Raw genomic sequence first — 57,671 nt, 5'->3', positions numbered from 1 at the left:
CTGAAACCTTCTGGATGTTAATGGTCACATTCTCGTGCGCCAATTCGCAGAGCATTACCGCCGATTCCTCGGGACTGAGTTCGTATTCTGTTTTAGTGATTTTCATAGCGTTCCCTCCTTAGCTCCAATCTGCTTCTGGTTCCGCTTCCGGTGACACTTCTTCTTCCATTTCTTCTTCATCCAAAACGATTTTACAGAAACCTCTTTTCAGCTTCAAAAGTAGAATTTCAAAACTGTTCAAATATCTAAGGTTGTTAATATCGGGGTCTATCTTTAATTCAATATCCCAACCATTGCCGTCATACTTTTCCCAGTTGTGAATAGGAATTAGAACATTCATTTTTTCGTCATGCTCGCATTCGAAAATGATGTTGGCTTTCTTTAAATCTGACCATGCTCGCCCTTCTTCGTGTTCAACCGTCATGGTTACTTCTACATTTTCATAACTAGGCTCACCATCCTCGCAATTAACTTCCAATCCACTTGTTTCAACCTCTGCCGCAACGTAATTGCACCATTTCCCGAAAAGCTCGGAAACTTTAATTGCCTTGATTCTTTCATCTTCAATCATTAATTCCTTGAAATTTTCCAGCAGCTTCTTGTTTTCAACTAATGCGGTACTGTTAATAATTTCCGTCAATACGGAATCCAACTTTACCAGATAGCTAGAAAAATCGTATCTTTCGAGTGCTGGAACCATTATTTCCTCTACTTTAGCCTTGATAACCTTGTTTACAGCTCCGTAATGCCCCAATAAATCTGACACGGCTGTATTCACACCTTTTTCAAACTGCTCAGAAATAATTTTCTCAATGGTGCCGTCGGATAACTTTTGTTCGGTTATGCTCTTGATGCTTTCTTCTAAGTTCATTATGTTCCCTCCTATGCTTGTCTTGCCAATTTCGCCGCCACTTCGTTGGCTGTGACCGCCATTTGATATAATGTGCTTTTCAGCATTGCATTTTCGTTCTCTAGCCGTTCAATCCGTCTATCTCTCGCCCTCAATGCAAATACGCTGACGGTGTTTATGTCGATTCCCTCACGTTCAATTGCTTCTATGTAATCAGATGGGAACATGTTTGTTACTTTGTTCGGCTTGATTTTCTTCTCCGCAATCCAATTTGTTATGGTTTTTCTGTCAACCCCCCAGCGTTTGGCTAGGTCTGTTTGCGTGAGCATTTCATGCATGGTATCCCTCCTTTTGTGGTATTTTGTGGAATATTGTGGTACTATTTCCCTAGAAGGGAGGTGAAGATGATGTTTATTGCTCGTTGCCCTATCTGCGACTGCGGAATAAAATTCGAGCACGAAGATGAATTGTATGGATTATCAACTTGCCCAAAATGTGGATTTGATTTCAACTCAAACAGATGTGCAAATCCAGAATGTAGAAAACACCTTAATTACAGCACCATGTTTTGCCCTATGTGTGGCAATGAAAGTACATTTTATTTGGACTGTTACGATGTCAAAATAACTTTTGTTGACGATGGAGATTAGACAAGCTTTTCTCCGCACTTCCAGCAATAATTATCATTGTCCTTGTCAGTAACTGCACCGCAGTTAGGACAAGTGTCTTTGTTTTTTGCTTTGCTGAAAATATCGCCATTGTCTATGCGCTCTTGCATTAGAGCGCATTTTTCTTGCTTATCCATACATATCCTCCTTTAAGATGCTTTGTCTTGCTCGTCACATTCAAACAGATAGAAAAAATCACAGTTGAAAAGGTTCAACATGGTTGTGATTTGCGTTCTGTTGAAATTGCCGTTCTTTTTCTTAGATTCATATGTAAGTCTTGCGATTCCAAGTTTTTCAGCCATTTGAGCATTTGTAAAACCTAATCTTCTTTGTTCCGCTTCGAGATTTCTAAACATTTAATCAGCTCCTTTCTTTTTATTTGCGGTTTCCCACTACCACCACGAATGGCGGTTTCGGCTGGTAACCATCCAGCCATCATCAGGTAGGTGCATTCTAATCATGCTTATAAGCGTTCACAACTTCTTCGAGTTCCATTTTTTCGAATGCAATTTCTTGTAGCCTTTGCTTCGCTTGGATGTATTTTTCTTTTTTTGAAAGCTCTTCCTCTGCAATTAGAAGTCTGTCGTAATGCAACCGCTTTTTAAGTAGCTTATCAAGTCCAACCGCATCAATGATTTTGCAGAAATCATCTTTGTCAAGGTCAAGTAAAATGTAAAGAGAATTTATGTACCAAAGCTGTTCCTCGTTTATTTGCACTGTTCTCAATCTTCCGTTTGCCTCTGCTAATGTCATACTGCCATCTCCTTTGTTGTTTGCGTTTTGCAACCTTGCAGCTTTAGTATAGTTGCATAATGAAAACTTGTCAATAGTTTTTGCAAAAAAAAGTTTTCAAAATGCAACTTTTTTAATTGACGTGCATATAATATACGTTGTACAATGTAGCTATCTAAGGAGGAATTGATATGCTATTTGGTGAAAAGATTGCAAAAGCACGAAAAGAAAAAGGATTGACACAGGAGCAACTAGCCGAAATGATAGGTGTTGCAAAATCAACATTAACAGGATATGAAAAGGGAAACAGGGAACCTGACCTTTTAAAAATTAAAAAACTTATTTCTATTTTGGATATTAACCCTGACTATTTATTTGAAACTGAAAGATATAAAGAGCAACCAAACACACAGCCTACCTTTTCCCCCGACACTCTAGCCGTTGCCGCTGAATATGAAGCCGCAGACAGCAGGACACGAAACAAGGTACGTTGCATCCTAGATATGGAATTGGTTCCAGAACAACAGGTTCCGAGAAAGCAAACGTCATAAGAATGGAGGATTTCAAGCAAAAAAAGAAACGCCCTATTGTATGGTAGGGCGAATGGAGGAAATGCAAATTGATTGAAAAATGGGCAGAGAAAAAGCGAGTATCTCTACTCGCTCTCTCTTGTGATTGGTTAATCAGTTCATTGTAGTCCTCCTGTAATTTATCACAATTTGTCACAGGTTTTTTTAGGTGACCAAACCTAAAGTTTTAAAAAGGAAATCGAATACTCACGACCCCGTATGATATTTTTATATTATCATGTAAAAACAGCGTTGTCAATTGGAATACCGCCAATCTGCTACACCAAAACTCACACAGGTTTTGTAATATTTGACGGAAAAGTGGTCAGCTTTTTGTTTTCAACTCGCAGACGATGGCATTCATTTACTGCTTTTTGCTACCGCTTATGTATGTCTTTTGCGATGCTGTACGTCAATCCAATTACGCCAATAACAATCATGGTAATTTCATACGGTGACATGCAATTCTTTCCTTTCCCTGTATGCCGACAGGTAGGTATATCTTACCACTTGTGTAAAAAAATATCAACAAATATCGAAATAAACTCAGGAGGGATACCATGGACTACAACATCACATATCGTGAAAAAGACAAAGGATGGCAGTATATTATAAGTTATAAGGTAGATGGCAAGTGGAAACAGAAAAGCAAACAAGGCTTTTCACTGAAAAAAGATGCAAAGACGGCAGCCGAAAAGCATCTTGACGTGCTGAAAAAAGAAGTCGAAATGACCGCCAATGTTGAGCCACAATATAAGGGCATCACGTTCGGGAAGTTTGCAGAGGACTTAATCAAACACGAGAAACTACACATGACCGCAAATACCATAAAATCAAAGAAAACCGCCGTGAAGAAATTTGATGATATAAAAGATATCGAATTAGCTGAACTGAAGAACATGAACATACAGAAATGTGCGGACGAGCTGATAAAAGACGGGCTTAAGATTTCCACAATTAAAACGTATTTAACCAAAATAAAATATATCCTAGACCAAGCTGTAACACCTTATGGAATAATACCATCTAATCCAATGAAAGAAATTAAGCTTCCTGTTATGCAGTACAATGATGATGAAAAGGAAGTAAAAATACTAGAAAAAGACCAGACTGTAAAATTGTTTGTTTTTTTGCAATCTAAAAAAGTATATACAAAATATTATTATCTTTGCTCTTTCGCCCTCGGTACAGGCTTAAGGCGTGGCGAATTGTTGGGGCTGACGTGGGATAATGTTGATTTTAAAAACAATGAAATCCATGTGGTGCGCCAATGGAAGCTATTGGACGGTAATGAGGAAGGTTTCGGAACACTTAAAAAGAAAAATAGCAAAAGAGTTGTACCGGTTGCCAAAAATACTATGAATGAATTAGCAGAATATAAAAAGGTGTTCAATGTTATCAATATGGACAACAGGGTATTTCCGTTTTCAGGCAAAAGCGTCACGAGAAACGTCGCTTATATATCAAAAAAAGTCGGTATCAACATCAACATCCATATGCTACGCCACACCTACGCCACCGATTTGATAGCGAACGGCGTTGACTTTAAAACCGCTGCCGCCATATTGGGGCATAACGTGGAAATGACAATGAAGGTCTATTCCCACGTTACTAATGACATGATGCGGAAAGCAGCGGAAAAAATCAATCAAATTTTTTGACGGATTTTTGACGAATTGAAAAAAATGCTTGATTTTACAGGGAAAAAAGACTTATGCAATATTTTCAAATGAAATTCCCTGATAATAATGACATAATATTTCCCGATAATCCATGCCTTCCTCCGCTAAATAAGAAGCGCCATATTGGCTCATTCCTGCACCATGACCATAGCCATGGGTTACAAAAACAAAGCTGTCCCCTTGCCGCTCCACCTCAAAGTTTGCGCTGCGCAGCCCCAGCGCGGTGCGAACCTCCAAACCGCTTAGACTAATGCCGCCTACTCTTAACTTTTGAATGTAGCCCGCTTGGGATCTATCTATAATATTGAAGGTCAAATTCGTTTCATCTTGATTTAACTCCCCAAATTTTTGCAGCTTATCCCAAACCTCCTTAGCGGAAATCGTACAAGTATATTCGTTATTGGGCGCATTCTTATCCTCCTCGCTGTCAACGCTTTTTAAATAGGGCAGAGCACTGGACCACACATTTTCCGAGGCCTCTGTTTTGCCGGCGCTTTGGGCATGAAATACCGCCAAAATTGGCTCCCCATCATAAACCATAATTTCGCCCTGGGTTTCCTTTACCGCTTTTCTAATTTTATTTGCATTATCAATATAATTTTCGCCCCATTTTTTCTTTTGCTCCACAACGGAATTGTAGGCTTGTCCTACATCATAAAGAACTTCTTCGGAGCCCGCCTCCTGCATCTTTCTCACTTCATAGGTACGAGCAGCCACAGCCTGCGCCTTTAAGGCTTCTTCCGGAAAAGAAGCAGGCATTTCCGCAGAAACAACCCCCACAATATATTCCTCCAGCTCCGGCGAAAACACATCATCAATCCCGATCAGCGTTTTTGCCTCCTTCACCTCTTGGGTGAAAAATCCGCCCCAAAGCAGGGTAATGAACAACGGAAGAAGGATAACTGCCAATATAATATATCCAATCAGGATTGCCAAAAGCTTTTTTCCCATGTTTTCACTTCCCCTCCCTCCAACATATGAAGAAAAGGGACGTTCCATGCTTTGCAGAAGGAAGAATCCGGGGCAAAATTCGGCTATTTTTTGACGATAACAGTGCATTTCAATACAAATACCTGCTCTCGATTTTTCGGAAAGTTTTTTTTCAATGCTTTTTTCAAATTTATCAAAAAATTTATTTCTCCGTAGAAATTTTGGCGACAAATAATATCTCTACTCCTTAATTTAGCGTATTTCCGGTTTTAAAAAAGCCTCTTTATAAAAATCAAGGAATCAAAAAACCTGTATCACATAGCATCTGCTTTGCAATACAGGTTTTTTCATTTCATAAAAAAATATCTATACCAAAAATAACCATACACCAAAGGCTGTGACTAAAATACAACCAAATATACCAAGCTTAGCATCCCGTCTGTCTGTTCTGCGGATTCGTTTTAAGAATTCAGCCGCATCCAACTGCGTAATATATAACCCACCAAAAACCCCAATTTTTGCCTTGAGATTTAATATAGATTCCTGCTGCAGCATAAAATAGGTGCGCCGCGTCATTCTAAAATGATAGGTAATTCCATTTTGAATTCCCTCCAGAAAATAGCCCTTACCAATCCCTTTTTCCACACCGCTTTCGCTGGCGATATAAAACTGACAGGAAAGAAGCGTCAGCTCCTTTTTTTTGCAGTATAATCGATCCATCGCAGTAAACACCATTTGTGTAAAAATCCAATTCAAGGCCAGCATCGGCGTTATAGTAAGCAGCATTGTCCAAACACTTCCGTGGTCACTTTTCCAGCCCTGAACATTTAATATATACCCATAGAGTTGAGCCTGGGCAAAGGAATATAAAAACATGATGAACACAATGATATATACCATTGCAAAAATAATGCTGTGGCGCTTTCTGACCTTTGTATTCCACATTTTTACATCCACCAAGCCTCGTCGGCAGACCCAAAACATCAAAATGCAAATAATTACCATCAACCCGTTAATTGATATATCGCCTTCATAGGTAATGGTCATTGCAAGAATGGGTATCAGCCAAATACAAATGGCAATCCACCCCAGCCTTCCTGACGTGGCAGAAGTAAAAACGCACCAATATATTGTTATCAAGGTAATAATTCCCAACCACGCCATATGCCCTTCTCCTTACCCGAAAACTCAGATTCCTCTAAAGCTGTCGGGGCGGAACGAGCTCCGACGGCGGCTAGCCTCAATTTGCGCCAAAATTTTCTCTTTATCTCCATTTAATGTACCGCCCAATGCAGTATAATTAGACGCATGGTTTGAACGGAACACAGTGCCCTGGGCATCTACGTTACGAATAAATAATTCCGTTTCATCCAAAACCTCTTGGGGATTCAAAAGCTCAACTTCCCCTCTTTGCACCTGATCGTATATTTCGGTGCCGGGTTCAACCATTAATGTCAAAAATCCCACATACTCTGGCTTAATGGCAGAAATCACCCTTGCACTGCCCAAAGCATGCTCCTGCCAATATTTTTTCCCGCCTAACCCGGAAATTACAGTCATGGAAAGCACCATCCCGGCCTCCCTCACCTTTTTGCCTGCCTCAATCATTTCTGCGGAAGTAACACCTTTTTTTACATCCTTCAAAACTTCATCCGCACCGCTTTCCAAGCCCACATAAACCATATCCAAGCCAGCTTCCTTCAAGCGGCGTAAGTCCTGGGGAGTCTTGTTGATAATATCCTTTGGCGCACCATAAACGGAAATTCGTTCCACTTCGGGAAAATATTCATGGCACTTGTCAATAATATACAACAAATCCTCAGTCTTTACAATCAACGCATCGCCATCAGCAAGGAAAATGCGGCGCACCTGAATGCGGTTGTAATAGTTTCTTGCCATTTCCAAGTCCTCCGCCACCTCATTTAAGGGACGAATACGAAATTTTTTGTCCTTATACATATTACAAAATGTACAGGTATTTCTGGCACAGCCAATTGTTAATTGAATAATTAAGCTTCCCGCCTCGCTGGGCGGTCTATATACCGTTCCTTCATATCTCATTTTATAATCAACTCCTATTCCCATACTATCTTATCTATTATACAGGGATTATTGCAAAATTATCAATACCCATTTCTTACAATTGACAAAGATCACAAATTTGAATATAATTAAGCTTGTACTTTTGGTCTTTGTATATTGTTTGCGACTATTTGGATGAATTGTTTCGGGGATAAGAATACAACCTCTCGGCTGTTTTTTTACACTAAACATTTTTCCTTCTACGCCACAGCCCAATAAGCCTAGCTAGGTCCGGTCATTCCGGCACACCCATTCCTTGTCTGCGTTTATTCGGTTGCAATATCCAAAGAAAAAAAACAAGGGCAATTTTGCTCTTGTTTTTTTTATTGATTTTTATTGAAAAGAAACTTTACTTATTCATAATGCATAATTTATAACTACAAATTATGCATTATGAATGATACATCGTATTTCAGCCTGTTACGGATTGCAGCAAACCGTCACTGTTAAATGTAAGCTTTACGGTTTTGCCTACGGCAAGATCATTCACCTTATCTTTTGCAACACCACTGATATTAATCGTAGGGTTGGCAACCGTATTAAACGTGAACTTATTCCCATCCTCGGTCAAAATTCTTAATAATTTGGTGTCATTATTATATTCCTGGAAAGCACCCTTAGCATCTTTGATGTAAACATTTATGCGTTCCACATTATTCTTTTCATTCAGTCGAACCTCTGCATATACAGTAACGTCCTCGTCCTCAATCGCTGACTTCACACGATCTAAGGAAGTAGTGTTCAAGCTATAACTATGCAAGTCTGTATTGGAGCTGCTCAACCATCCATAAACCGCAGAATTGCCAGAGAATTTCAAACCGTTCGCCGCTGATTCAGCAGTACCTTTTGCGCTGATAGATCCAGATAAATATGCATTTTCAGAAACATTGATTTTTTGCACAATGCCATCTTTGTCAAAGCTTAGCGTAAGTGCAGAGCCAATATAGCCCGATGTTCCAATGTCCTCATAGGTATAATCATCCGTTCCGGTAGATGGCTTTCTAGCTGTAGTAAATGTAATTTTTTTACCATCCGTAGTTTCCAGCACCAATTCTTTTTCATCAATATCATAGGAAACCAGATTGCCCTTAGCAGCCGTAGGCCTTGCTTCAATGGACTGAATAACGTTATTGCCATCCGCCTTAATTTCCGCATAAAGGGTAACCCCGCTAGATTCTGCCATTTTTCTGAAAACAGTCAAAGAGCTCACCGGGGAACCCAACATAACCAAGGGATATTTCACCGTATTTCCATTGGAATCAGTACCCGTAATTACGTCAACATCCTTGCTTCCATCAATTTTCACATTATACTGGTTTAACAATGTATAGGCTACCGTGGAGTCTTTAAATTTCAGCGTATTTCCGGAAAGAGAAGCAACCTCGGCAGTTCTTTCTGTATACGCACCACTGCCTGTAGACCACGAAGATTTTTGGGTAGACAGATATACCTTGTTTATTTTTTTGCCACTATTAAACTCAACCTTGCCATAAACTTTTTTATTATTATCGTCATTTGTGTCAAAGTAGGTTACCGCATTGGAGAGTTTGCAAGATAACCAATCATCATCAGATGTATCCCACTTATAGAACGTAATATTTGAAACGGGGTTTGTTGAGCCAAATTTATAAGTAAGATTGTTGCTGCCATTTTTCAAAACAATTCCCGTATCCGAAAGATCAGCCACTTCATAAATGGAGGATGTATCACTGCTCACCGTAAAGCTCTCCTCGGATAATATTATCTTCGTTGCTTTTCCTGTTTTATCCACCGTAACTTTTACATATACCGTTCCGCTGTTTGCCAAAGACTTGAGCTGTGACAAAGAAACCGAGGTTTCATTAATGTAGTAAGTACACCCAGATGCAAAGTAAGTTCTGCTTGTCGCACTGGAATCACTAGCCTTAAAGGTAATAGAAGTGTCATCCATGGTGCTTACAATGCCGGAGCTCATATATTGTTCGTAAAAGGTCACATAAACCTCTGTAGCATATGTGTTTTCAACCTGAGTAGAATTGCCGCTGCTGTCCTTGCCCTTTTCCACCTTTGAATTGGTATTAATTCCGGCATAAGCATATTTATCGGAATTATCTTTTAATTCAGTTTGCAAATCAGCCCGCTTAATGCTCTTGTTATCTAAATAAAACAGACAGTCGCTATCTAACTCTATTTTTTCAGTTTCTCCCGTATTATCATTTTCAATCGTTACTTTGTCGGTGGCTAAAGCTGTAATATAACCCGTAATATTGTATTTTTGCTGCAGAGTTGAACCATCCACAATACGGATTGTATCTAAAGCACCGCTGTTATAAGTAAAGCTAACCTTATCTCCCACGCTTAAGCGGGATAAAGCCAATTCCTGTGTAGTACTCCCACTGTAAAGCTTTACATGCTTCGCTGTAGCATTAAAATCCAAAGCCATGCCGGCATCTGTTTTTATGGTTATTTTATAGGTGCTGCCGTCCCCCTCAAAAGCAGTGACTGTTCCTGTGGTTTCCATACCATTCTTTAATACTTCATAGGTTTTATTCAGCATAACTGCCATTTCTGCACGGTTGATATTGTTTGTGGGGTTAAAATTATTACCAGTATCTCCATTTATAATACCAAGACGAGCTAAAACATCAACCAAAATAATAGCATCCTCGGAAATACGATAATAATCATTAAACTTACTGGCTGTCGCAGCTTTTCTGTCCACATCATAGCGCACAGCCATGGCATTGCCAAACATCTTTGCCACATCCTGTCTTGTAGCAGAATTGCTGGTTTTTCCGGTCATGAACTTTGCCATATCCGTTGTGGTAATCAAGCTTTTTTCCAGTCCATAAGAAACTGCGCTTTGTGCCCAGGTAGGAATATTATACGCTTGCATAAATGTAGTATATTTGTATTGCTCTGCTGCATCCAGCTGCTGCGCAGTGCCCGTTTTCACCAAAACAGAATACAGCATTTGTATTGCTTCACAATATGTAACGTTATTACGGGCACGGAATGTGTTGTCCTCATACCCGTTTAATAAACCTAAATCGGCAACGCTATTAATAACAGCTTTTGCCCCGTCCCAAGGAACATCATTAATATCCTTAAAACCTGCTGCATATCCTGTTACATTCATGCAGGAAGATGCCATCACTGCTGCCATAGCCAGTGTTATTTTCTTTTTCATGAATTTACCCCCTTTTGTTCTTTTTGGAGCTTCCATATTTTACTCTTGCTTACAAGTTTATCATATTTTTTTTAACATGCCTAGACCTTTCGTTCTTAAGGATTTATTAAAAACTTACAAATTGGAATAAAAATGAAATTATTTTACTGTTATATTTTGAAAAATGCTAAAAACATCATATATTTTACACGAATGCCTTTCTGTTACAAACGCATAATTAGCATAAATTTCCAAGAATCTTTGCAAAAAACCAGCCCGCCTTGCCACAATTTCCAGAAAAAATTCTGTTTGCTGCAATCGGGCTGTATTAAAGGGTTTCGGTATGAATTTCTGCATTTCCTCTCTTTCACCTTGCTCTTTTTTGTTCCATTTCCTCAATCAAGGAAACAATTTTTTTATTGGTTGTGATTGAGGTATTATTGATATATTCGTCAGCTTCCCGGGCAGCATTGTCTGCTTCTTTGCTTATTCTAGCCGCCTCATTTTCCATGCCATCCTCCAAACGCAGCCCAATAATAGCCGTATGCCCTTCCACCACTACTGCGTTACCGGAAATCCCTTTAATTTTGTGAAGCAAAGCTTTAATGCTTTGTGCTCGTTCCTCAAAGGTTTTATCTCCAATTTTTTCATCCGCTTTTACAAAATGCACACCGGACAAATTATTTTCCGTTACCTTTGCGGAACATCCGCTGAAAACAAATATTGCCAAAATCAAAATACTCATCCTTTTTTTCCACATTTTTCGCCGCCTCCCTTTTTCTTTAGTATGTCTTAAAAAAAAAGATTTATGAAAAGCAACTTATGGTTGATTTTGATTTTTGCCCTAAAATCGGATATACTAAAGGCAGAAAAAAGGAGGCGAAAAAATGGAGCCCAATAAAAAGAAGCATTTTCGTGTAATTGTGAAAAATATTCACGAAACACCTGCAAATGGAATTTATTTAACAAATGTTGAAGCAGCTAAGTTCTGTGTTTTCGGAGGTATTGTTTTTTTTATTTTAACAATTTTTGCTGTTTTTCCCCGAAAAAAATAAGGTTCCACTACTTCTTTCTTGCCAATTGAGTCCCTTTTCGCTATAATAATTTCAGTATGAGTGAAACCCATGGAAAGGAAGAATAACATGAAACTCGGTATTGTAGGTCTGCCCAATGTGGGCAAAAGCACCTTATTTAATTCAATGACATTGGGAAAAGCGGAGGCGGCCAACTATCCCTTTTGCACCATTGACCCCAACGTAGGCGTAGTAACCGTTCCCGATGAACGTTTAACAAAACTGGCCGAAATACACGCTTCGGCAAAAATTGTACCTGCGGTCATTGAATTTGTTGATATTGCAGGCTTGGTTCGCGGTGCAAGCAAAGGCGAAGGCTTGGGGAATAAATTCCTCTCCCATATTCGTGAGGTGGATGCCATTGTTCACGTTGTACGCTGCTTCGAGGACACCAATGTAATCCACGTTGACGGTTCTGTAGACCCCATTCGTGATATTGAAACCATCAATTTGGAGTTAGTATTCTCCGATTTAGAAATTTTAGAGCGTCGAATTGCGAAAACAGGAAAAATGGCAAAGGCGGACAAGTCCTTGCAGCACGAAATGGATCTTTTGCAAAAAATAAAAGATACTTTGGAGCAGGGAATTTCAGCAAGGGCCATGGAATTTGATACGCCTGAGGATAAGGCTTTCGTGGAATCCCTTACGCTGCTGACGACAAAGCCTGTTTTATATGCTGCAAATGTATTGGAAGAGCATTTGGCTGATGACGGCACTACCAATCCTTTTGTTGGAAAGGTGCGGGAATATGCGAAAAACGAAGGTAGTGAGGTATTTGTCCTTTGTGCAAAAATCGAAGAGGAAATTGCCGATTTAGACGAAGGGGATAAAAAAGAATTCCTTGCGGAACTGGGCGTAGCCTCCAGCGGACTTGACCGTCTGATTGCTGCAAGCTATCAGCTTTTGGGCTTAATCAGCTACTTAACCGCAGGTCCCCAGGAAACCCGTGCATGGACAATCGTCAACGGCACAAAAGCACCCCAGGCAGCAGGTAAAATCCATAGTGATTTTGAAAGAGGCTTTATTCGTGCAGAGGTTGTTGCCTATGACGATTTGATTCGTTCCGGCTCTAACACCGCCGCAAAAGAACAAGGCTTGGTTCGTTCCGAGGGCAAGGAATATGTTTTTAAAGACGGAGATGTGGTTCTGTTCCGCTTTAACGTATAATTGCATTTTTCATAAATACAAGGTCAATACCTTGAGGACTTTGCCCTCAAACACCCACAAGGGTTTCGTTCAGCACTTTGCTTCGCAAAGCTGTCCTTCGGACAGTTGGCACTTCTTTGCCATTGCAACCTTGATCATTTAGAAACCGCATAACTATGCGATTTCAATAAAAGTTTTTGGTCTTGCTTTTTACAAAAGCAAGCAGGGGGTCATCACTTTTGCAAAGCAAAAGCCGCCTTCGTCGTCTGCCCTATCTCGGGCAGTGAGAGGGCGGCGCCCAAGGTTTGTGAATTTCAAATACTCCACTTTCGGGATAAACAAAAAAACGATAATCACTAATTCTGGTGATTATCGTTTTCTTTATGTTGTAATATCCATTGCAATATAAATTAATATATTGCTGTGACAATTTTTACTTTTTCTTATTTATTTTCCTCATAGGAAGGCTCTTTCTTTGATGCTTCTCCTTCCACCAATTCTTCTGCAAGCGCCTCAGCCTCTTTGGTTTCCTCATCTTCTTCCAAAGCAGCATCAAAATCCCCAAGGGCGGACTTCAAAAAACTTTCTGCATCATCAATTTCATTCATTTGAATTTGCAATGAATTTAAAACTGACTCAACATTTTGCGTATATGCCTCCTCTTCTGAAAAAGCATCTGAATTATCCGTGGCCGAAGGCTCTGTTTCCTGCGCATCCATGTCTGTCCAGTCCTCAGCCTGATCTCTTTCTCTTTTTTCCTTCATCTTTTCCCTGTAATTTTTTACATCCTCCTTTAGGCTGTCCATCATCTCTGCCATTCGGAAAGCCGCACTTCTTACTGCCGGTTCAAGATCTTCAGCCTTTTCGGAAGCCTTGTTCGCCATATCCTTAACCATGGGCTGAATTTTTTCCGCCTTTTCGCCTACGGTCTTGGCTACGGAATTCAAAGCCTCTCCCGCCTTGCCCAAAACATCCCCTACAGATTTGCTGATTCCTTCCTTGTCAAAGCCTGCGCTGCTTTGTAAAATAATTAATAATCGCTCTGCTTCATCAACATTGATAATCCCTTTTTCCAGCATACTTAAAATTGCCATCCGTTCTTCATTCATTGATCGTTCCTCCTTTTCATGGGAATTTATATAAACATTATATTCATCCGGTCTATTTTCGCTTTTCCCAAAGGCAAATAAAATGCTTTCCACAATGCGTCTGGAAGCCTGTCCGTCCCCAAAGGGATTCTTTGCCCGGGCCATTTTTTCATAGGCCGTGCCGTTGTCCAAAAGCTCCTTTGCAGCAGAGTATATTGCTTCTTCATTGGTCCCCACAAGCTTTAATGTTCCGGCTTCCACCCCCTCGGGACGCTCCGTCACGTTGCGAAGCACCAAAACAGGCTTGCCCATGGAAGGAACCTCCTCCTGCAAGCCACCGCTATCCGTCAATACCAAATAGGAACGGCACATTAGGTTGTGCATATCCTTTAAATCCAGAGGCTCCGTCAAATAAATTCCCTGGGTTTGCCCAAGAATTCTGTGAACAGGCTCCATCACCGCTGGGTTTTTATGCACTGCATAAACAACCTCCACATCGGGATATTCCTCCACCAAACGCTTTACGGCATGGCAAATATTTTCCAACGGCTCCCCAAGGTTTTCCCTCCTGTGGGCAGTCATGGCAATGACACGCTTCTTTTGAAAATCAATATGATTTAGCTCCTCCACCGTAAAGGTATAGCCCTCCTCAATGGTATGTGCCAATGCATCAATGACGGTATTTCCTGTAACGAAAATACTATTTTCATCCAAATTTTCCTTTAAAAGATGCTCCTTTGCCAAGGGCGTGGGGGCAAAATGCAAATCCGTCAGCGCCCCTGTTAAACGGCGGTTCATCTCCTCGGGAAAGGGTTGATATTTATCATAGGTACGCAGCCCCGCTTCCACATGACCCACCTTCGTTTGATTGTAGTACGCAGCCAAAGCCCCGGCAAAGGTGGTAGAGGTATCTCCATGCACCAAAACAATATCCGGCTTTTCCTTTGCAATAACACCCTCCAAGCCTGTTAAGGCTCTTGTTGTAATTCCTGCTAAGGTTTGTCTTGACTGCATAATATCCAAGTCATAGGCCGGGTGCAAATCAAAAATCTCCAGAACCTGATCCAGCATTTCTCTGTGCTGCGCCGTTACGCAAACAATGCTTTCTACTTGTTCGTTTTTTTCCAATTCCTTCACAAGGGGGGCCATCTTGATTGCCTCCGGTCTTGTGCCGAAAACACTCATTACTTTAATTTTATTCATGCTGGGTGCCGCGCTCCTTTATGTCTAAATTTAGGTCAAACTTACTTAATATAATTTGTGATTGTACCGATGCCATCAATTTCGCATCTTACTACATCGCCCTTTTCCAAAAATTTGGGGGGATCAAAGCCCATACCAACACCCGCCGGTGTACCCATGGCAATAATAGTGCCTGCCTTTAAAGTCATTCCCTGTGAAAGCTGGCTGATTACGTCGGCAACGCCTGTAATCATCAAGGATGTGTTCCCGTCTTGTCTTAATTCCTCGTTCACATAACAGCGAATCCCCAGGGCAGGAGGGTTCTCAAATTCATTTTTCGTTACAATCCAAGGGCCAATGGCAGTAAAATCATCCAAACTCTTGCCAAAATACCACTGCTTGTGGGCAGTCTGCAAATTTCTTGCGCTAAAATCATTGATAATCGTATAGCCAAAAACATAATCAAAGGCATCCAGTTGGGAAACATTTTTTGCATCCTTCCCAATGATTACGCCCAATTCAACCTCATAATCCAACCCATCCACAATGTCCCAATGACCATCCACCATTTCATGGTCTGCCACAGCAACATTCACACGCTTGGAAAAGTAAATGGGCGCAGGTCTTTCGCCGCCAAAAGCTTCATCATGAAACTTCGCCGCTTCCTCAGCATGGGCATAGTAATTAATTCCCAGACAAATCAGATCCTGCTTAGGCACCGGAATGGGGGAAATTACCTTCACATCCCTCATGGGAATACCCTTCATCAATTCCTTATTTTTTTCCAATTTTTTTTCTTTTTCCGGTGTCATCAAGTCTAAAAATTCATTCATATTATGGGCAGTACAGCCTAAGTAATTTACAGGCACTACTTCCAAACCATCATCCTTCAGTACACCAACCATTACTCTACCACTATTTTTAAATGTTAAAACCTTCATTATCAAACACCCTCCTTTTTCGGTTTTCTTTTGTAGTCAAATTAATTTCTAGTATCCATCATATCATAAAAAATGTATGAAGCAAAGACCATTCTTTCGTATACTTCACCTTAATAGAGCTACTTATCCCTCTCACCTTTTGCATAAATATACTGATTTCATTTATTTTTTTGATAAAAAATAGCTAAATGCGCCTTATGGCAGAAATGCATTTTAACACTAATATACAAAAAAACTTAATTCTTTTTATTTTTATTATTTTCTATTGCATTTTACCCCTTCGTTATGTATAATTTGTTTATATTATTCATTCTGAAATCATTTTTCAAATATAAGGAGGATACAATTATCATGAAAGAAAAAATTGTTTTGGCATATTCCGGTGGTCTTGATACTTCCGTTATTATTCCCTGGCTGAAAGAAAATTATGATGCTGAGGTCATTGCTGTTTGCGGTGATGTGGGTCAGGGCAAGGAAACCGATGGCTTGGAAGAAAAGGCACTGCGCACCGGTGCAAGCAAGCTTTATATAGAAGATTTAACTGAAGAATTTATCACAGAGGCAATTTACCCTTGCATTAAGGCAAACGCTGTTTATGAAGGAAAATACCTCTTGGGTACCTCCATGGCAAGACCAATTATTGCGAAAAAATTGGTTGAAATCGCAAAAAAAGAAGGCGCAACGGCAATTTGCCACGGCGCAACAGGCAAGGGCAACGATCAGGTTCGTTTCGAATTAACCATTAAAGCTTTGGCTCCTGAATTGAAAATCATTGCGCCTTGGCGTCTGGATACATGGGGTATGGAAAGCCGTGAAGACGAAATGGCTTACTTGGAAGCAAGAGGCATTCCTTTCCCTGCAAAGAAGGATGATTCTTATAGCCGTGACCGCAATATCTGGCACTTAAGCCACGAAGGCTTGGAATTAGAAGATCCCGCGAATGAGCCTAATTATGAACATTTGCTCCAGATGGGCGTTTCTCCCGAAAACGCACCGGACGTACCCGAATATGTAACCGTTGATTTTGAAGCTGGCGTTCCCGTTTCTGTAAATGGCGAAAAATTAGGTCCCGTTGCTTTGTTGACAAAGCTCAACGAAATCGGCGGAAAAAACGGTATCGGTATCATTGATATTTGCGAAAACCGTGTTGTTGGCATGAAATCCCGTGGTGTATACGAAACCCCCGGCGGTGCAATATTATACTATGCACACCGTGAATTGGAATACCTTTGCCTAGATAAGAAAACATTAGCGTACAACGAGGTTGCAAGCAATAAGCTGACGGAATTGGTTTACAGCGGCGAATGGTTTACGCCTTTGAGAGAGGCTCTTTGCGCTTATTTCGACCATACCAATGCTACCGTTACAGGTTCAGTAAAAATGAAGCTCTATAAGGGCAACATTATTTCCGCAGGGGCAACCTCCCCTTACAGCCTATATAACGAATCCATTGCAAGCTTTACAACAGGCGAAATGTATAACCATAAGGACGCAGACGGATTTATTAACCTGTTTGGCCTGTCCATGAAGGTTCGTGCAATGATGCTGCAAAATAACGAGAATAAATAAATATCCGTAAAACATTTTGGGGCTTTGCCCCATACCCAAATGTCTGTAACAAGATGTCATGGGTTTGGGACAAGCCCCTTTGATTTTATGGATCAATAAGAAAGGATGCATAACTATGAAACTTTGGGGCGGCCGCTTCACAAAGTCCACCGATAGCTTCACCGACCATTTCCATTCCTCCATCTCCTTTGACAGCCGTATGTATCAAGAGGATATTACAGGTAGTATGGCCCACGCAGCAATGCTTGGCAAACAGGGCATCATCCCCCAAGCGGATGCAGATCTGATTATCACGACCTTACAAGAAATCCTTGCAGATATTGAAAAGTGCGACGTAACCTTTGACGAAAAAGCGGAGGATATCCATATGAACGTGGAATCCATCCTCATTACCCGCATTGGCGACGTAGGCAAGCGTCTGCATACAGGAAGAAGCCGAAACGATCAAGTTGCCTTGGATACCCGCATGTATACCAAAAAGGAAATTAAGTCCATTCAAGTCTTGGTGAAAGAGCTGATGGGCGTTTTAAATACCTTAGCCGAAAAGCATACGGAAACCATTATGCCCGGCTATACCCACCTGCAAAGAGCACAGCCTGTCACCTTGGCCCACCATTTGTTGGCATATATTGAAATGTTCAAGCGTGATTATGACCGCTTGGCGGATTGCTTCAAGCGTACCGATGTACTGCCTTTGGGCAGTGGCGCCTTGGCAACCACAACCTACCCGTTGGATAGGGAATTTGTTGCGGAGCAGTTAAGTTTTTCTGGAGTTACTTCAAACAGTATGGATGGCGTTTCCGACCGTGATTTTTGCATTGAATTGGTTTCCGATTTATCCATTTTAATGATGCATTTAAGCCGTTTCTGCGAAGAGATCATTCTTTGGAGCAGTCATGAATTCCGTTTTATTGAATTAGACGATGCGTATTCCACAGGCTCAAGCATCATGCCACAGAAAAAGAATCCCGACATGGCAGAATTAATCCGCGGAAAAACAGGCAGAGTTTACGGGCATTTGATGGGGCTTTTGACCACCATGAAGGGTCTGCCCTTGGCTTATAATAAGGATATGCAAGAGGATAAGGAAGCTTTGTTTGGTGCCATAGACACCATTAAAATGTGCGTCCCCGTATTTACCAATATGCTGGCTACCGTTACCGTTCGTAAGAATAATATGCTGGAGGCGGCAAAGGGCGGTTTTACCAATGCCACTGATGCAGCGGACTGGTTGGTAAAACAGGGCGTTCCCTTCCGTGATGCCCATGAAATTATTGGAAAATTGGTTTTATACTGCATCCAAAACAGCACCAATTTGGATGATCTTTCCCTTGAGGAATATCAGTCAATCTCCCCTGTATTTAATGCAAGCGTGTATGACGCCATTTCCGTAAAAGAATGCGTGGAAGCAAGAAACGTGATTGGCGGCCCGGCGAAGGCAGTTACGACGAAGGCAATTGAAGGGAATAAGGCTTATCTGGATTCTTTGGCATAAAACAATAAGTTCTCGGGACGCTGCCCCGAACCTTGCAAGCCTTTGAAAAGGCTTGACCTAAACTTTATTTGCAAAAATTTGTATTTTGCTGAAAGCTATGCAATTTCTATGAAAGTTTTTAGTCTTGCTTTTGTAAAAAGCAAGTGAGTTTGTTCATTACTTTTGATATGCAAAAGCCAGCTTCGCTGTCTGGTCTATCTTGAGCAGTGAGAGGGCAACGCCCACGGTCTTGAATTTTTCTTGGAACAGCGTCCCGAACCTTAACAAATCAAGGTCAAGTTCTCGGGACGCTGTCCCGAACCTTGCAAGCCTTTGAAAAGGCTTGACTTAAACTTTATTTGCAAAAATTTGCATTTTTGCTGGAAGCTATGTAATTTCTATGAAAGTTTTTGGTCTTGCTTTTGTAAAAAGCAAGTGGTTTGTGAGGGGGCAAAGCCCTCAAGGTCTTGCCTTTATCGACACCCTGCGGGTTTTGCCTTTTTCCATACCCTTACCAACATTTTTTGATTTTCTTTCATCCATCAAAACAGCTCCTCCACAGCCTTTGGTGTCGCCGCAATATAATCCGCGCCGCAGGCATCAAATTCCGCCTTGTCCCCATAGCCAAATTCCACAGCAACACAAGGAATTCCCACCAAATGGGCGCCCTCAACGTCAAACTTCCGATCCCCCACCATAATAGCATCTTCCTTTTCTACCTTCATGGTTTCCAACACATATTCAATGACCTTTCCCTTCGTATCACGGCCGATTTCTCGGTTATCACCGCCAATTACCTCAAAAAATTCATCTATTCCAAAGTGCTTCAAGATACGAACCGCCGTTTCTTCTTTTTTAGAGGTAGCTACTGCAAGGCGTTTCCCCTTTTTTCCTAATTCCTCCAGCATTTCAGGAATCCCATCATAAACCTTATTTTCAAATAGACCCACCGTGGCATAGCGTTCTCTGAAATACTCCAAAGCCTTTTGCGCCTCTTCCACGCTCATTTTAAAATCCTCGGTAAAGGTTCGCATCAAGGGCGGGCCAACAATAAACCTTAAATCCGCATCTACCCACTTGGGAATCCCCATCTTTTCTTGCATATGCTGTGCGGAACGAATTACCCCCTCGGCGGAGTCTGTTAAAGTACCGTCCAAGTCAAATAATATCACCTTTTGCTGTAATTTTTTCATATCGTCGCTCCTATCCTCAATACCTAGCCTTATCCTAAACAAACTGTAATAAGGCAATCATTTTCTGATTTTCTTCTATGAAAGTTTTGTTTATTTTACCCCAAATACTGCTTTTGTGCAATTAAAAAACCCCTTAAAGATTCTTATTAAGGGGTGAGAGTGTCGAAAAACCCATTTTATAAACGGAAGGGTTTGGAAAACGAAGAGTTTCCCAAATGGAATCCGCAGGATGAACTTTGCCCATCCGAGGATAATTGTTCTGCACCCTGAAAATAACAGGGCGGCGGAGCCGTTTCCCCGCCTGGGAAAATGCTTTGACCCGTTTTGAAACCTTTTGGTCACAGGAACGCATCTATTTGCCCTCTGCTAACTTAAAAAAGCTTGAAGGAACTGAGCTTTTTCAAAGGGTATCGACTTTATCAACACCCTGCCCCCCCAAAGATTCTCTCTAGGGGGTATCCTCCAACAGCACTTCTGCCAAAATTTTTGCCAAAGGCTCCATTGCATTGAGTGCTTCCTGCTTTGTATTTGTTTGCGCTCCCACTTCAATCAGTGCAGAGCGAGGCATATAGTGCAAAATAAAACGATAGGGGTTTAAATAATTTTTCCGCATAAACCCTGGAAATTTCTGTCCTGCCAAGGTATGTATTTGGAGGCTAAAGGCCAAATTTTCTTTAATATATTTATTTTCCAGCCAAGAAACCGGCTCTGCCTGGCCATCCTTATTCAAACGGCATATACCGTTTACAAGCATTACTTTTGCACAGGTTTTCCCATCAATTTCAGTAACCAATCTCATGGTTTCCGGTATTCCATCCCTATGTAAATCAATACACACCTCAATGGATGGATATTGCTTCAATATTTTCTCCACCCCAGGGCCGCTGCGTTCATAGGCTCCCTCTCGCTGTAAAACACCATTCACTGCATCATAAATATTCATATCGTGCAATACGCTTATTCCATATTTTTTCTCCAAAATATCCTTTAATTCCTCACCCACGCCGCATATGCCCTCTTGAAGCCCCTTCGACATATCACTATCCACAAAATCCTCATGGGTATGGGTATGAAATATCAAAATCCTCGGCTCCTCTAAGGTAGGTTTTATGGAAAAATCCATGGATAAGGCTTCACTCACATTGATATCGCCTTCCAAAAGGGAGGTTCTTGAATCTATAGTATAAAAATTACTTTTTAAATAAGAAAAGTCCTTCATCTTTTCAAGGACTTCCGCTGTTACACACAAACCCTTTTCGCCAATGAGATTCGTGTCTTTTTGCTGAAATTCCACATCCTTCACACCCCAAACAGCAACGTCGTCCATTTCCTTGGGCACTGTCCGTTCAAACCGCAAGCTTTCTATGGACAATGAATCGTGGGGTACTTGTCCTGGCAATACTTCTGCCAAAAGCCATTGTCCACCACCCATCTGCAAAAAAAGCGGCATGGATAGCAGAAAAAGCAGAAGGCCAAAAATGCTTAGACCAAGTTGCCTTCCGCCACCTTTTTGCTCCACTGGCACCGCCTCCTTTCATACAAAGTTTATGCCAGTGGAAAAGGACGTAGAACAATAATCTATAGCAATGGTTTTTTACATCTTTCAGTGTCTCCAAGAAAATATAATGCAGTCACAAATCTCTCTGCTCACCGCTTGACTTCTATTTTTTTGTCAATTCTTATAGCTATCTCTAAAAAATTGATAAAGCATCCTATTATTCAAAAAACCCATACATTTTGTTGCCAATTGCATTTTTTTGCTGCGCTTTTTCACTTCAAATGCAATTGCAGCCAAGCTTTTGACAGCGCGTATTTTTCTTCTATAAATATTTACACTGGGTAAAAACCATCATAAAATATTCAAAACAGTAGAAAAAATTGCAAACCAGTGCTATCATGATAATTGTTAAGTCACTATGTATTTTTCACAAAAATACACCAGACGAATGACAAACCTTGAATAACTTAATATAAAGCATATCTTGATTTTTTTTATGCGCATAACGCAAAGGAGGATTTTTTATGATTCGCACCAATTTGTTTCAGCCCACCGACGCACACAAGGTTGTTGCAAGCCAAGGATGCTTTTCCCTTTTGGAGTACGAAAAAGATATTTCTGTGACCCCCGAAAGTGCCCAGTTTTCTTATTTTGCTTCAAAAATGAATGTTCGAAAAAGACAGGTCATTGCCAACCTCAATGGCGACAACGGGGTTATTATTCAAGGCGGAACCATGCAGATGATGATTGGTCAGCTTCAAGTAACCACCAATATAAAGGGCGCAGGGGATTTAATGAAAAAGTTTGTGGGGAGCAAAGTCACCGGCGAAACTACCATTAAACCACGCTATACAGGAAACGGTTTATTGGTCTTAGAACCCACTTATAAATACGTTTTCTTTGAGGATTTGGCAACATGGAACGGAAGCATGGTTATTGAGGATGGAATGTTTTTGGCATGTGACGATAGTGTCAACATGAAGGTGACCGCAAGGTCTAATCTTTCTTCTGCGGTTCTTGGAGGCGAGGGATTTTTCAATACAGCATTGACAGGAACAGGCATTGCCGTGCTTGAAAGCCCCGTACCCAAGGAGGAGCTAATTGTGGTTGAGTTAGAAAAAGATGTTTTGCGCATTGACGGAAACATGGCAATCGCATGGTCAAACACCCTAGAATTCACAGTTGAACGCACTACAAATACTTTGGTTGGCTCCGCCGCTTCCGGCGAGGGACTTGTGAATGTATACAGAGGAACGGGCAAGGTATTGATTGCCCCTGTTGCTCGGAACAAAAAAATTTCCACCCCACAGCCTACAAAAAAGTAAGCAGTTTATCATGGCACACTTTTCGTGCATAAACGCTGTATTTTTGTGCTTCTTGCCAAGGAAAAGCCAGCTTCGCCGTCTGCCCTGTTTTGGGCGATGCAGGGCCAACGCCTAAAGTTTGTCAAACACTCTGGTTAAATGCAAAATTTATGTTATCACAAAATACATATTTCCCTTTTCCTCTATCCTTACACTAAGTTTTTTACAAATCCTATATAACATAAAACCCCCACAACAAAAGCTGCGGGGGTTTTACGCATATGGAGTTATGGTTTGTATGTTCAAAGCAACAAGATTATCTCAAGTTCGCTTTGATTACCTCTGCAATACGCTTAATGCCCTCTTCAATTTTTTCCTCAGGCATATTGGAATAGTTCATGCGGAAAGTATTTTCGTGTCCGCCATTGGGGAAGAAGCTGCCACCGGGAACATAAGCAACCTTTTTTTCCAAGCATTGAGTCGCCAATTCCTTTGCATCCATGTATTCAGGTAAAATTACCCATGTAAATAAACCACCGTCGGGATAGGTCCAGGTACATTCCTTGGGGAAATACTCCTCCATGGCTTTCAACATACAGTTACGTCTTTTGCCATAAACCTCTTTGATTTTTGCAACATGCTGATCCAAATCATTCATTTCCAAGAAGGTATTTGTTTCTATCTGGGAAACTGTGGAGGACTGAAGATCTGCGCCCTGTTTAATAAAGTTGAATTTTTCCAAAATTTCGTCCTCTGCACAAACCCAACCCAGTCTGTAGCCAGGTGCTAAAATTTTAGAGAAGGTTCCTAAGAAAATAACAAGATCCTTTGTATCCATTGATTTCAATGAAGGCATATTTTCATTTTCAAAACGCAATTCCCCATAAGGATTATCTTCAATAACAGGGATTTCAAATTTGTTAATGATTTCCATAAATTTTTCACGTCTTTCCAGCGTCCATGTTCTGCCTGAGGGATTCTGGAAATCGGGAATTACATAAATCATTTTTACATTATCTGTAGTAGCAAGAATTTTTTCCAATTCTTCCATAAGCATACCGTTGTTATCGGTAGGAACCTCTACAAATTTTGGTTCACTGGCCTTAAACGCATTGATCGCCCCTAAGTAAGAAGGGCTTTCCATTAAAACAACATCACCCGGGTTTAAGAAAACACGCCCTGCAAAATCCAACCCTTGTTGAGAACCACTGGTAATCAATATGTGGTCAATATCTGTTTGGATACCGTTTTTTGCTTTCATTCTGTCCACAATTTTCTGTCTCAACGGCGGAAAACCCTCTGTAGTGGAATACTGCATGGCAGCCTCTCCACTTTCCTCCAAGGTTTTAATAGCTGCGGCTTTCATTCCCTCAACAGGAAACAATTCGGGTGCAGGTAAACCGCCTGCAAAAGAAATAATATCAGGCTGAGCAGTGAGCTTAAGCAACTCTCTGATTTCAGAGCCTGTTAAAAGATTCATTCTGTCTGCAAAACGTATCATCGATTTCTTCCTCCTTAAAAAACAATTAATGTCTGACAAGTATCATATTTTTTTTATACATTGACAAATTAATTAAAAATTTCTTACATAATTTAATTAAAGCATATCTTTTTACCAAAGTCAATGTAATCTTATGATTTTTAAAGCTAAAAAATCACATAAAATAAATCATTCTCCAATATTTTTTTGTATAAATTCAAGAACAATTTTTCTTGCTTTAAAACAACACCCATTAAATTGTTTTTATTCAAAAACAATTTTTACAAAAAACTTCTTAACCTCAAAACTAATTTTGTATTAATTTACAAACATGTTCCGTTTCCTCTCCATAAACCCAACAACAACTATCTAAAAAAAACGCCATGATTTTTGTTAAAAAATTATCAGGACTTTTATAGTAGAAAAACCCTCGCATATCATCCGTCTTTGGATATATTACGAGGGTCTATTTTATCTAACTTCAAAGAGGGCGAAAACTTTCCCGCGTGCTTATTTCAGGTTTGCCTTAATAACCTCCGCCAAAGCCTTTACACCTTCAATGATTTTTTCATCACTCATACAGGAATAATTCATACGGAAACAGTTATTTTTCCCCCCATTGGGAAAGAAACTGCCGCCGGGAACGTATGCAACCTTCTTTTCCAGACACTGCAAAGCCATATCCTTTGTGTTAATGTAGGAAGGCAATTCCACCCAAGTAAACAAGCCTCCAACGGGATAGGTGAACTTTGCTTCCTCTGGGAAATACTCTTTCATTGCCGCCATCATTACATCACGTCTATGCTTATAAACCTCACGAATCTTATTCACATGAGCATCCAGGTCATTCAAATCCAAATACTTGTTTGCCTGAAGCTGTGTCAAAGTTGAGGTCTGCAAATCTGCCCCTTGCTTCATCGTGTTGAACTTAGAAAGGATTTCATCCTCTGCACAAACCCAACCTAAGCGGAAACCAGGAACCATAATTTTGGATAGTGTACCAAGGTAAACCACAAGACCCTTAGTATCCAAGGATTTCAACGCCGGCATATCTTCGTCCTCAAAACGCAGCTCGCCATAAGGGTTATCCTCAATGACAGGGATTTCATATTTATTAATAATTTCCATAAACTTCTTTCTTCTCTCCAAAGACCATGTACGGCCTGTGGGGTTTTGGAAATCAGGAATCACATAAACCATTTTTACATTTTCCGTTGTGGCAAGAATTTTATCCAAATCCTCCATAATCATGCCACCATCATCGGTAGGCACTTCAATAAAGGTAGGCTCACTTGCCTTAAATGCGTTAATCGCACCTAAATAGGAAGGGCTTTCCACCAAAATTACATCGCCCTTATCTATAAATACCCGTGCCGCAAAATCAAGTCCCTGTTGAGAACCACTGGTAATCAAAATCTGATCTGCGCTGGTATGAATATTGTTTTTTACTTCCATTCTTTCCGCTATTTTTTGTCTTAACGCAGGCAGACCTTCGGTAGAGGAATACTGACAGGCAACAGTGCCCATTTCTTCCATGACCGCAATCCCGGCCTGTTTTAATTCTTCTACAGGAAACAGCTCCGGTGCGGGCAAGCCGCCTGCAAAAGAAATAATGTCGGGTCTGGCAATGAGTCTTAAAAGATCTCCAATATCCGAACCATCTAATAAATCAAGTCTTTTTGCAAAACGAACCATATTTATTTATTCCCCTTTCATGTCGGTTTTTTAACCTTATAATAATGTACTTCAATAAAGACATGTACTTATTAAGCCACAAAATCCCCTAGCTGTCAATGTCATTTTGTAAAAATTGTATGTTTTTAAATACAGTTAAACTAGTGATTTTTAAGGCTTTGTTCAGCGAAATACTGTTAATTTTTATAACAAAATGAATTCTTTATTTTTAGCTTTTATCTTATTTCCGTCAAAACAACAACAGATTTGTTTAAAAATGACAAAAATTCATGATTTTTTTTAAAGCTTCAAATCTCTAATTTATTTCACTTTTCCTCACAAAAGTTTATTATATAAATATAGAAAGTTTTATATTGATAAACAGCAGAGAATGTATGCAATTTGTAAAGGATTCCTTTCCCCAGTTGATGAGCGAAGAAACTAAAAAACGGCAATAAAATATAATTTTATTACTGCATTTTGTCAAAAAGTTTTATATATCAAATTTTTTGTTTCATTTCTATTGCTTTTCGACTTATTTGTTGTATAATAATTGAGGTTTAGTAAAATTAATACAAAAGTTTAGCGCTGCTAAATTTTTTACGATAAAAAGGAGTTGTTGAGGATGGAAATCGGACATAAAATCAAGCAGCTTCGTGTGCAAAAGGGCCTAACCTTAGAAGAATTGGCCAGCCGCAGCGAGCTGACAAAGGGTTTCCTCTCCCAGATGGAAAGGAATTTGACGTCTCCTTCCATTGCGACCTTAAATGATATTTTAGAGGCCTTAGGCACCACCCTTGCGGAGTTTTTTAAGGAAGAAAAACAAGAGCAGTTGGTTTTTCATAAAAAAGATTTTTTTATGGATGAACGCGGACAATACACCGTTCACTGGATTGTGCCAAATACACAAAAAAATGAAATGGAGCCAATTTTAATTGAGCTGCCGCCTGGTGGAGAATCCTTTCAAATGAACCCTCACAGCGGCGAAGAATTCGGCTATGTCCTTGAGGGCAGCATTATGCTTGACTGCGGGGAGGAACGCCATACTGTGCATAAAGGAGAAACCTTCTACCTCTTGGGCAAAACAAGTCATATTTTAAAAAACGATAAAAAAACGAAGGCGAAGGTTCTATGGATTTCAACGCCACCGTTATTTTGATATGTGGGAGGCAAACATGAAAAAGCTGATTCAATTCAAAAACATCGTCAAGGACTTTGACGGCAAATTGGTTTTAAAGGGTATCAATTTGGATATCTACGAAAACGAATTCGTTACACTGCTTGGCCCCAGTGGCTGCGGAAAAACAACCCTCCTGCGTATTTTGGGTGGTTTTTTAACACAAACTGAAGGACAGGTTCTTTTTGATGGCCAGGAAATCACTAAAGTACCTCCCTACAAAAGAGAAATCAACACGGTATTTCAAAAATACGCTTTGTTTCCTCACATGAATGTTTATAATAACATCGCTTTTGGATTGAAAATCAAAAAAGAGCCAAAGGATATTATCGAGCAAAAGGTAAAGCGTATGCTTAAGCTTGTAAATTTAGAAGAATACGCAGACCGCAACGTGACGGAAATGAGCGGCGGTCAACAGCAGCGTGTTGCCATTGCCCGTGCCTTGGTAAACGAACCAAGCGTACTGCTTTTGGACGAGCCTCTGGGTGCGCTGGATTTAAAGCTAAGAAAGGAAATGCAGCAAGAGCTGAAAAAAATTCAGCAGGAGGTAGGCATTACCTTTATTTATGTTACCCACGATCAGGAAGAAGCCCTCACCATGTCCGATAAAATTGTGGTTATGAAGGATGGGGAAATTCAGCAAATCGGCACGCCCACCGATATTTATAACGAGCCTGTCAACCAATATGTTGCCAACTTTATCGGGGAAAGCAATATCATTGACGGTGTCATGCAGGAGGATTACCTTGTTATATTTGAAGATAAAAAATTCAAATGTGTGGATTTTGGCTTTGCCCCCAACGAGAAGGTGGATGTTGTCATTCGTCCCGAGGATTTGGATATTGTCCCAAGAACAGATGGCAAGCTAAAGGGCATTGTAAAATCCGTATTGTTTAAAGGGGTACATTACGAAACCATTGTAGAAACCAAGGTGGGTACCTCAATCACCGTAAAAATGATGGTTTCCGACGACCGCCCTGTTTATAACGAAAGCGCCAACGAAAAAATTTCTGCCAACGACTTTTACCTTGATGTGGAGGACGTTGAAAAATTGGACGAAGGCACCATTGTAGCCCGTGCCGATGCTCAGGCATGGGATCCCGAAACAGACGAGTTTATTTCCATTAAAGAAATCAGTTATTCTATCCAAAAAGAAAACGGCAGCTATCCCGTAACCTTCTCTACCGCCGCTGGCACCTCCGTAACGGTAAACATGATTGTGAAAGACGAAAACCGTGTGGCAAATAAGGAATATCAGGAAGAAATTTTTGCCGTAAACTTCTTTAAAAAGGCGGATGAAATCCACGAATCCATCGCCTTGGAAACAGACTTGAAAACTTGGGCAAATGCCTCGGCCTGGAGCCTGGAGGACGGCACTTCCGTGGAAATTGCCGACGTAAAGTACACCTTTGACCCTGAAACCGTAGCACCCGGCACCTACGAAGTAACCTTCGCCACCGAAGGCTACGAATACAAGGTTGACACCACCGACCGCTACGAAATCGGCAACGAGGTGGGTCTGATCTTCCAGCCCGAGGATATTCATATCATGACAAAGGAAAACTGAGGGGAGGGTGACCGGTGAAACAATTTCGAAATATGGCTTTGCCTTATATCGTTTGGATGGCGGCAATTATTGTTGTACCCATGCTGCTGATCATACTATATGCCTTTACTGTCAAAGGAAATGATGTGGCCACCATTCGCTTTTCCTTGGAAAACTTTGCACGTTTTTTTAGCGATACCGTATTTATGAGTGTATTGAAGCGCTCCTTATACATTGCAATTATTACAACGATAATTTGCATCCTTTTGGGCTATCCCATTGCCTATGCCATCGCAAACCGCAGTGAAAAGAGCAAGCTGTTTTGGATTCTTTTGATTACCCTGCCCACATGGATTAATATGCTGGTGCGCACCTATGCGTGGATGGGTATTTTGCAAGATGAAGGGGTCATCAATTATTTTTTGGGCTTTTTAGGCATTGGTCCCATTACTATGATACACACAACCTTTGCCGTTGTTTTGGGTATGGTTTATAACTTTATCCCCTTCATGATTTTACAAATTTATACCGCCCTTACAAAAATGGATAGAAGCTATCTGGAGGCGGCGAGCGACCTTGGGGCAAACGCCGTACAGTCTTTTTTGCGGGTGACACTCCCCCTCTCCATTCCTGGGGTCATCAGCGGAATCACCTTGGTGTTTTTGCCTGCTGTATCCAGCTTCTTTATCCCAAAGCTTTTGGGCGGCGGACAGTATGTATTAATCGGTAATGTCATCGAAACAGAGTTTTTGACCTCAGGGGATTGGAACTTCGGCAGTGCCATTTCCTTGGCTATGGCAGTCATCATCATGGTTTCCATGTACATTACCAAAAAAGTGGATACCGACCCTGCGGCAAACAGAAAGGGGGAGTAAGAAATGGAAAAGAAAAAAATCCGCCTGTTTTCCAAGCTTTTATTAGGCTTAACAGCAATTTTCTTTTATGCACCAATTTTGTATATCATTCTATTTTCTTTCAATAGCTCCCGTTCCCTGACAAAATTTGAAGGCTTTTCCCTGCGCTGGTATGAGAAAATGTTTTCCGACTCCACCATGATGGAGGCTGTGGCTTATACCGTAATCATTGCAGTTTTAGCCACCATCATTTCCACCATTGTGGGTACCTTAACGGCAATTGGACTTTCCAAATCCCGAAAGCTGATGCGGGGTATTGTGGAGCAGGTAAATAACCTGCCCATTATGAACCCGGAAATCGTTACAGGTATTGGGCTGTTAATGTTTTTCAGTGCATTGGGTGTGAAAAAAGGGTTTCTAACCTTGCTTCTTGCCCATGTCATGTTTTGTATCCCCTATGTGATATTAAGCGTAACTCCCAAGCTGCGTTCCTTAGACCCGAATTTGGCGGATGCCGCCTTAGACCTTGGCGCAACGCCCATGCAGGCACTCTGGAAGGTTATCGTTCCCCAAATTCGCCCGGGAATCATTTCCGGTGCTTTGATCGCCTTCACCATGTCCTTTGATGACTTTGTGATTTCTTATTTTGTCACAGGCAATGGTGTCAATAATATTTCTATTTTGGTTTATACCATGAGCAAGCGTGTCAATCCTTCGATTAACGCCCTAAGCACATTGGTTATTATCATTATTACCGTGACTTTATTTATTGTAAATATTATCCCTATTCTAAAAGAAAAGAAAGGAAGAAAAACGACATGAAAAAAATGATTGCCTTAGCTCTTGGCGCAGCGTTATTACTCTCCGGCTGTGGCGGTTCCGCTACCTCAGATGCAGCACAAAAATACGGCTCCGCAACCTTAAAGCTCTACAACTGTGGGGAATATATGGGTGAAAACCTAATTTCCGATTTTGAAAATGAATATGGCGTAAAAGTGATTGTAGAATACTTTGATTCCAACGAAATGATGTATACAAAATTACAAGCCGGCGATGCTTACGATGTGATCGTGCCCTCCGACTATATGATTGAGCGTTTGATGAAAGAAAATATGCTGCAAAAGCTGGATTTGTCCTTAATCCCCAATATTTCCAACTTGGCAGAAGGGGTAAAAAATCTCCCCTATGACCCCGACAACAGCTATTCTGTTCCTTATTTCTGGGGCAATGTGGGTATCGTTTATAACCATAACAACGTTGATCCCGCCGAGGTGAAACGCTTAGGATATAATATTTTGCAGGATACCGCCTATCAGGGACGGATTTATGTTTACGACTCCGAACGGGATTCCTTTATGATGGCTTTAAAGGCATTGGGCTACTCTATGAATACAGAGGAAGAAAGGGAAATTCAAGAAGCCTACAACTGGCTCCTTCAGGTAAACGACACCATGAATCCTGCTTATGTTACCGACGAAGTCATTGACGGAATGATTAACGGCAACAAGGATATCGCCGTTGTTTACAGCGGTGATGCCACAACCATTCTGGATGAAAACGAGGATATGAGCTTCTTCCTGCCAACAGAGGGCACAAACCTGTGGAGCGACTCTATGGTGATTCCCACAAACGCAGAAAACCCTCTTTTGGCTCATGAATTCATTAACTATGTATTGACGCATGACGCTTCCTATGGTAACTCCGAAACCGTAGGCTACGCTTCCTCCAATCAAGAAGTATTGGACGAAATGTCAGCGGCAGACGGTATCTATGCCGAAAACGAAGCATATCTGCCCAGAATTGATTATGCCAAGGACGAGGTGTTTGAGGATAGCCCCGTGTTAAAGCAGAAGCTGGCGGAGCTTTGGATTAAAGTAAAGGCTTCTCACTAAAATGTATCACAAAAGCCCGTATTGCAAGGATTGAAAAATCAAATCCTCTGAAAGCAATCGGGCTTTTTGTTTGCTGAAAAGCTTGGTTCAATCAGTCGTAGCCAATCTTAATTGCTGATACATATATATTTAATGCATGATAAAAGATGCATGATAAAAGGCTTCAAAAACCACACAGTAAAAACAAAAAATAGGCACCTTTATCTCAACCCGTCACAGAACAAAGTTTAGGGCATCCCGTTTGCAAGCAAGAATGCCCTTTTTTGTTCTAATGAAGTGCAACGCTATTGCAAGGCTTTTTGACGATGTCCAAACAAAATTTTACCCATTAGCTGTGCACAACGGAATGAATCAGTGCTTCTCTAAATCCAGCTTAAATACTATTCAGCCAACAGTCCATGAAAAATATCATAATTCTCCTTCACCTTATAATGTGCTGAATTCGGTATTTTTTCATAGGTCACATCTGCATCGGGCACGGGATAGGGTGTAACCAAACCCAACCCTCCTATATAACTACCATAACTCCAACCAATTCCATTTTCCTCAAAAGCATGAATTATATCTGTAAAAAATTTTTTTCTGATTTCATTGGAATACGCAAAAGGAAATAAGGTTCCCCCTTCCCCATCATAAAAACAGCCCCACTCACCAATCATAAATCCCACATTGTTTTTTTTCGCAATTTCTTTCAACTCTAATGGAGTAACCAACAGGTCGGATTGATTCAGACACGCATTGGCATCCCAAACCTTGCCGTCTTTGTCGGTATACGGCCAATCATAAGCGTCGAAAGCACTGGGATTCTTTGCATAAAGATACATATTGGGAACACAGAATTCTCTCGGCTCATAAAGATGATAGCTTAAGGCTACGCCTTGCTTTGCCATCTCTTCCCCTGTAATATCCATATCATGAACATCCGCTACCAATACTCTGTCAGCAGATTCTTTTCTGATTGCCTCAATGGAAGGAAGATATGCTGCTACATATGCCTGATCATTGGGGTGATTAGGCTCATTCATTAGGTTAAAGCTCAAATAGTTATTGGGAATATCCTTATATCTTCTGGCTAGGGCACCCCAAATATCTGCAACATCCTTTTGAAGCTGTTCATCTGTAAAAATGCTGTCATTTAGGTCAAACATAACTTCTTGCTTTTTCACATCTCCATTTGCACCCGGCACCTCAAACATAACAAATTGTATATGAACACCATATTCCATGCCCCATGAAAGAATTTGGTCTAAATATTCAATCTCCCGCAAATTTAACGTACCCTCTTGGGGATAAATCGTTCCTGTTAATGTATTTGCGGATTGCAGTCTGCTGAAGCTTATTCCAACTCTTGCAAAATTAAAGCCACACTCTGCTAAGGTTTTTATATCATTCTCCATGACAATATCATCCACATCACAGCCATTGGCTCCATCAATTGTCCATGTTTCATGACAAAGCAGCATGCCTTTCCATTGGGGAAGCTGCTGATTGGATGCATCAGGCAAGGTTGTGCTTCCTGTATATAGAGCTTTATCAATAGAATGTATGCCTATTTCCTTAGGTAAAACAAATACCGCTTCAGGAAGTTTTGAACCATAATAACGCGTCATTACAAGTAACGCGTCTTGGATTGAAACACTGCTTTCTGGGTTGAATTTTTGGTTCTCATCCAAGGTTAATATTTTTTCTCCCGTGCTTAAATCACAATACTTCAAAAAAAATTCAACATGTGCTCCCGCTCTGCCAGGCAATAGAAGCCCAGAAAAACGCGATTCATCTATTTCGGAGAGATCTATACAGCAATACTGTATGCTGCACTCTCCGTATGTATTATCCATCCTTTTTTCCACTAAAGAATATCTTTCGTTTATAATAGGTGCTGAATAGCGTTCTTTAAGCTCCTGAATTTTTTCATACCCAAAAATCCGCTCCGCTTCTGCCAAATACAGCAACTCTACCATATCATACCTTTTGGCAACATCATCATTGTACATAGCTTTCGCTTCACTAAGCACCTTAAGCTCACCAATATGATACATCTGGCTTAAGGTGGTTTGAATTAATTCCGATAATTCACCAACCGTAATGGTTTCTTCATATTTTTTGAAAAGCTCATCTCCTGCAATATTTAATGTGTATGCCTTTTTCAATTCTTCCGGCAGTGTATCTTGATTGATGGTGCTTGAAGCAGAATTAGAATTTGTATTGCAGCCTGTCATTCCCAATAGCATAGCAATTACCAAAAAACACGCAAATAAAATTTTTTTCATACTCCACCCCTATTTTCAAAAATTCAAATCATTTCCATTAATTATAGCATATTACACAAATTATACAATATCGGTCCAGGGCAATCTGTGGGAATTACGGGGGCATTGTGGGGTGAAAAAGTAGGTGCGTATACATCCAACCTCCGTTGTTCGCCTATATATTTCCTTTTTAAAAGCCTTTGTTCGGTTTTCTTACCATCATGCAGTAATTCACATTATCAAAAGCAGTCATAGGGTGCTGAGGATTTGCCCAGTCATATAATTCAAAATACTGTTTGGTAATTTCTGCGGGGCGTCAAATGCTCATAAATTAAAAATCCGTGGTTAGAAAGAAGCTGTTTCATGCTCTCATAGGAAAATCCCCCTTCTTATTTTTTTAAACATAATACCAAGTTCTCGGGACGCTGTCTTAAAGCAAGGTCAAGTTCTTAGGACGCTGTCCTCATCCCCGGAAGCTTTTGAAAAGGCTTGTGCGAAACTTTTATTGCAAAGATATTTATTTTTGCCACTGTTAACATTTTTTTCTTCTATTCTTAATACACCTTTTCCTCAATTCGTACAAGACTTGAAATTTTGCCGTTTTTATGGTATTATAAATACAGAAAATCAAAGAACTTTTCATTTTTCGTCACCTTTTTTGTGGCGATTTTTTATTATATGAACCAAATGGAAAGCAAAATTCACGATTGTTTTTATAAAATCTATGTGATTTTTTTGACACAGTTCACGCAAGGAAGTATAATGAAAAAATAGATAAAATTTGAAAAGGACACAACTATGAAACCAACAAAAAAGGTTATATTATACTATAAAGCCTACGGCGAAGGCATAATTATTTGGGGCATTAAGGGCAGAGCAAGCCAACTGCATATTCCAGAAACCATTGACGGAAAGCCAGTGGTTGCCCTTGGGGATTTTGCATTTGCAATAGAAACGGAGCAACCCATAGGGGATGAGGAAAGCTTTGGGGAAATAACTCTTTGTCCAGCCCTAGGGGAAAGAACTACCCCGCTCCAAGCAGACGAAGGAGATGCCCTTGTGCGCATCGTTCTTCCCGATACCCTCCGCCATATTGGTGCTTCTGCCTTTTTGGGCTGTAACGCGTTGCGGACTCTTCTTTTGCCCGAAGGGCTGGAGGAAATTGCACCCTATACCTTTTCTGGCTGTTCTGCTTTAGAAACACTGACATTGCCCGAAAAAGTAAAGAAAATCGGCTGTTATGCCTTTTATGATTGCCACAGTTTAAGGTCCCTTTATATACCGGAAAACGTGGCCTCCATGGGGCGATACGCTTTTTATAATTGCAGGGCGCTCACCAAAATAAATATCCCGAAAACCGCGGAGCATTTGGAGACAGGCTTATTTTTGAATTGTGACAGCCTATATGAAATTCATTTTGGGCAATGCAAGCACATTTCCGATTTAATTGCCGTTTTAAACCACGAGCTGTTGCTTTCCATAGACTTCCCCGATGCCCACGTAAAACTATTGATCCCAGATTTTCAATACGAATATATCGAGGACACACCGGCAAGAATGTTTCATCAGATCAATTACGGCACAGGGCATTTATTCCGCCAATGTATTCGCAATGGAGACATTGACTTTCGCAGATATGACGAACTGTTTTATCTTACCCGACGAGAGGATGCGGCGGTTTTGGTACTGCTTTTGGCGGTTTACCGCCTTTCCTATCCCTATCGTCTGCCCATAGAGCGGCGGGAGACCTATCTTTCCTATGTGCGGGAGCATTTGCTTTTTGCGGTAGATTATTATATCCAGAGCAGCGATTTGGAAGTCATCCGTCAGCTTGCCCAATGGGAACTTTTTACCGCCGAAACCTTGCCCAAAATCATTGCGCTGGCACAAAAAAAAGGAAAAACGGAAATACTCAGCTTTCTTATGGACTATCAGCATAAAAATGGGATATCGACAAAGAAAAAAAGCTTTGATTTGTAAAGGAAGGAGGGGGGAAAAACACTATGAATGAAAACCATGAACGTCTGATACAAATCGGCAACGCAATTTTAAACGCCTCCCGCAACGAATTATATTTATCCCTGCGGTTTTTGGATATTGCCTTAAGTGGATTAAATTATCAAATGAACCTCTCCTCTCTTTATGTGGGAACGGACGGCGAAAAGGTGTTGTTTAACCCCCGCTATCTGGCGGAACGGTATCAGTCCGATCCTGTTTTGGTCAACCGCCTTTATCTGCATATGCTTTTGCATTGTATTTTCCGCCATCCCTTTCACACAGGGGAACGAGATGAAGCCCTTTGGGGTGTTGCCTGTGATATTGCCGTGGAATCCATTGTGGACTCCCTGCCCTTAAAGGCTACCCATTTGGTAGTTTCCGACCGTAGAAATGAAATGTATGATGAGCTAAAAAAAGATTTGAAGGTACTTTCCGCCGAGGGCATTTACCGCATGCTTTCTGAGAAAAAATTTACCGACAAAGAGTTCGGGAAGCTACAGCTTGAATTTTGGGTGGACGACCATGTTTTTTGGGAGAAGAAAAAAGAGGACGAGCAAAATAACGACAATCAAAATGATGATACTTCCGAAAACCAAGACCAAACAGAACAGGAACAGGAAAAACAAAAGCAGTTAGAAGAAAAATGGCAGCAAATCGGAGAAAAAATGGAAACCAATTTGGAAACCTTCTCCAAGGAAATGGGCGAAAATGCCGGGGATTTATTACAGCTTTTGAAAATAGAAAACCGTGAAAAATATGATTACCGCCGGTTTCTTCAGAAATTTATGACCTTGAAAGAGGACTTGCGGGTGGATGACGATGCCTATGACTATATTTTTTATACCTACGGCCTATCCCTTTATGGAAATCTCCCTTTGATTGAGTCCTTGGAATATAAGGAAGTGAAAAAAATCGAGGAACTGGTCATTGCCATTGATACCTCGGAATCCTGCGAGGGAGAAACGGTTCGCCGCTTTTTGGCGGAAACCTATACAATTCTTGGAACCAGTGAATCCTTTTTTCATAAAATTAATATTCACCTCATCCAGTGCGATGCAAAATTACAGCAGGATACCATCATTACCTCCAAAGAAGAACTGGAGCAATATATGGAAAGCTTTCGTCTGATGGGCAGTGGCGGCACGGATTTTCGTCCTGTATTTGAATATGTAGACAAGCTGATTTTGGAGAAAGCCTTTCATAACCTAAAGGGGCTGATTTATTTTACCGACGGCTACGGCACCTTTCCCCGCCGCAGACCCAGCTACGATACGGCTTTTATCTTTTTCCACGAGGAATATTTAGACCTGAATGTACCCCCTTGGGCAATGAAGGTTGTGCTTGGGCCGGAAGACCTTTCCATTTATGATAAGGAGAAGTGAGTATGAATATTAAGCAGGCAAAGGAAGAAATCCAAAGAGCCATACAGGCTTATTTATTGAAAAATGAATTTGGGGAATACGTTATCCCCCGGGTACGTCAGCGTCCCGTACTACTCATGGGCCCTCCGGGCATCGGCAAAACCGCCATTATGGAGCAAGTGGCTAGGGAATGCGGCGTTGCTCTTGTGTCTTACAGTATTACCCACCATACCCGCCAAAGCGCCATCGGTCTGCCCTTTATCAGCCATAAGGAATACGGTGGCAAGGAATATGCCGTAACAGAGTATACCATGAGCGAAATCATTGCTTCTGTTTATAACAAAATGGAAGAAACAGGCCTTTCGGAGGGCATTCTTTTCATTGATGAAATCAACTGCGCCTCGGAAACCCTTGCCCCTGCTATGCTGCAATTTTTACAGGCAAAGACCTTCGGCGCCCATAGTGTGCCCCAGGGATGGCTCATTGTGGCGGCAGGAAATCCTCCCGAATTCAACAAAAGTGTGCGCGAATTTGACGTGGTCACCCTTGACCGTGTGAAAAAAATCGACGTAGAGCCGGACTTTCAGGTTTGGAAGGAATATGCCTATAAGCAATCCATTCACGGGGCAATTCTCTCCTATTTAGAAATCAAGAAAAATTATTTTTATGCCATGGAAACGACAGTGGACGGAAAGCGTTTTGTCACCCCAAGAGGTTGGGAGGATCTTTCCACCATTTTAAAGGTATATGAAACCATGGGCATTGAGGTGGATGCAGGGATGCTTGTGCAATATTTACAGCACCCAAAAATGGCCAGAGATTTCGCCAATTATTTGGATTTATATAACAAATACAAAACGGATTATCATTTGGAGGATATTTTAAAGGGAGCCTTTACGGGGCAGGCAGTTTCCAAGCTTTCCTCCGCAGCCTTTGATGAAAAGCTCAGTGTCCTTGGGTTGCTGCTTAGCCGTCTTTCCGACGATTTCAAGCTGGCTTATGAAGGGGATTTATTTACCACCGAATTACACCAAGCCCTTTTGGAGCTAAAGGAACGCTTCCAAAGCCCTTATTGTGAGGAAACCCCTTGGGATCAGCTGATGGAAGGCTTATTGGAAGAAAAAGAAAACACCTTCATTCAAGAGCAAAAGGCAGCCCTTTTAGATCAAAACATCAAAAAAAGCCGTCGCATGACCATAGAACGGCTGATTGCCATGGAAAAGGAAATAAAAGGCCTTGGGCTTCGGGAAAAGGATGCGGTTTTCGAGGAAATCAAAGCTTCCTTTGCCAAGGATGTAGCCCTTCGGGAAATGCTTATTGAAACAGGGGAAAGAGAATTGGAAAATACCTTTCTGTTTTTAGAGGAAGCCTTTGGCGCAGGACAGGAAATGGTTATTTTTATTACAGAATTGACCACCAATTTTTACAGTGTAAAATTTATCAGCGAAAACGGCAGTGAAAAATATTATCAGTATAACAAGGAATTACTGTTTGATGAAAAACAGAAAAGCATTCTAAAGGATATTGAATCTGCAAAGGCAGAGGGAACGTTGCTGTTTTAAGGTTTCATTCATGGAAGGCAACCCTAACAAAAAGCTTTCGCCTGTTGATAAAATCAAAACCTTGAGGGCTTGCCCTCAAACACCCACAAGGGTTTGGGTCATCACTTTTGCTTCGCAAAAGCCGGCTTCGCCGTCCGCCCTATCTTGGGCAGTGAGTGGTCATCACTTTTGCTATGCAAAGCTGTCCTTTGGACAGATGGCACTTCTTTGCCATTGCACCTTGACCCATTGCAAACCGCATGTATATGCGGTTTGCACAAAAGTTTTTGGTCTTGCTTTTTTCAAAAAAGCAAGGGGGTTTGGGCAACGCCCAAGGTTTTTGCCAACAAAACTGAGGACGTCCTCCTTACAAAAAGGTGACGTCCTCAGTTTTTCTTTTATAAAAGTAATCCCTATCTTCAATACCTTAGTGCATTTGAATCGGCTTTTCTTACTTGCGGCTTTTTTCTTCTCTATAGATTTCATATGCTTCCTCAATGGTTGCCTTTTTATGCACAATTGCGCCGATGGCCTTTGCCATACCAATGGGGCAATCGCTCTGGAAAATGTTTCTGCCCATATCAAGGCCTCTTGCCCCACCATCCATCGCTCTAAAAGCCATGGTTAAAGCCTCTTTCTCTTCAATTTTTTTCCCGCCAGCCACCACAATGGGCACAGGGCAAGCTGCTGTAATTTCTTCAAAATCATCGCAATAATAGGTTTTAACAATCTGTGCGCCCATTTCCGCAACAATACGCGTTGCCAGCTTGAAGAAGGTTGGTGTTCTTTCCATGGTCTTACCCACTGCCACGACACCCAGTGTGGGAATGCCATAACGGTTTCCTGCATCAATGGTTTTGCATAGGTTTTCGATGCTTTCTTTTTCTCCCGCCGCTCCAATAAAGGTTTGCACTGCCATGCAAGAAGCATTCATACGAATGGCATCCTCAATATTTACAGCAATGACTTCATGGGACAAGTCATCATCAATCATGGATGAGCCAGCACTGCAACGCAAAGCAATACCTTTTTTGAAATCTGGGGGAATACAGCTTCTCAAAGCACCCCGCGTTGCCATCAAAACATCAACATAAGGAATCAGCGGCGGCATGGATAAATCCATTCTCTCCAAGCCTGCCGTTGAGCCCATAAAATATCCATGGTCAAAAGCAAGCATGACTGTGTTGCCACTTTCCTTCTGAAAAATTGTTGACAAACGTGTTTTCATACCCCAATCAACATCGTCCATTCCTTTTACATGAAAGCCGCCTTTTCTGCCGAATTCCACATTCGTCTGATAATCCTTTGCAATTCTGTTTCCATCTTTATCTGCCATAAAAAAACTCCTTCTCCTAAAAATTTTTTCCACTTTTTTGTATGAACATAAGTAAGTTCTTTTTGTTTTATCATGCTGTCACAAAAATGTCAAATACTTATGTCAACTCTATAAAATATAATAATGTAGCTGTGGCTTTTACACCACAGCTAATTTATTCACTTGTGATTGTTACTTTATTTAGAAATTGTAATCGTCAATGTTATCCTTTGTAAATACAGTTCTCTCCGGCAGTAATACTACGCCTGAGTCGTCAGCTGTGTATGCGTTAGGATCCAAAACGGTGTTGGGCATTACTTCAACCTGACCAATGCCAGGAATATCAATCTTATCGCCAACCTTGAAGGTGTTGCCTGCCGCCAGCCAGTAACCAAGGTAAGCACCCATAGCGCCTTGTACCTTACAATCCCAAAGACCAAATACAGGTACTGTGCCGTTCTTGCAGAAATCTCTCATTCCGTTTGGCGTACAGAAGCCTGTTACGATAACCTTGCCAACCATGCCAAGGTTTTCAACTGCCTGAGCCTGCCCGGGAAGTGCTGTGGAATCGTTGCAGATGATTGCATCAATGTCAGTATGTGTCTTTAAAATAGATTCGCCTACGGATACAGCCTTTTCTGCATCCTGATCGCTGTAATAATTGTCGGGAGCTACGTTTACCCAGTTAGGATATTTTTCTTTTATGTACGCTTCTCCGGCAACCTGCCAAGAATTCTGGTCAGTTACTGTTGCAGAAGAATAATGCCAGCAATATTTAATGCTGTCTTTTTTGTCATCAGGTAATTGCTGAACAACCATTTCAACCAACATTTGGCCAAGCTGCTCGGGTGTGCCCTGGGCTACATGGAGGGAACGCATGTCGTTTTGAACGTCCGAATCCCAGCAAACAATCTTAACTCCTGCATCCCTTGCAGCCTTGAGTGCATTGTTCAAGCCATCGGGAGTAACGGAGGAGATTGCAACTGCATTGAAGCCCTGCTGTACTGCAGAGTTGATTACCTGAACCTGGTTTGCAACGGAAGCCTCGGGATTTCCTGTATAAACACATTCAAAACCGACTTGCTTTGCCATATCCTGCGCACCAACATTTGCAGATTCAAAGAATGAGTTTCCTGTTAATTTGGGGATGAATGCTACCGAAATATCAGAAGCATCGGCTACTGCAGCGCCTTCGCTTGATACAGGTGCACTTTCATCGGCTTTTTTCGCTGCACCTCCACAGCCAGCCATAGAAACAGCCATTGCAAGAGAAAGCAGTACTACTAAAAACTTACGCATAAAACCTCTCCTTTCAATTTTTCTCATCTAATTATTTTATTAAATACTATCTGGCGATAATACTAATAACAATTTGATCGCTTACCCATTAAGCAGCCAGGGTGTGGATAAAGTGAAAACCTTGAGGGCTTTGCCCTCAAACACCTACAAGGGTTTCGTTTCAGCACTTTGCTCTGCAAAGCTGTCCTTTGGACAGATGGCACTTCTTTGCCATTGCAGCCTTGGCCCCTTTGAAAACCCCATAAATATACGGTTTCAATAAAAATTTTTGCGCTTGCTTTTTACAAAAACAAGCTGGTTTTGGCTGGAACAGCCAAGAAAACGCTACCATCACACAGTGATGGTTTTGCAAAGCAAAATTCCTGACCCAACGCCCAAGGTTATTCCGCTGTCTAACTGTTTAAACTGATTTTTGTTTTCTTACCAAAAAAGACGGGCGTTTCATGTACAAACTGGCTCCTCTTGCCGCAACTGCTACAATCAACAGCAGTCCAACGGGGATATCAAGATACTGCGTGCTCACACCGGACATTTGAAGTCCAAATCTTAGCAGTCCAATAACAATAGCCGCAAGTCCCGTTCCTATAATACTGCCTTTTCCGCCGGTAATTGCAGTTCCGCCAAGCACCACCGCGGTAACAATGGGCATGGTCAATCCATTTCCAAGGTCTGCCCTGCAAGAACCCAAATAGCTGGTTAATACAACGCCTGCAACGGAGGCAGCCATGCCGGAGAATATATAAGCAAACATGGAAACCAATCTGTAATTGATACCCGAAAAACCGGCCGCATTGGGATTGACACCCACAAGAAAAACATATCTGCCATAACGGCTCTTGTGAAGTAATATATAAGCAATCACAACCAAAATTAAAAATATGATAAACGGATTGGGTATTACGCCAAATACCTTTCCCCCTGCGATATGCAAAAATTCCTCAGGAAAGCCACCGATTCCTTCATAAGCACTGGACACGGACAAAGTAGATAAAACCACTGCCAAACCGGAGTAAAGGAACATTCCCCCTAACGTCACAACCATGGCCTGCACACCTATATAGGAAACCAAGAAGCCATTTAATGCGCCGCAGATGGCCCCAGTGAAAATGCTGATTACAACCGCCACCCAAATATTCATTCCCACATCCTGCCAAAGAAGCCCCAGCACCATGGAGGTCAACCCAACAATTGCACCTCCTGAGATATCAATCCCTCCGGTAATCATGACGATGGTTCCAAATAAAGCAATAATACAAATACTGATGTAGTCGTTGATGCTGCCAAGAAGTACAGGAATCTTGAGAAACCTTGGATTAATAGAACCAAAGATAACAATTTCCAAAAGCAGGATTAAAACCAATGCCATTTCCCATCTGAAAATTAATTTTTTCCAATTAAATGTGCTCGATGTTTTCATTGGAATACACCTCCCACTTCCTCGCAGGTCTTTTCTGCAACGAATAAATCTCTGGCGGCCAAGCGTTCCCTTCTTGCCTTTTCCTTCAAATGCTTCTGAATCAATGCATCAGCCACAACAATGATAATCAGAAGAATTCCGGTAATCGTATTATCCCAGTTGGAGGAAAACTGTAAAAACACCAGTATTCTACTGATGGAGGACATAATGATTGCACCAAACATTGCCCCGATAACCGAGCCAACACCACCCGTCAGGCTGACACCGCCCAAAACACAGGCGGCTATGGCTTTCATTTCATAACCATTGCCTGCCGTTGGCGTTACAAAGCCAATTTTGCTAGCAAAAATAATTCCGGCAAAAGCAGCGAAGATGCCACATAAAATAAAGGCCAAAATTCGTGTTCTGTCCACAGGAATGCCAATCAATGTGGCGCCGCACATATTATCCCCGATGGCGGCAAGATATTTCCCCTTATTTGCTTTCTTTATGTATAGATATACCCCAATTACAATCAGTACTGTAACAAGCAGGAATAAATTTACAAAGCCTGCCAAGGTGATTTGCCCATATCTTTTGAATGCGGCAGGCAGATTTTCAACCCACTTACCTTCTGTATAAACATAAATGGAACCCCTAACTACGCCATTTACACCCAATGTCATAATAATGGCAGGGATACGCAGCTTGGTTACCCCAAGACCGTTAATCAAACCGATTATAGCACCAATGAGTAAAGCCGTAGCGGATGCAGCAAGCAGAGAGCTGCCATCTCGTATCATTGTGGCACAAACCGCAGCCGTTAACCCCAGCGTAGCGCCAATGGAAACATCAATGTCACCTGTTGTGATAACGAAGGAAATTCCGATTGCCAACAGTATGTAAATTACACTTCCGTTTAAGCAAAGCAAAATATTATCCGGCGCTAAAAAGCCAGGATTAACAATCCCCGTTCCCAAAAACAAGACAAACATGAATACAACCGTAAACACCTCTCTTGTCTGAGTTATCCTTTCAATCAGCTTATTCACGCCGTCACCTCCTTCTTATATACACCGAAGGAAGCTGCCATCAGATTGTCCACCGTTATGCTTTCCCCTTTAAAGGTGTGATTGATACGGCCCTGATACATAGTTACCACACGATCTGATAGCTCCACAACTTCCTCTATGTCAGATGAAATCAGTAAAATAGCTACACCCTGGGCTCTTAATTCATTAATAATGCGATAAACATCCCCTCTGGCACCGGCATCAATCCCTCTGGTTGGCTCATCCAAAATTACCACCTTAGGATTCGCTGCAAGGGTTTTTCCCAAAACAACCTTCTGTTGATTCCCCCCGGAGAGAGAGCCAATGGCCTGATCCCTCCCCGTTACTTTGATACGGAAATTATTAATATATTGATCCGTTAATTCGTTTACCTTTTTTCTATCCACAAAAAACTTATTCAAGTTTCCCAACACACCGGAGGTTATATTGGCTTCCACATCGCTTATGGAATAAATTCCGTTCAAATGTCTGTCCTCGGGAACATAATTCAGGCCTTTTTCAATGATACAGCTGCATTTCTTCCCTGTAATATCCTCTCCGCCAAGAAATACCTTTCCGCTCTTTACAATATCCTTGCCAAAAACAGTAACCGCAAACTCCGTTCTTCCCGAGCCCACAACACCTGCCATACCAAGAATCTCACCGGGATACACCTCAAGATTAATATCACTGAAACCGTAGCCACTAAAATTTTTTATATCTAACAACGGCTTTACACCGGAACATTCCACATCCGTACATTCTCTTTCTTTTTTTACGGCACTTTCATAATTGGCAGGCAGCAGACCTTGAATCAGCATTTCCTGATTAAACTCTTCCACAGCGCCTTCCATGGTGATTTGTCCATCCCGAAGGATCACAACTCTTGTGGCAATATCAAACACCTCCGTCAAACGGTGGGTTATGTAGAAAATGCTGATACCATTTTTATGTAAATCAGTTACAATACGAAACAATGATTCAATCTCATGAAACGTCAGGGCTGATGTTGGTTCGTCTAAAATCAAAATCCTTGAATTGCGCAGTAAACCTCGCAAAATTTCCACCAGTTGCTGTTCTGCAATGGATAGGCTTTCCGCCTTACGATCTAATTTCAAATCCCAGCCCAGATTTTCAATAAGCGCCTTCAAGCGCTCATGCAATTGACTTCTTTTTTCTTTGAAGCCCAATACGATGTTTTCTTCCACCGTCATATTTGGAAACAGCATGGGTTCCTGGGGAACCAAATAAATGCCCTGGGCCAGTGCCGCAGAGGGTGAGGATAAACTTACCCTCTTGCCGCTCATGAAAATTTCACCAGCATCCGGCTGATAAATTCCCATAAGAATTTTCATCAAGGTGCTTTTCCCAGCGCCATTGCCTCCGATTAATGCCACAACATCACCCTCGAAAACATGGAGATTGATTTCTCGAAGCACCACATTGGATGCAAACGATTTGCTGATTCTCTTGATGCTGATAGCAGGAATCTTTACCTCATCCTTTTTGTTTGAACCCATAATGAATCCTCCATTTGACAAAATCGCTTCAATTTATACATAAGTTATTGATTCAATCTTTTGTTTTATCATAAGGCTTTTTGTTCAGTTTGTCAACAATTGATGTGCAAAAATATATTTTTTTCTCGTTTCCAGCATCCACTTTTCTTTTCTATATAAAAAAATACCATCAAATCCGACTTTTTCGCTCTGTTTTCATCAATATTTTCGTATTTTAATAAATTCCCGCAAAAAAAGAAAGAGATTGACACGTCTGTTTTTTCGCTATATAATGGAAACAAATTAAAACAAAATATCAACTGCAAAACATTTGTTTATCTTTTGTAAAAATTTTTTTGCCGTCTGTCTTGATTCCCTGGGACATTTGAAGTAGTCTATTAAAGTAAAGAAAAAGCAGAAGCGAAGGGGTATTACAATGAACATGGATTATGAACATTCTTTAATTATAAAAGCAGTCTGGTGTTATTATATCGAAAACATGACACAACAGGCCATTGCAGATCACCTGGGAATTTCCCGCATGCGTGTGATTAAGCTTTTAGAAAAGGGCAGAGAGAAAAAACTGATTCAATTTAAAATCAGAACAGACGCATACCAGCAAACAGAAATCACCATGCAGTTAAAGGAACGCTATGCCTTGCAAGAAATCATTCTGGTTCCTTCCATTTCCAATAATATTAACGAAACCGTAGCCCATGCCGCCGCCATGTATCTGAGCGACCATCTGACTGACGGAGATTTTGTTAATGTAGGCTTCGGCGATACCATGTCCCGTACGCTGCGCAATCTGGAACTGCCCGAGGAAGCCCGAGTGTCCTTTGTTTCCCTTACAGGAGGCGTTAAACATTACAACGTCCCCTCCAACAGCGAGGCTCCCCATGCGGTATTGTATATTGTTCCAACCCCGTTTATTGCTTCAACCCCCCAGATGGCTTGTGCAATGAAAGAAGAGCCTTCTGTGAAGGACGTCTTGAAGCTTTCCAGCCTTGCGGGCTATACCATTGTGGGCATCGGCGGCGTAACAGAAAAGGCTACTGTCGTCAAGGAAGGCAACATGACCGCCAACGATTTGCTTAGACTTCAGGCGGAAAGCGCCGTGGGTGATGTTTTGGGATACTTTGTGGATAAGGACGGCAACGTATTAAATGGTACGATTAACGACCGCCTTGTCAGCACCCCTCCCCATGTTCTGGCTTCCTTCCCTAATGTGATTGCAGTGGCAGGCGGTATTGAAAAGGCAGAAGCAATTGCAGGTGTTTTAAAAACCGGCTGTATCAACATTCTGATTACAGATGAAGAAACCGCTAAGGCCATCTTGGAGATATAGAACCCTCCATCGTTAAATCAAAATATTGCAGTATGATTTTATATGCATTTCAAATATTGAAGTATATTTAAAGGAGGAATCATATGGCTCAATACTTAATGGCAATTGACGCCGGTACCGGAAGTGTAAGGGCAGTCATCTTCGATACGGATGGGAAACAGCTTTGTGTTGCCCAACAGGAATGGGCGCACAAAGAGGATCCTCGCTACCCAGGTTCCATGGATTTTGACTGGACGCACAATTGGGGGCTTGCTGCGCAGTGCGTCCGTGAAGTACTTAGGGAAAGCGGCATCAATCCTACAGAGATTGCGGCAATCGCAACCACAAGCATGCGAGAGGGCATTGTGCTTTATGATGAAGGCGGCAAAGAAATTTGGGCATGTGCCAACGTGGATGCCCGTTCCACAGACGAAGTAATTCAGCTGCAAAAAATTTCTCAGGGATTGGAAAATGAAATCTATCTTCCGTCAGGGCAAACCTTCGCCCTTGGCGCTCTTCCCAGAATACTTTGGGTAAAAAATCATCTCCCAGAAATTTATGAAAAAACCAAGACAGTCACTATGTTTAATGATTGGCTGATTGCAAAGCTTACCGGTTTATTAACCGCCGAGCCCTCCAACGGATGCACAACAGGCATTTTTGATCTTTCCAAAAGAGATTGGCTTCCGGAGATAGCGGAAAAATGCGGCTTAAAATCGGATATTTTTCCTCCCGTTTACGAAAGTGGTACTGTCATTGGGGAAGTTTCTAGGGAATGTGCAGCCAGGACCGGTCTGGCGGAAGGAACTCCCGTAGTCACAGGCGGCGGCGATGCCCAGCTTGGATGCGTAGGGGTTGGCTTAGTCGAGCCAAATCAAGGGGCGATTTTTGGCGGCAGCTTTTGGCAATTTGAATTCAATACGGATGAAGCAAAAACAGACCCCGCTTGCAGAGTACGGGTAAACTGTCATGCAGTGCCCGGCCTTTGGCAATATGAAGCTTTGGCATTCTATCCCGGATTGATTATGCGATGGTATCGGGATGCTTTCTGTCAATGGGAAAAGGCGGAAGCGGAAAAAACAGACGTTGACCCCTATAACCTTATGAACGCGGAAGCCGCCAAAATTCCACCTGGCTGTTATGGCATGCTATGTACTTTTTCCGATGTGATGGACTTCATTCATTGGAAACACGCCGCACCCTCCTTTATCAATTTTTCTATCAATCCTGATAAGTTCAATAAATACACCTTCTATCGGGCTTTGATGGAAAATGCCGCCCTTGTAACCAAAGGAAATGTGGAGCTGGTTTCCGAATTAACAGGCAAACGCCTTGATTCCGTGATTTTTGCCAGCGGTGCATCAAAAAGTCCAATTTGGTGCCAAATTCTCTCCGACGTCCTGGGCATCCCCGTAAAGGTTCCAAAGGTAAAAGAAGCAACGGCATTGGGTGCGGCAATTACCGCAGGTATCGGCGTTGGGATCTATCATAACCTCTCCGACACAGCCAAGGAATTGGTGCGGTGGGATGCAGAGTATCAGCCAAACATGGAAAACCACAAAATATACAGCGAAATTTACATAAACTGGCGAAACATATACAAAGACAGTCTGGAGCTAACGAATCAAAAGCTTACCACCCCTATGTGGGCAGCTCCCGGCTTATAATAGAAAGGAGAACAGCTATGTATATTATAGATGAAAAGAATTTAGAGTATCGCAATGGAGATAACGGCCCCAAATATTTGATGAAAGGCCCTCGCATGAATTTTGCAATTGTTCAGTTCCCTCCTGGCTGTGATTTTAAGGCCCACTATCACAACATCATGGAGGAAAACTTTTATGTTATGGAGGGCGAAATTGATATTTTTGTGGATGAGAAAAAATTCACCCTGACACAAGGTCAATTTATTCATGTGGAGCCTACAGAAAAGCATTATCTAATCAATAATTCCGACAAAACAGCAAAATTGGTAGCAACCCTTGCCCCCTATCAGGAATCCGACAAGGTGGAAACGGACTAATTTCAAAATCCTTTCATTCATTTAAAAGCTGATAATTCAATCAGCGGTATATCTATTTAGTAAATGGGTGAAAACGAGAAGGGGAAATAATGGCCAAAAAAATGTTTATAATAATCGGCATTATTTTAATGGGCTTTATTGCAAAAGATGCATTTCTGTATCAAATACCCAGAAGCTCCTATGCTGATATCATCCAATTAAATTGGTCCATTGATATTTCAAAAAATTATGACGAAATATACTCTATCGATAGCGGCGCAAGCTTTCACGGTGATGGTGAGAGATACCATATCTTTCAATACAAAAACAGTAGTGATCTCCTTTCGTCTCTAAATTTGATGAGCGGTAAAAATACAGACATGGAATCAAACGTAATGGAGATTCTTAATTCCCTCCAAATTCCCGCGGAATATATTCCTGATTTTCAAAGGGACTATCAATACAATGCAACAACAGCAACAGATTCCTCAAGAATATTCTTTATATTTGTTCCAGATACAAAAAAACTTTATATTATTGAACATATTCTATAAGAATTGTTGGATAAAACAGAGCGTGGATTTTCAAGGACATTGAAACGGCAAAGAGGGAAGAATTGTATTTTGTAAACAATACAATTCTTCCCTCTTTTTACGGTTGTCATGTTGTGTTATTCTATAAATTGGTTTATCATTACTTTCAGGAGGTGTATATCATGAATATTGTTTTTGAAAAGCTTGGAACGGAGCATCAAAAATCGGTTATGGAGATTTTTAACTACTACATTACCACAAGCACTGCGGCATTTCCGCCCGCTCCCCTGCCCGAACAGTTTTATTCTATGCTAATAAAAAGATCAGAGGGCTTATGTGCCTATGGGATAGTTGATACGGAAACCAAGCAAACCATAGGCTTTTGCACTTTGAGTCCTTTTCACCCCTTCTCCACCTTTCAGACAACTGTCGATGTTTCCTATTTTATTGCCGCCGATTATACGGCAAAGGGAATTGGCGCAAAATGCCTTGCTTTGCTGGAAAAAGAGGGGAAAGACCTTGGTGTGCAGCACTTGCTTGCGGAAATATCCTCAGAAAACGAGGCCAGCATCCAATTCCATAAAAAGAACGGGTTTGTGCAAGTGGGCGAGCTGAAAAATATCGGAGAAAAATTGGGCCGCAAGTTTGGTGTTGTACTGATGCAAAAAAACATATAAATGGAAATAAAAATGGCCGCCAACATTGATGCCGTGTTGACGTCCTTTTATATTACAATAAAAAATCTGCACCCATTTTAATAAATAATAATACAATTACAACATTTAACATTAATTTAATGGCTTTCGCACCCTTTATTATGGCAAACCCCGATCCAATAAAATTTCCTACAACGCCAAAAACCGCTGCCGGAATTGCAATTTTAAAGTCTACCGTTCCTTCCAATAAAAATACCGCCAAAGCCGCATAATTAGATGCCAAATTCAAGCATTTTGCATTGCCCGAAGCAGTACGCAAATCATATTTCATTATAAAACAAAAAGCCATTAAAGCGAACGTTCCCGTCCCCGGGCCTGCCACCCCATCATAAAACCCAATCAATCCGCCAATCAACAACGCCAGAACGGTCTTTTTTTTCATAGAATAGGTATCGGCATGATTTTCATTCCCCATATTTTTATTGAGCACCGTAACTACCCCCGCAATGGGCAAAACAATCAGCATCAAGGTTTTTAAGGTACTGTCGTTTAAGTAAATTACTACCTTGGCTGCCAAAGCTGATGTCACAAAAGCCCCCATTGCCGCTAAAATACCCACTTGAATATCCAGCATCTTATGCTTCCAAAATCGCAGTGTGGCTATGGTTGTTCCGCAGACGGCAGAAAATTTGTTACATCCATAAACATAATGCATAGGCATTCCCGTCAGCGTATAGGCTGGCAAAGAAATCAATCCTCCGCCACCAGCAATGGAATCCAAAAAACCGGCAAAAAAACAAGCCACCATTAACATGATAAAGCTTGGAACGGAAATGATTATATCTGCACCCATACCTGCTCACCTCACCGACATTAGCCAACCTTACGCAAAACAGCACCTATAGCTACTTACTAAAAAACGAATTAACATAGAAAATTTGCAGATCGCGGAGAAAACTTTTTTCATTTTCAGTAAAAGCCCAGCAAGCACCGCAATTGCCGGACTTTTGATAAAACCAAAAAAAATAATTTCCAATCACATGTGCCTATGACATAAATCAGTGTTGCTCTAACTCTCCAAAACAACTTGAATTTCCTCTATTCCATAAAGCAAAAACAGCCTTATCATTTCCTCCGTAATCCGCTCTCCACTGACGGCAATGGGTATGGCAGGCGGGCAGGATACCGCAGATGCTGCGCAAATTCGCCCCAAGGCTTGCTCCGCCAAAACAGTACACCCCTTTGCAAACACGGCCTCTCTAATAGACATCACCCGTTCTCCCCGAGAGGAGATTGCTGTTTTTGGCCCATTGCCCGCCTTTGCAATCATAGGGGGAAGAGCCTTCTCAATTTTTTCAAAATCCTCTTCCGTTGTTTCAGGTGTGAACATCAAAACAAGATGGTCTGCATCGGAAAATTCCGGCTCAATCTCATTTTCACGTAAAAATTCCCCAAGCTCATACCCTGTAATGCCCATCTTTTCGCCCTCTAACACCAGTTTCAACGGCTCAAAATGCTGTAAGGAATAGCCCATATCCCTTAACCCCTCCGCCAACTGCGCTATCCGCTTGACGCAATGATGAATTTTATCCCCATACCCTTCCGCCAAAATGCGGTTACATAAATCTAAGGATTGCAAGATGAGATAGGAAGGACTTGTAGATCCAAACAATGCCAAGGCATTTTTCCCGTCCTCTTCAAAGGAAGCCAAAGCTTTCGTTCCCACGTGCAAATATGCCCCTCCCGTTAACACAGGAAGGGTTTTATGGGCAGAATCGCAGCATAAATCCGCCCCCAAATCCATTGGATGTAAGGATTCGGGCAAAAAACGCAAATATGCACCGTGGGCGTTATCCACCAAAAGAGGAATGCCAAATTTTCTGCAAACCGCTGAAAGCCCCTGAATATCTGCCATTCCTCCCAAATAATCAGGGGAGGTAATATAAAAGGCAAAGGGCAAAACCTCCATTGACCGCAAAATATGCTCCAGCTGTTTGGGGGAAATAGGGCAGCTACAAAGGGTTGCCTCTCCCTGGGGATAAACCCACTTCACATCTAAATCCAGCAGCGCACAGGCATGCAAAAAAGCCTTATGGACATTTCTTGCCGCCAAAATGGGCTGTCCCTTTTTGCCATGGAGCATGGTCAGATACACCATGGCCCCAATACATTGAGAGGAACCCCCCGTGGCATAAAAGGTTTTTCTTGCCCCAAACAAATGGGTTGCATTCTCCTCACTTTTATGAATAATGCCTTGCGCATGATACAAATCGTCAGCACCTTTGATCTCTGTAATATCTAGAGCCTCGCAACCCAAAAAAGGGCTGCCTTTATGCCCCGGCATATGCAGGCGTACAGTCCCTTTTTCTTGATATTTTTTTACAAAGTCATAAATTGGTGTATCCATCCCTTTTATTCCTCACAGTTTTCCGCGACCTTCATCATAATGGCACATTCGATGCGCTTTTTAAACAGCTTACAGCCATATTCGTATACACCACGAACACTACCTGTAGCATGGTAAGCATTTGCGGCACAGCCGCCGGAACAGTACATTTTTGCCCAGCAATCTCTGCATTCCTCTCTTGCGTAAGCATTGCAATGACGAAATTCGTCCTGAATTCCTGTGTTTTTTACACCGTCCCAAACGTTCCCCAAGCTATACTTGCTATCCCCAACAAACTGATGGCAGGGGAATAGCTCGCCCCAAGGAGTTACTGCCATATATTCCGTTCCCGAGCCGCAGCCTGTTATTCTTTTATATACACAAGGGCCATTTTCCAAATCCAATATATAATGATAAAATTCAAAGCCATTGCCCGCTTTTTTACGACGAAGCATTTCCTTTGCCAAAATTTCATACTGCTCAAAGAGCTTTGGCAAGTCCTCCTCTGTCAATGCATAAGGGTCGGAAGGATCGCAAACAACAGGCTCCATGCTCAATTCCGTAAAGCCCATATCCGCCATATGGAACAAATCATTTGTGAAATCCACATTATTATGGGTAAAGGTTCCACGCATATAATAATCTTTTCCACCTCTTTTTTCCACAAATCTCTTAAACTTGGGCAAAATGGTATCATAGCTGCCCTGACCTGTAATGGTTTTACGCAAATGGTCATGAATTTCCTTTCTGCCATCCAAGGACAATACTACATTGTGCATTTCCTTATTGGCAAAATCAATCACATCATCATCAATGAGCATCCCGTTTGTTGTTAAGGTAAAGCGAAAATTTTTATTATGAATAGGCTCCTGCTCTCTCGCATAAGCCACCAATTTTTTGACAACCTCCCAATCCATTAAGGGTTCGCCACCAAAAAAATCCACCTCCAAGTTCACTCTGCTTCCCGAATGGGCAATCAAATAATCCAAAGCCTGCTTGCCAACTTCAAAGGTCATCAAGGCACGCTCTCCCTGATATTTTCCTTGACTGGCAAAGCAATAACTGCAATTTAAATTACAAGTATGGGCAACATGAAGGCAAAGAGCCTTTACCACACTGCTGTTATTTTTGAAATCCATGGCAAGATTTTCATATTCATCCTTGGTAAATAATCTGCCCTGATCTGCCAAGGCTTGAATATCCTCCAAGCACAGCAAAATCTCTTCCTCCGTTACATCGGATCTATCTGCATATTTTGTCAAAACTGTGCGTACAATCGTTTCCTTCTCACTTTTTTCATACAGCTCGATGATATCATACGCAACCTCGTCCACCGCATGAACCGAGCCGCTGCAGGTATCCAATACAATGTTATATCCGTTTAATTTATACTGATGTACCAATTTATTCAATCCTTTCTACTCCAAAGGGAGCCTTTCGGGGAAACGCCCATTGTCAGCGGCTCCTTTCCAGTCCCCAATACGAAAAATGCCGCTCTACTTAGAAAGCAGGCGGCGGGTTCGTTTTCAATCCTTTTGAGCTTACTTCTGTTTGTTCTCGCAGGGCTGATTTGCAACGCCACAGGAGGTTTTGCAAGCAGACTGGCAGGATGTCTGGCATTCGCCGCAGCCGCCAAAAGCTACGCTCTTTTTCAAGTCACGTGTTTTAATTGTTTTAATTCTCTCCATGGTTTCATCTCCATTCCAATTATGAAAATTCTATGCGTTTTCTATTGTTTAAAAGAGGAAATCTCTTCCATTGAAAATCGCTTTATACACTAAAAAAGTATATAGCAACATGCCCCAATTGTCAAGGCGTATCCGTCTGAATGCAAGAATCCTCCCGCCTTTTTTCTGCCTAAGGGAAGCCTTTTATTTAAAGCTATCCTCCAAGTAAATTTTTATTTTTATAGGGAAGTTTGAAATTTGAATCCCTCTGGACTTATGGAAAGAAATATGTTAGAATGCATCTTAGAATTTGGGGAATATTAACCCCTGCAAGCACTGTGATCTTTACAAAAAAACAAGGCTTCCAACCTTAGTGGCATTAAAATTGTTTCACGCCCAAAGAAACGCAAATAAAATTTAAAATGAAATGGTGTTTATTATGAAGGAAAAAATCAGTCCACCTGTCTATTCGCAGATTGCCCTCGATATCGCACTGCGTATTTCCAGAGAAGAATTAAAAGAAAACACAAAAATTTATGGCCGTTCTGTGATGTCCTCAGAGTATGGTGTATCCCCGGAAACGATCCGCAGAGCGTTGAAGCTGCTTGAGGATATGGGTATTGTGGAGGTCCGAAAAAACAGCGGGGTGGTGATTCTCTCCGTGGAAAAGGCAAAGGACTTTGCTCAGCGTTTCAGTGAGCAAAATGATACTCGCCTGATAGAGCGTAACCTGAGAAAGCTTTTGGAGCAGCAGCATAGTCTAAACGAGCAAATTAGTGAAATGGTATCTCATTTGGTACGTACCAATGATAAGTTTTCCAAAAGCAACCCATTTCAAAATTATGAAATTGATATCCCAGCGGATTCCCCCCTCATTGGCAAAAGCCTGATGGATCTTATGTTTTGGCACAAAACCGGAGCAACGATCATCGCCATTCGCCGAAAGGATAAGGTTATTTTATCTCCCGGCCCCTATGCCGTTTTGTTAGAAGAAGATACGATTATCTTTGTGGGGGATATTTCAACCATTGAAACCGTTAGCAGCTATGTTTCAAAGGCCGAGCAAAGTCCCGAATAAAAATAATAAAGCTAAGAGATACTACCTCTGTCTTCCAAAAAAAAAGACAGGGGGTTTTTTTTGTGAAAATCCTCTTTATTTGACATCTGACAACTTAAAATGTATAATAGAGTTGTTAGTTTCGTAAAAAAAGAAAGGAGATTTGAACCTATGATTCAATTTCGCAATGTAAGTAAGCGCTATGGTAAGAAAACAATTTTAGATAATCTTACTCTAGATATAAAAGCGGGCGAGTTTGTAATCCTTATCGGGCCTAGCGGCTGCGGGAAAACAACCACGTTAAAAACCATCAACCGTTTAATTGAACCAGATTCCGGTGAAATTATCATTGACGGAAAGGATATTACCAAAGTAGATCCCGTAAAGCTGCGCCGTACCATTGGCTACGTCATTCAACAAATTGGGCTTTTTCCAAATATGACCGTGGAGCAGAATATTGCCGTTGTACCAAAGCTGCTCAATTATAGCAAAGAGGAAATCGACGCAATCGTACACCGTTTGTTAGAATTGGTTAATATGCCCTACGAAGAAAATGCAAAAAAATATCCTTCGGAGCTTTCCGGCGGACAGCAGCAGCGTATTGGTGTATTACGTGCCCTAGCGGCATCCCCTCCCATCGTACTGATGGATGAGCCCTTTGGTGCCCTCGATCCCGTAACAAGGGATTCCCTTCAGGAGGAAGTAAAAAAAATTCAGAAAAAACTGGGGAAAACCATTGTTTTTGTTACCCACGATATGGATGAGGCAATTCGCCTCGCCGATACCATCGTTTTTATGAACGATGGTAAGGTTTTACAGGTGGCTTCTCCCGAAGAAATGCTGCAAAATCCCGCTGACCCCATCATCAAAAGCTTCCTTGGGAAACATATGAATCACGAAAACAACGCCGCCAATTTAGTTGCGTCGGATTTTATGCGGGCAAAGGTTCTTACCGTACCAAAAACAAAGAAAACACTGGAATGCATTGAGCTAATGAGCCGAAGGGACGTATCTTCCCTTATTGTTGTGGAGGAGGACGATACCTATTTAGGAACTGTTTCCGTTGACAAAATCAGGGCACAAGGAAAGGCAGGCAAGGAAATCAAAGAGCTTGTCACCGTAGAATCCATGACGGTAACCCGCAATTCCAACGCCCAAGAGGCCTTTGAGCTATTAATTGCTTCACCCACCGGCTATGTGGTTGTGCTAAACGATGACAATACCGTTGCTGGGCTTATTACAAAAACCAGCATGGCAAAAGCCATGGGCGAAGCTCTGTGGGGGGAGATGACACAATGAGTTATTTAGCATTTTTCACAAAGCATTCTAACGAAATACTTAAGGCCTTGCTAACCCATATGGAGATTGTGCTGATCTCCGTGGGGATCGGTGTTGTCATTGCAGTACCCGTTGGAATTTTACTGTCACGCCATAAAGGTGCGGCAAGCTATGTTCTGGCCTTTGCCGGTGTTATTCAAACAATTCCCGGGCTTGTGCTTTTGGGTATTATGCTTATTTTAATGGGAATCGGCAAACCCCCGGCCATTGCGGCACTATCACTATATGCAATTTTGCCGATCTTGCGCAATACCTATACAGGCATTTTGGAAGTGGATGCCCATTGCATCGAAGCCGCAAGGGGCATCGGCATGAGCCAAAAACAAATTCTGTTTCAGGTGGAACTGCCCCTTGCCATGCCGGCAATTATCGGTGGACTGCGTTTGTCCACAGTTTATATCATCAGCTGGGCAACCCTAGCCGGCATGATTGGTGCAGGCGGTCTTGGTGATATGATCTGGACTGGGCTTTCCACCTATGAATCAAAATATATTCTCGCAGGGGCAATTCCCTCTGCAATTCTGGCTCTTTTGGCGAATGCACTGATTGGGTTTATCCAACGTGCCATTACGCCCAAAGGCCTACGGCTTGGGAGGTGAAAAAATGGCTGATTTATTTTTTCTGACAATAGAACACATGGTACTTGTTTTAATTGCCATTGTTATTTCCACGGCTTTTGGAATACTCCTTGGAATTATCTCCTACTGGACCCCTTATCTTGATAAAATAATCCTCTGGACTGTAGATTCGTTACAAACAATTCCTTCCTTGGCCCTTCTCTCCATTTTAATGATTTTTTTTGGTCTTGGTAATGTAACGCTGATTGTAGGGCTGATACTGTATTCTCTTTTGCCCATTGTGCGCAATACCTATATTGGCTTGACAGGCGTTTCGCCCCACTTAAAGGATGCGGCTAAGGGTATGGGAATGTCCAAGCTGCAACGAATGTTCAAGGTAGAGCTTCCCCTTTCGTTCCCGCTGATTTTTTCTGGGATTAAAATTGCAACCGTAACCGCATTATCCATTGCAGTAATTGGCGTTTTGATCGGTTCCGGCGGACTGGGGTATCCCATCTATCGAGGAATTCAAACGATGAATTTTTCAGCAATCATAAAAGGAACCATTCCCGTTGTAATTATGGCAGTGATTTTCGATTTTTTTATGTCGAAAATTGAACAAAAACTTGTAGCACGAGGAAAGTAAATTTTATAGGAGGCTAACACATGAAAAAGAAAATACTATC

General features: G+C 41.5%; 52 protein-coding genes and 1 pseudogene (2 of these 53 cut by a window edge). 26 read left to right on the top strand and 27 right to left on the bottom strand.

The annotated features are described in order from the left end of the window. The 3 genes in view from CLNEO_RS02710 to CLNEO_RS02700 are tightly spaced (at most 12 nt apart) and all read right to left on the bottom strand, a layout consistent with a single transcriptional unit that may run on beyond the window. Positions 1-106: the 5' portion of a hypothetical protein gene (locus tag CLNEO_RS02710; protein WP_066083944.1), read on the bottom strand. It extends 80 nt beyond the left edge of the window; the window shows 106 of its 186 coding nt (coding positions 1-106); the start codon lies at positions 104-106; the stop codon falls past the left edge of the window. Between the two features lie 12 nt (positions 107-118). Continuing rightward, complete coding sequence (locus CLNEO_RS02705; protein WP_066083941.1) at positions 119-871, bottom strand: hypothetical protein; 753 nt, start codon at positions 869-871, stop codon at positions 119-121. Between the two features lie 11 nt (positions 872-882). Further along, entirely contained in the window at positions 883-1,188 is a 306-nt protein-coding gene (locus CLNEO_RS02700) for a MerR family transcriptional regulator (protein WP_066083938.1), read from the bottom strand. Between the two features lie 133 nt (positions 1,189-1,321). Here CLNEO_RS02700 and CLNEO_RS15690 point away from each other — a divergent pair, with 133 nt between their 5' ends. Then, positions 1,322-1,477, top strand: a complete 156-nt coding sequence (locus CLNEO_RS15690; RefSeq protein ID WP_157723454.1) for a hypothetical protein — start codon at positions 1,322-1,324, stop codon at positions 1,475-1,477. A 19-nt stretch (positions 1,478-1,496) separates the two neighbouring features. Here CLNEO_RS15690 and CLNEO_RS15685 read toward each other — a convergent pair whose 3' ends face one another. The 3 genes from CLNEO_RS15685 to CLNEO_RS02690 form a co-directional block, all read right to left on the bottom strand. Continuing rightward, the gene (locus CLNEO_RS15685) at positions 1,497-1,655 is read right to left on the bottom strand and encodes a hypothetical protein (protein ID WP_157723453.1); all 159 of its coding nucleotides are present in this window, start codon (positions 1,653-1,655) and stop codon (positions 1,497-1,499) included. Between the two features lie 12 nt (positions 1,656-1,667). Further along, positions 1,668-1,874, bottom strand: coding sequence for a hypothetical protein (locus tag CLNEO_RS02695; protein WP_066083936.1), 207 nt, complete (start codon positions 1,872-1,874; stop codon positions 1,668-1,670). A gap of 97 nt (positions 1,875-1,971) precedes the next feature. Next, positions 1,972-2,271 (bottom strand): hypothetical protein, encoded by a 300-nt coding sequence (locus tag CLNEO_RS02690; protein ID WP_066083933.1) that lies wholly within the window; start codon positions 2,269-2,271, stop codon positions 1,972-1,974. 170 nt (positions 2,272-2,441) lie between these two features. On the opposite strand from CLNEO_RS02690, the gene CLNEO_RS02685 reads away from it, so the two are divergent. Further along, positions 2,442-2,801 carry a helix-turn-helix domain-containing protein gene (locus tag CLNEO_RS02685; RefSeq protein WP_066083929.1) on the top strand — a complete coding sequence of 120 codons (360 nt, stop codon included), beginning with the start codon at positions 2,442-2,444 and terminating at the stop codon, positions 2,799-2,801. A 578-nt stretch (positions 2,802-3,379) separates the two neighbouring features. Beyond that, the gene (locus CLNEO_RS02680; protein ID WP_066083926.1) at positions 3,380-4,480 is read left to right on the top strand and encodes a tyrosine-type recombinase/integrase; all 1,101 of its coding nucleotides are present in this window, start codon (positions 3,380-3,382) and stop codon (positions 4,478-4,480) included. A 51-nt stretch (positions 4,481-4,531) separates the two neighbouring features. On the opposite strand, the gene spoIID is transcribed toward CLNEO_RS02680, so the two are convergent. The 5 genes from spoIID to CLNEO_RS02650 form a co-directional block, all read right to left on the bottom strand. Further along, entirely contained in the window at positions 4,532-5,452 is a 921-nt protein-coding gene (gene spoIID / locus CLNEO_RS02675) for a stage II sporulation protein D (protein ID WP_066084578.1), read from the bottom strand. Positions 5,453-5,797: 345 nt separating this feature from the next. Further along, a complete protein-coding gene (locus CLNEO_RS02670; protein WP_066083920.1) occupies positions 5,798-6,595 on the bottom strand; it encodes a hypothetical protein in 798 nt (265 codons plus the stop codon). A gap of 24 nt (positions 6,596-6,619) precedes the next feature. After that, on the bottom strand, positions 6,620-7,492 hold the full coding sequence (locus CLNEO_RS02665; RefSeq protein ID WP_066083916.1) for a radical SAM protein: 873 nt from the start codon (positions 7,490-7,492) through the stop codon (positions 6,620-6,622). Between the two features lie 433 nt (positions 7,493-7,925). After that, positions 7,926-10,682: an S-layer homology domain-containing protein gene (locus tag CLNEO_RS02660; protein WP_066083915.1), complete on the bottom strand. Its 2,757-nt coding sequence runs from the start codon at positions 10,680-10,682 to the stop codon at positions 7,926-7,928. Positions 10,683-11,028: 346 nt separating this feature from the next. Continuing rightward, the gene (locus CLNEO_RS02650) at positions 11,029-11,421 is read right to left on the bottom strand and encodes a YhcN/YlaJ family sporulation lipoprotein (protein ID WP_066083910.1); all 393 of its coding nucleotides are present in this window, start codon (positions 11,419-11,421) and stop codon (positions 11,029-11,031) included. A 127-nt stretch (positions 11,422-11,548) separates the two neighbouring features. On the opposite strand from CLNEO_RS02650, the gene CLNEO_RS15680 reads away from it, so the two are divergent. Continuing rightward, on the top strand, positions 11,549-11,716 hold the full coding sequence (locus CLNEO_RS15680; RefSeq protein WP_157723452.1) for a hypothetical protein: 168 nt from the start codon (positions 11,549-11,551) through the stop codon (positions 11,714-11,716). Positions 11,717-11,803: 87 nt separating this feature from the next. Then, complete coding sequence (ychF, locus tag CLNEO_RS02645; protein ID WP_066083908.1) at positions 11,804-12,901, top strand: redox-regulated ATPase YchF; 1,098 nt, start codon at positions 11,804-11,806, stop codon at positions 12,899-12,901. A 422-nt stretch (positions 12,902-13,323) separates the two neighbouring features. Here the strand turns inward: ychF and wecB are convergent, their stop codons facing one another. Next, on the bottom strand, positions 13,324-15,171 hold the full coding sequence (gene wecB, locus CLNEO_RS16725) for a non-hydrolyzing UDP-N-acetylglucosamine 2-epimerase (RefSeq protein ID WP_083531801.1): 1,848 nt from the start codon (positions 15,169-15,171) through the stop codon (positions 13,324-13,326). A 41-nt stretch (positions 15,172-15,212) separates the two neighbouring features. Continuing rightward, positions 15,213-16,091, bottom strand: a complete 879-nt coding sequence (locus tag CLNEO_RS02635) for a fumarylacetoacetate hydrolase family protein (RefSeq protein WP_066083905.1) — start codon at positions 16,089-16,091, stop codon at positions 15,213-15,215. A 351-nt stretch (positions 16,092-16,442) separates the two neighbouring features. Between CLNEO_RS02635 and CLNEO_RS02630 the strand changes: the two genes are divergently transcribed. Both CLNEO_RS02630 and argH read left to right on the top strand, forming a co-directional pair. Continuing rightward, on the top strand, positions 16,443-17,660 hold the full coding sequence (locus tag CLNEO_RS02630) for an argininosuccinate synthase (RefSeq protein ID WP_066083904.1): 1,218 nt from the start codon (positions 16,443-16,445) through the stop codon (positions 17,658-17,660). Positions 17,661-17,775: 115 nt separating this feature from the next. After that, complete coding sequence (gene argH, locus CLNEO_RS02625; RefSeq protein WP_066083902.1) at positions 17,776-19,155, top strand: argininosuccinate lyase; 1,380 nt, start codon at positions 17,776-17,778, stop codon at positions 19,153-19,155. Between the two features lie 521 nt (positions 19,156-19,676). On the opposite strand, the gene CLNEO_RS02620 is transcribed toward argH, so the two are convergent. Further along, on the bottom strand, positions 19,677-20,327 hold the full coding sequence (locus CLNEO_RS02620; protein ID WP_066083900.1) for an HAD-IA family hydrolase: 651 nt from the start codon (positions 20,325-20,327) through the stop codon (positions 19,677-19,679). Between the two features lie 448 nt (positions 20,328-20,775). Further along, positions 20,776-21,846, bottom strand: coding sequence for a stage II sporulation protein P (gene spoIIP, locus CLNEO_RS02610; RefSeq protein ID WP_066083895.1), 1,071 nt, complete (start codon positions 21,844-21,846; stop codon positions 20,776-20,778). Between the two features lie 503 nt (positions 21,847-22,349). On the opposite strand from spoIIP, the gene CLNEO_RS02605 reads away from it, so the two are divergent. After that, positions 22,350-23,150: an AIM24 family protein gene (locus CLNEO_RS02605; RefSeq protein WP_066083894.1), complete on the top strand. Its 801-nt coding sequence runs from the start codon at positions 22,350-22,352 to the stop codon at positions 23,148-23,150. A gap of 295 nt (positions 23,151-23,445) precedes the next feature. On the opposite strand, the gene CLNEO_RS02600 is transcribed toward CLNEO_RS02605, so the two are convergent. Both CLNEO_RS02600 and CLNEO_RS02595 read right to left on the bottom strand, forming a co-directional pair. Further along, positions 23,446-24,630 carry an aminotransferase-like domain-containing protein gene (locus tag CLNEO_RS02600; RefSeq protein WP_066083893.1) on the bottom strand — a complete coding sequence of 395 codons (1,185 nt, stop codon included), beginning with the start codon at positions 24,628-24,630 and terminating at the stop codon, positions 23,446-23,448. 489 nt (positions 24,631-25,119) lie between these two features. Next, on the bottom strand, positions 25,120-26,304 hold the full coding sequence (locus tag CLNEO_RS02595; protein ID WP_066083892.1) for an aminotransferase-like domain-containing protein: 1,185 nt from the start codon (positions 26,302-26,304) through the stop codon (positions 25,120-25,122). Positions 26,305-26,908: 604 nt separating this feature from the next. Here CLNEO_RS02595 and CLNEO_RS02590 point away from each other — a divergent pair. The 5 genes and pseudogenes from CLNEO_RS02590 to CLNEO_RS16090 all read left to right on the top strand — a co-directional run bounded on the left by CLNEO_RS02590 (position 26,909) and on the right by CLNEO_RS16090 (position 31,752). Continuing rightward, on the top strand, positions 26,909-27,442 hold the full coding sequence (locus CLNEO_RS02590; protein WP_066083891.1) for a helix-turn-helix domain-containing protein: 534 nt from the start codon (positions 26,909-26,911) through the stop codon (positions 27,440-27,442). A 16-nt stretch (positions 27,443-27,458) separates the two neighbouring features. Beyond that, positions 27,459-28,463: pseudogene (locus CLNEO_RS16720) on the top strand (ABC transporter ATP-binding protein); the annotation flags it as partial. 578 nt (positions 28,464-29,041) lie between these two features. Then, positions 29,042-29,881 (top strand): ABC transporter permease, encoded by an 840-nt coding sequence (locus tag CLNEO_RS02580; protein WP_066083887.1) that lies wholly within the window; start codon positions 29,042-29,044, stop codon positions 29,879-29,881. Between the two features lie 3 nt (positions 29,882-29,884). Then, on the top strand, positions 29,885-30,682 hold the full coding sequence (locus CLNEO_RS16095; RefSeq protein ID WP_066083885.1) for an ABC transporter permease: 798 nt from the start codon (positions 29,885-29,887) through the stop codon (positions 30,680-30,682). Next, positions 30,679-31,752 carry an ABC transporter substrate-binding protein gene (locus tag CLNEO_RS16090; RefSeq protein WP_066083884.1) on the top strand — a complete coding sequence of 358 codons (1,074 nt, stop codon included), beginning with the start codon at positions 30,679-30,681 and terminating at the stop codon, positions 31,750-31,752. Before CLNEO_RS16095 ends, CLNEO_RS16090 begins: the two co-directional genes overlap by 4 nt. Before the next feature lie 380 nt (positions 31,753-32,132). Here CLNEO_RS16090 and CLNEO_RS02565 read toward each other — a convergent pair whose 3' ends face one another. Then, positions 32,133-34,022 (bottom strand): glycoside hydrolase family 5 protein, encoded by a 1,890-nt coding sequence (locus CLNEO_RS02565; RefSeq protein ID WP_066083883.1) that lies wholly within the window; start codon positions 34,020-34,022, stop codon positions 32,133-32,135. A 777-nt stretch (positions 34,023-34,799) separates the two neighbouring features. Here CLNEO_RS02565 and CLNEO_RS02560 point away from each other — a divergent pair. From CLNEO_RS02560 to CLNEO_RS02550, 3 genes are read left to right on the top strand one after another with little or no spacing between them, the layout of a single operon-like run. Then, positions 34,800-35,981 (top strand): leucine-rich repeat domain-containing protein, encoded by a 1,182-nt coding sequence (locus CLNEO_RS02560; protein WP_066083881.1) that lies wholly within the window; start codon positions 34,800-34,802, stop codon positions 35,979-35,981. Between the two features lie 23 nt (positions 35,982-36,004). Continuing rightward, complete coding sequence (locus tag CLNEO_RS02555; protein ID WP_066083880.1) at positions 36,005-37,381, top strand: vWA domain-containing protein; 1,377 nt, start codon at positions 36,005-36,007, stop codon at positions 37,379-37,381. Between the two features lie 2 nt (positions 37,382-37,383). Further along, complete coding sequence (locus tag CLNEO_RS02550) at positions 37,384-38,922, top strand: ATP-binding protein (RefSeq protein ID WP_066083878.1); 1,539 nt, start codon at positions 37,384-37,386, stop codon at positions 38,920-38,922. Positions 38,923-39,352: 430 nt separating this feature from the next. Here CLNEO_RS02550 and lsrF read toward each other — a convergent pair whose 3' ends face one another. From lsrF to CLNEO_RS02515, 5 genes are all read right to left on the bottom strand, one after another. After that, the gene (lsrF, locus tag CLNEO_RS02540; RefSeq protein WP_066083875.1) at positions 39,353-40,237 is read right to left on the bottom strand and encodes a 3-hydroxy-5-phosphonooxypentane-2,4-dione thiolase; all 885 of its coding nucleotides are present in this window, start codon (positions 40,235-40,237) and stop codon (positions 39,353-39,355) included. Between the two features lie 180 nt (positions 40,238-40,417). After that, positions 40,418-41,515, bottom strand: a complete 1,098-nt coding sequence (locus CLNEO_RS02535; RefSeq protein WP_066083873.1) for a substrate-binding domain-containing protein — start codon at positions 41,513-41,515, stop codon at positions 40,418-40,420. A 400-nt stretch (positions 41,516-41,915) separates the two neighbouring features. After that, positions 41,916-42,932, bottom strand: coding sequence for an ABC transporter permease (locus CLNEO_RS02525; RefSeq protein WP_066083870.1), 1,017 nt, complete (start codon positions 42,930-42,932; stop codon positions 41,916-41,918). Beyond that, positions 42,929-43,963 carry an ABC transporter permease gene (locus CLNEO_RS02520; protein WP_066083869.1) on the bottom strand — a complete coding sequence of 345 codons (1,035 nt, stop codon included), beginning with the start codon at positions 43,961-43,963 and terminating at the stop codon, positions 42,929-42,931. The genes CLNEO_RS02525 and CLNEO_RS02520 overlap by 4 nt, the downstream gene beginning before the upstream one ends. Further along, a complete protein-coding gene (locus tag CLNEO_RS02515) occupies positions 43,960-45,483 on the bottom strand; it encodes a sugar ABC transporter ATP-binding protein (RefSeq protein ID WP_066083867.1) in 1,524 nt (507 codons plus the stop codon). Before CLNEO_RS02515 ends, CLNEO_RS02520 begins: the two co-directional genes overlap by 4 nt. A 415-nt stretch (positions 45,484-45,898) precedes the next feature. On the opposite strand from CLNEO_RS02515, the gene CLNEO_RS02510 reads away from it, so the two are divergent. From CLNEO_RS02510 to CLNEO_RS02490, 5 genes are all read left to right on the top strand, one after another. Beyond that, positions 45,899-46,810, top strand: a complete 912-nt coding sequence (locus tag CLNEO_RS02510; protein ID WP_066083866.1) for a sugar-binding transcriptional regulator — start codon at positions 45,899-45,901, stop codon at positions 46,808-46,810. A gap of 83 nt (positions 46,811-46,893) precedes the next feature. After that, positions 46,894-48,456, top strand: coding sequence for an autoinducer-2 kinase (lsrK, locus tag CLNEO_RS02505; protein ID WP_066083864.1), 1,563 nt, complete (start codon positions 46,894-46,896; stop codon positions 48,454-48,456). A gap of 17 nt (positions 48,457-48,473) precedes the next feature. Continuing rightward, positions 48,474-48,812 carry a cupin domain-containing protein gene (locus CLNEO_RS02500; RefSeq protein WP_066083863.1) on the top strand — a complete coding sequence of 113 codons (339 nt, stop codon included), beginning with the start codon at positions 48,474-48,476 and terminating at the stop codon, positions 48,810-48,812. 89 nt (positions 48,813-48,901) lie between these two features. Beyond that, positions 48,902-49,345 carry a hypothetical protein gene (locus CLNEO_RS02495; RefSeq protein ID WP_066083861.1) on the top strand — a complete coding sequence of 148 codons (444 nt, stop codon included), beginning with the start codon at positions 48,902-48,904 and terminating at the stop codon, positions 49,343-49,345. A 161-nt stretch (positions 49,346-49,506) separates the two neighbouring features. Beyond that, positions 49,507-50,001, top strand: a complete 495-nt coding sequence (locus CLNEO_RS02490; RefSeq protein WP_066083859.1) for a GNAT family N-acetyltransferase — start codon at positions 49,507-49,509, stop codon at positions 49,999-50,001. 52 nt (positions 50,002-50,053) lie between these two features. Here the strand turns inward: CLNEO_RS02490 and CLNEO_RS02485 are convergent, their stop codons facing one another. The 4 genes from CLNEO_RS02485 to scfA form a co-directional block, all read right to left on the bottom strand. After that, entirely contained in the window at positions 50,054-50,833 is a 780-nt protein-coding gene (locus CLNEO_RS02485) for a sulfite exporter TauE/SafE family protein (protein WP_066083858.1), read from the bottom strand. 216 nt (positions 50,834-51,049) lie between these two features. Continuing rightward, the gene (locus tag CLNEO_RS02480; protein WP_066083855.1) at positions 51,050-52,387 is read right to left on the bottom strand and encodes an aminotransferase class I/II-fold pyridoxal phosphate-dependent enzyme; all 1,338 of its coding nucleotides are present in this window, start codon (positions 52,385-52,387) and stop codon (positions 51,050-51,052) included. 5 nt (positions 52,388-52,392) lie between these two features. Beyond that, positions 52,393-53,769: a thioether cross-link-forming SCIFF peptide maturase gene (gene scfB / locus CLNEO_RS02475; RefSeq protein WP_066084573.1), complete on the bottom strand. Its 1,377-nt coding sequence runs from the start codon at positions 53,767-53,769 to the stop codon at positions 52,393-52,395. A gap of 138 nt (positions 53,770-53,907) precedes the next feature. Further along, entirely contained in the window at positions 53,908-54,054 is a 147-nt protein-coding gene (gene scfA / locus CLNEO_RS15240) for a six-cysteine ranthipeptide SCIFF (RefSeq protein WP_066053385.1), read from the bottom strand. Between the two features lie 418 nt (positions 54,055-54,472). Between scfA and CLNEO_RS02465 the strand changes: the two genes are divergently transcribed. From CLNEO_RS02465 to CLNEO_RS02445, 5 genes are all read left to right on the top strand, one after another. Further along, entirely contained in the window at positions 54,473-55,111 is a 639-nt protein-coding gene (locus tag CLNEO_RS02465) for a TrkA C-terminal domain-containing protein (RefSeq protein ID WP_066083851.1), read from the top strand. Between the two features lie 150 nt (positions 55,112-55,261). Continuing rightward, entirely contained in the window at positions 55,262-56,389 is a 1,128-nt protein-coding gene (locus CLNEO_RS02460; protein WP_066083850.1) for a betaine/proline/choline family ABC transporter ATP-binding protein, read from the top strand. Further along, a complete protein-coding gene (locus CLNEO_RS02455; RefSeq protein ID WP_066083847.1) occupies positions 56,386-57,027 on the top strand; it encodes an ABC transporter permease in 642 nt (213 codons plus the stop codon). Before CLNEO_RS02460 ends, CLNEO_RS02455 begins: the two co-directional genes overlap by 4 nt. 4 nt (positions 57,028-57,031) lie before the next feature. Next, positions 57,032-57,631, top strand: a complete 600-nt coding sequence (locus CLNEO_RS02450) for an ABC transporter permease (RefSeq protein ID WP_066083846.1) — start codon at positions 57,032-57,034, stop codon at positions 57,629-57,631. 20 nt (positions 57,632-57,651) lie between these two features. After that, positions 57,652-57,671, top strand: partial view of an ABC transporter substrate-binding protein gene (locus CLNEO_RS02445; protein ID WP_066083844.1) — the 5' portion only. Its footprint extends 874 nt past the window's final position; 20 of the gene's 894 nt are visible here — the first part of the coding sequence; its start codon is at positions 57,652-57,654; its stop codon lies beyond the right edge, outside the window.

The sequence above is a fragment of the Anaerotignum neopropionicum genome (assembly GCF_001571775.1).
GTDB lineage: Bacteria > Bacillota > Clostridia > Lachnospirales > Anaerotignaceae > Chakrabartyella > Chakrabartyella neopropionicum.
Note: the sequence above shows the minus strand (reverse complement) of the source record. Positions and strands in the feature narration are given on the sequence as shown.

Bases quoted from the DNA above. Each gene is read 5' to 3' on its own strand.
- CLNEO_RS02705 (WP_066083941.1), bottom strand. From the start codon at position 871: ATGAACTTAGAAGAAAGCATCAAGAGCATAACCGAACAAAAGTTATCC.
- CLNEO_RS02700 (WP_066083938.1), bottom strand. From the start codon at position 1,188: ATGCATGAAATGCTCACGCAAACAGACCTAGCCAAACGCTGGGGGGTT.
- CLNEO_RS15690 (WP_157723454.1), top strand. From the start codon at position 1,322: ATGGATTATCAACTTGCCCAAAATGTGGATTTGATTTCAACTCAAACA.
- CLNEO_RS15685 (WP_157723453.1), bottom strand. From the start codon at position 1,655: ATGGATAAGCAAGAAAAATGCGCTCTAATGCAAGAGCGCATAGACAAT.
- CLNEO_RS02695 (WP_066083936.1), bottom strand. From the start codon at position 1,874: ATGTTTAGAAATCTCGAAGCGGAACAAAGAAGATTAGGTTTTACAAAT.
- CLNEO_RS02690 (WP_066083933.1), bottom strand. From the start codon at position 2,271: ATGACATTAGCAGAGGCAAACGGAAGATTGAGAACAGTGCAAATAAAC.
- CLNEO_RS02685 (WP_066083929.1), top strand. From the start codon at position 2,442: ATGCTATTTGGTGAAAAGATTGCAAAAGCACGAAAAGAAAAAGGATTG.
- CLNEO_RS02680 (WP_066083926.1), top strand. From the start codon at position 3,380: ATGGACTACAACATCACATATCGTGAAAAAGACAAAGGATGGCAGTAT.
- spoIID (WP_066084578.1), bottom strand. From the start codon at position 5,452: ATGGGAAAAAAGCTTTTGGCAATCCTGATTGGATATATTATATTGGCA.
- CLNEO_RS02670 (WP_066083920.1), bottom strand. From the start codon at position 6,595: ATGGCGTGGTTGGGAATTATTACCTTGATAACAATATATTGGTGCGTT.
- CLNEO_RS02665 (WP_066083916.1), bottom strand. From the start codon at position 7,492: ATGAGATATGAAGGAACGGTATATAGACCGCCCAGCGAGGCGGGAAGC.
- CLNEO_RS02660 (WP_066083915.1), bottom strand. From the start codon at position 10,682: ATGAAAAAGAAAATAACACTGGCTATGGCAGCAGTGATGGCATCTTCC.
- CLNEO_RS02650 (WP_066083910.1), bottom strand. From the start codon at position 11,421: ATGTGGAAAAAAAGGATGAGTATTTTGATTTTGGCAATATTTGTTTTC.
- CLNEO_RS15680 (WP_157723452.1), top strand. From the start codon at position 11,549: ATGGAGCCCAATAAAAAGAAGCATTTTCGTGTAATTGTGAAAAATATT.
- ychF (WP_066083908.1), top strand. From the start codon at position 11,804: ATGAAACTCGGTATTGTAGGTCTGCCCAATGTGGGCAAAAGCACCTTA.
- wecB (WP_083531801.1), bottom strand. From the start codon at position 15,171: ATGAATAAAATTAAAGTAATGAGTGTTTTCGGCACAAGACCGGAGGCA.
- CLNEO_RS02635 (WP_066083905.1), bottom strand. From the start codon at position 16,091: ATGAAGGTTTTAACATTTAAAAATAGTGGTAGAGTAATGGTTGGTGTA.
- CLNEO_RS02630 (WP_066083904.1), top strand. From the start codon at position 16,443: ATGAAAGAAAAAATTGTTTTGGCATATTCCGGTGGTCTTGATACTTCC.
- argH (WP_066083902.1), top strand. From the start codon at position 17,776: ATGAAACTTTGGGGCGGCCGCTTCACAAAGTCCACCGATAGCTTCACC.
- CLNEO_RS02620 (WP_066083900.1), bottom strand. From the start codon at position 20,327: ATGAAAAAATTACAGCAAAAGGTGATATTATTTGACTTGGACGGTACT.
- CLNEO_RS02605 (WP_066083894.1), top strand. From the start codon at position 22,350: ATGATTCGCACCAATTTGTTTCAGCCCACCGACGCACACAAGGTTGTT.
- CLNEO_RS02600 (WP_066083893.1), bottom strand. From the start codon at position 24,630: ATGATACGTTTTGCAGACAGAATGAATCTTTTAACAGGCTCTGAAATC.
- CLNEO_RS02595 (WP_066083892.1), bottom strand. From the start codon at position 26,304: ATGGTTCGTTTTGCAAAAAGACTTGATTTATTAGATGGTTCGGATATT.
- CLNEO_RS02590 (WP_066083891.1), top strand. From the start codon at position 26,909: ATGGAAATCGGACATAAAATCAAGCAGCTTCGTGTGCAAAAGGGCCTA.
- CLNEO_RS16095 (WP_066083885.1), top strand. From the start codon at position 29,885: ATGGAAAAGAAAAAAATCCGCCTGTTTTCCAAGCTTTTATTAGGCTTA.
- CLNEO_RS16090 (WP_066083884.1), top strand. From the start codon at position 30,679: ATGAAAAAAATGATTGCCTTAGCTCTTGGCGCAGCGTTATTACTCTCC.
- CLNEO_RS02565 (WP_066083883.1), bottom strand. From the start codon at position 34,022: ATGAAAAAAATTTTATTTGCGTGTTTTTTGGTAATTGCTATGCTATTG.
- CLNEO_RS02560 (WP_066083881.1), top strand. From the start codon at position 34,800: ATGAAACCAACAAAAAAGGTTATATTATACTATAAAGCCTACGGCGAA.
- CLNEO_RS02555 (WP_066083880.1), top strand. From the start codon at position 36,005: ATGAATGAAAACCATGAACGTCTGATACAAATCGGCAACGCAATTTTA.
- CLNEO_RS02550 (WP_066083878.1), top strand. From the start codon at position 37,384: ATGAATATTAAGCAGGCAAAGGAAGAAATCCAAAGAGCCATACAGGCT.
- lsrF (WP_066083875.1), bottom strand. From the start codon at position 40,237: ATGGCAGATAAAGATGGAAACAGAATTGCAAAGGATTATCAGACGAAT.
- CLNEO_RS02535 (WP_066083873.1), bottom strand. From the start codon at position 41,515: ATGCGTAAGTTTTTAGTAGTACTGCTTTCTCTTGCAATGGCTGTTTCT.
- CLNEO_RS02525 (WP_066083870.1), bottom strand. From the start codon at position 42,932: ATGAAAACATCGAGCACATTTAATTGGAAAAAATTAATTTTCAGATGG.
- CLNEO_RS02515 (WP_066083867.1), bottom strand. From the start codon at position 45,483: ATGGGTTCAAACAAAAAGGATGAGGTAAAGATTCCTGCTATCAGCATC.
- CLNEO_RS02510 (WP_066083866.1), top strand. From the start codon at position 45,899: ATGAACATGGATTATGAACATTCTTTAATTATAAAAGCAGTCTGGTGT.
- lsrK (WP_066083864.1), top strand. From the start codon at position 46,894: ATGGCTCAATACTTAATGGCAATTGACGCCGGTACCGGAAGTGTAAGG.
- CLNEO_RS02500 (WP_066083863.1), top strand. From the start codon at position 48,474: ATGTATATTATAGATGAAAAGAATTTAGAGTATCGCAATGGAGATAAC.
- CLNEO_RS02495 (WP_066083861.1), top strand. From the start codon at position 48,902: ATGGCCAAAAAAATGTTTATAATAATCGGCATTATTTTAATGGGCTTT.
- CLNEO_RS02490 (WP_066083859.1), top strand. From the start codon at position 49,507: ATGAATATTGTTTTTGAAAAGCTTGGAACGGAGCATCAAAAATCGGTT.
- CLNEO_RS02485 (WP_066083858.1), bottom strand. From the start codon at position 50,833: ATGGGTGCAGATATAATCATTTCCGTTCCAAGCTTTATCATGTTAATG.
- CLNEO_RS02480 (WP_066083855.1), bottom strand. From the start codon at position 52,387: ATGGATACACCAATTTATGACTTTGTAAAAAAATATCAAGAAAAAGGG.
- scfA (WP_066053385.1), bottom strand. From the start codon at position 54,054: ATGGAGAGAATTAAAACAATTAAAACACGTGACTTGAAAAAGAGCGTA.
- CLNEO_RS02465 (WP_066083851.1), top strand. From the start codon at position 54,473: ATGAAGGAAAAAATCAGTCCACCTGTCTATTCGCAGATTGCCCTCGAT.
- CLNEO_RS02460 (WP_066083850.1), top strand. From the start codon at position 55,262: ATGATTCAATTTCGCAATGTAAGTAAGCGCTATGGTAAGAAAACAATT.
- CLNEO_RS02455 (WP_066083847.1), top strand. From the start codon at position 56,386: ATGAGTTATTTAGCATTTTTCACAAAGCATTCTAACGAAATACTTAAG.
- CLNEO_RS02450 (WP_066083846.1), top strand. From the start codon at position 57,032: ATGGCTGATTTATTTTTTCTGACAATAGAACACATGGTACTTGTTTTA.